The sequence below is a fragment of the Shinella sp. JR1-6 genome, from assembly GCF_004284735.1.
In the GTDB taxonomy this organism is placed as follows: domain Bacteria; phylum Pseudomonadota; class Alphaproteobacteria; order Rhizobiales; family Rhizobiaceae; genus Shinella.
The window spans coordinates 119618-175811 of sequence record NZ_SHMI01000013.1 but is presented as its reverse complement, the minus strand read 5'-3'; the positions used below and the strand labels follow the sequence as shown (position 1 = coordinate 175811).

Here is a 56194-nt window from a genome sequence, read left to right as displayed (position 1 = left end):
GCGGTTGGTCGCCACGCTCGCGGGCGACCGGAATGAAGCCCGAGAGCGTGCCGGCCAGGAACCAGCCGAGCCAGACGCTCGTGCCCCGGCCCGCCTCGCCGACGCGGTTCATGCCGTCGTTCCAGTCACCGCCGAGGATGAGCGGCAAGCCGTTCTCTCCGGTGCGACGAAGCGCAAGATCGAGCGCACGGGCGCAATGTTCGTAGAGGGATGCCTCTTCCCCCGAGCGTTCCGGCGTGTAGAAGGCATCGTGCTGGCCCTCGGCGAGCGGAGCGCCCTGGATGAAGGCCAGCGTCTCATCGAGAATCCCGCGGTCGCCGGTGGTGCGGCAGTAATACTCCACCGCATGGGCGAGCCACACCACGTCGTCGGAAATCATGGTGCGCACACCGGCACCGCTGTCGGGCAGCCACCAGTGCTGCACGTCACCTTCGACGAACTGGCGCGCTGCCGCATTGAGGATCTGGCGGCGGGCCAATTCCGGCCGGTGAAGCACAAAGGCCAGCGTATCCTGCAGCTGGTCGCGGAAGCCGTAGGCACCGCTCGCCTGATAGAAGGCCGACCGGGCCTGGATACGGCAACCGAGCGCCTGATAGGGCAGCCAGTCGTTGACCATCCGGTCGAGCGCCGCATCCGGCGTCTTGACCTGCAGCGTTCCGGTGAAATCGCTCCAGTAGGCGCGGACGGTGGCCATGACCGCGTCGAAATCAGCCGAGCGGCTCTTTTCGGCAAGCGCCCTGGCACCGTCGGCGTCGGCCGTATCGCCGAGCACGAAGAGCAGTTCACGCTTCTCGCCAGGCTTCAGCACGATCTCGACCGCGAGCGCCGCGCAGGGATCGCCAATGCCCTCGGCCGAACCCGACAGCGCCTGCCCCGCCACGACCGCACCCGGCAGCACGATATCGCCGCCACGGCCGATGAACTCGCGACGCTTGGCGGTGAAGCCTGCGACCGGCGCATCGACGGCAAAGAAGCTGGTTCTTCCCGCAAAATCGAAGCTGTAGGGATTGGTGGCAAAGAGCGCACCGCTCTCCTCGTCCTGACTGGTCAGGACAAAAGGCGCGGTCTTCGCCGGGTTGTTGCCGAGCACCCATTCGACATAGCCATAGACCGTCAGGCTGCGCTCTGTCTCACCGGTGTTCTTGAGGGCGAGACGGGAATATTTGACCGGCTCTTCCGGATCGACCGTCTGCACGAGATCGAGTTCGATACCGTCCTCCCAGCTGCGGAAGGCGGAATAGCCGAGGCCATGCCAGGTTTCGAACTTGACCGACTTCTTGCGCGACAGGGCGGCAAACGGCGTGGTGACCGTACCGCGGTCGTTGTCCCGTATGTAGAAAGCCTCGCCCGGGCGGTTGATGACAGGATCGTTCGTCCAGTGCGTCAGCTGGAAATCGCGCGAATTGCGGCTCCAGGTGTAGCTCGCGCCTTCCGCAGAAACATGGAAGCCGAAATGCTGGTTGGCGATGACGTTGATCCACGGTTGAGGCGTCGCCTCGCCGCCGCGAAGGCGCACGGCATATTCCCGGCGCTCCTCGTTGAAGCCGCCGAAACCGTTCCAGAAGGTCAGGCCCTTGCCGTCGATCTCCACCGGTTCATCGGCGACCGGGGCGGGCAGTTTCGGCACCGGCGCCGGCGTTGCTTCCGCCTTCGCCTCTTCCTCGCCGCGCGGTGTCGAGAAGAGGGAGACCGTGCGGGCGATCTGGTCGGAAAGCGTGCCGTTGCGGGCGTGGAAGACGGCGCGGGCCGTCGCCAGCAGCGCCTGCCAGGTGGTGACGTCCATCAGGTCGCGGCGCACCGTGAAGACATGCTGGCGCGCACCGTCGGACTGGCTGCGGATGCGCAGGTTCTCGCACATATGGTCGAGCGTGTGCTGCATGTCCTGCGCATAGGAGGCGGCGCGCTCGTTGAGGATGACGAGATCCGCGACAACGCCGCGATGACGCAGGTAATCCTGCGCGCGCAGCGCCTCGCGGGCGACTTCCACGTCGATCTCGTCGTTGATGCGCAGCACGAAGATCGGGAAGTCGCCTGATATCGCCAGCGGCCAGAGCGCCGACTGGGCGGTGAGGCCGTTCTCGATCGTGCCGGTATCGGCCCTGAGATGCATGTCCGGATAGGTGAGGTAGCGGCCGAGCATCTGGAAGCTCGCCGCTTCCTGAGAGGTGACGCCGACATGGCGCATATGCACCTGCGAGCGCGTCCAGGCATGGATCATTTCGTGGTTGAAACTGTCCGGGTGACGGTAGCGGTCGATGGCGGCATCCACCTCCGCGCGGCTCGGGGCCGCAACGGTCCAGAAGATGACCTTGACCTTCTTGCCCGCCGGCACGCGCACCACGCGGCGCAGCGCCATCACCGGATCGAGCGTAAAGCCGTCCGTGCCGGAAAGCTGCGCGCCCGGCTCGAAGGCGGCGGCCGTCGTCAGCGAGCGGCCGCGGCCGATGAAGCGGCGGCGGTCGGTCTCGACCTCGGTGCGGCGCGAGGGACCGGCATTGTCCACGATGAGATGGGCGATGGACATGTCCGGTTCGTTCGGATTGCGCTTCTGCCGCTCGGCACGGATGACGTCGCCGCGCTTGCCGATCTCCGTCTTGATGAACATTTTCGAGAACATCGGATGGGCGTTATCGGCCTCGTCCGTCGAGATGACGGGCTCCATATAGGACGTCACTTCGATGAAGCGGTCTTCCGGCCCGGTGTTGAGCAGCGTCAGGCGGCGGCCTTCGGCGTCGTGCTCGGTGGCGACGATGCACTCGACCTCGCTGGTCAGCGTGCCGACGGTCTTGATGAATTCCGCCTTGTCGTCGCCGAACTGGGTTTTCGTGACCTCACCCTCGATGCGCTTCGGCTCAGCGGTAGCGGACCACCACTCATTCGTCGCGGTATCGCGCAGGAAGAGGAAGGAACCCCAGCGGTCCTCGGTCGGATCAGGCTTCCAGCGCGTGACGGACTGGCCGTTCCAGCGCGAATAGCCGGCACCGGTGGCCGTCAGCATGACGGCATAGTGGCCGTTCGACAGGAAGACGGTCTCGCGCTCCTTGGAGAAGGGCTCCTTGATGATGCGGATTTCCGGGCGCAGCAAATCGGCCTGCGTGCTGCCAACGGTTTCCGGCTCGCGCTTGGCGTTGATGACAGGAATGTCGCGCGGCGCCTTTTCCTGCAGCAGCAGTTCAGCCGCCTCGATGACAGGGTCGGCGTGGAAGCGTTCGCGCAGCGCACCGTTGAAGACGACGTTGGCGACGGCGGCGATCGACATGCCGTGATGGTGCGCCATGTAGTTCTTCACCACGGCACAGGTTTTTCCTTCCGGCACGCGGGTCGGCGTAAAGTCGACGGCATCGTGGAAGCCGTAAACACCGAGCGCGCCGAGTTTGCGCAGGCGTTCGAGGTTTTCCAGCGCCGCCGTCGGGGCATATTGCGTCGCCAGCAGCGAGGCATAGGGCGCGATGACGGCATTCTGGCCGAGGCCGCGCTTCAGGCCGAGCGTCGGCACGCCGAAATTGGTGTACTGGTAGGTCAGCTCGTGGTCGCGGGCGTTGAAGGCCGCTTCCGAAATGCCCCAGGGCGTGCCGAGACGGCGGCCGTGGTTCATCTGCTCGACGACGACGAGATTGTTCGTCTGGTTCAGGATGCCGCCCTGGCGCTCCTGCATGACGAGCGGCGGCATCAGGTATTCGAACATCGAGCCGGACCAGGAGACCAGCGCCCCACGCGAGCCGACCGGCACGACCGGACGGCCGAGCTTGTACCAGTGCTCGGTGGGAAGGTCCCCCTTGGCGATGGCGAAGAGGCTGGTGAGGCGCGCTTCGGAAGCGAGCAGGTCGTAGCAGGCCTCGTCGAGTTCGTTGGTCTCGACGCGGTAGCCGATCGACAACAGGCGGCGCTCCGGCCGGAAGAGGAAGCCGAAATCCATCGTGAAGGCGATGTCGCGCGAGCGGTCGCGCAGCACGATGAGGCGTTCGCGCAGGCCCTCGATGCTGCCGAGGTCGAAAACGCTGTCGGCGATATGCGCCTCGCAGGTCGAGACCAGCGCGCCGGCCCATTTGGCAAGCTCGCCGCTCTCAGCCGATTTGATCTCGTGGTCGAGGTTGACGATCAGCTTGTTGACGTCGCGCGCCAGCACCGAGAGGTTGATGACGCGGATGGAGGCGAACTCATGCTCGCGCTTGACTGCGGCAAGCGCATTCTGGAAGCCGGCGATACGCTCCTCGATGAGGCGACGCAGCGGACGCACGGTCTTCCGGTCATCCGGCAGGTCCTTCAGCGTCTCGGAGAGGATCGAGGCAACGTCGCCGATGCCGTCAAGGCTGCCCTGGAGATGCGCCGAGGGGGCTTCGGCCCATTCGCGGCACATAGAGGAGATGGCGATGAGGTGACCCGCGAGGTTGCCGCTGTCGACCGCCGAAACGTAGCGCGGTCCCAGGGTTTCCAGCGTGTTGGTGCGATACCAGTTGTAGAGGTGGCCGCGATATTTCGGCATGCCGTCGATCGTGGCGATCGTCTGTTCAAGGCGGCGGACCGTTTCCTCGAAGCTGATCCAGCCAAAATCGCGCGCGGAGATGACCGAGAGCAGATAGACGCCGATATTGGTCGGCGAGGTGCGCTCGGCGAGCACCGGTTGCGGCGTCTCCTGGAAATTGTCCGGCGGCAGGTAGTGCTGTTCGGCCGTGACGAACTCTTCGAAGTAGCGCCAGGTGCGACGGGCGATCTTGCGCAGCTCCGTTGCAACATAATCGGAAACGACGAGCTGGTCCTCGGTCTCGGCTGTCTGGCTGACATACCAGGCGATCATGGGCGACAGAGCCCAGACGAGAGCAAAGGGAATGCCGATGTAAGGAAGGCCCGTATCCGAAATCATGGCAAGCGCCACGGAAAGGGCAGCAAGCGCCGGAGCCTGCCACATCGACTTGTAATGGGCGAGAATACCGCCGCGCGCCGCGCTGTCGGCCTGCGCGGCCGTGCGCCATTCCAGCATCAGCTTGCGGCTGACCAGCGTGCGATAGAGCGAACGCACGATGGCATCGGCCATCAGCGCCGCCGAATGGGCGATGAAGACGATACGCAACGCCACCTGTGCGTTGGCCGCCCGGATGTCGGAGATCACGCGATGCACGTGCGCGCGGGCGACAATGTCGTTGCGGCGCGGCATGACGCCTGAAATCAGCGAGAGCGTCGGGGCGACGAAAAGCAGGAAGATCAGCACGAGCTGCCAGATCAGCGCCTGGCGCGGCTCCATGTAGTACCAGCCCATCACGGAGGCGACGAGCCAGCCGATCGGGATGAGGCTGCGGCGCAGGTTGTCGTACATCTTCCAGCGACCGAGCATGGAAATGCCGCTCGACGGGCCGAAAATATACGGCAGCAGCTGCCAGTCGCCGCGCGCCCAGCGATGCTGGCGCGAGGTCTCGACGCCGTAGCGCGTCGGGAAATCCTCGACCAGCTCGACATCCGTCACCAGCGCGCAATGCGCCAAGGAGCCTTCGAGCAGGTCGTGGCTGAGCACCGAGTTTTCCTCGATGCGGCCCTTCACCGCCGCCTCGAAGGCATCGACATGGTAGAGGCCCTTGCCGGTGAACGTGCCTTCGCCGGCGAAATCCTGGTAGACGTCGGACACCGTGAAGACATAGGGGTCGATGCCGCGGTCGGCGGAGAAGATGCGCTGGAAGGTCGAGGCTTCCTTGCCCGTCGTCAGGGACGGCGTGACGCGCGGCTGCAAAATGCTGTAGCCGGCAGTGACTTCGTTCTTTTCCGTGTCGATGACCGGACGGTTGATCGGGTGGTGCAGCTTGCCGACGAGCTTGGTCACCGCATCGCGCATCAGGCGCGTGTCGGAATCGAGCGTCATGACGTATTTCACGTCCGCCGGCACGATGTTGGCGCCCGGCAGGAAGGTCGTGTCGCCGTCACCCCGCAGAAGGAGGTTCAGCTCGTGCAGCTTGCCGCGCTTGCGCTCCCAGCCCATCCAGCACCCCTCGGACGGGTTGAACAGGCGGCGGCGGTGCAGGAGATAGAAGCGCGTGCGGCCGTCATAGGCATAGCGCGCCGAAAGCGTCGCGATCTCGCGCTTGGCATAATCGAGCACGTCGAGATCGGCGGGGGATTCCTCCGCCTGGCTGTCCGCCCAGTCGCTGAGCAGCGAGAAATAGATCTCGCCGCGCGGATTGGCGAGATAGTGGACTTCGAGATTGCGCACCAGTTCGTCGACATGGTCGCGCTTGGAGATCAGACACGGCACGACGACGAGCGTGCGCGCATCCTCGGGAATCCCGTCCTTGAACTCGTAGCCGACAAGGCGCGACGGCGTGACGAAGAAGGTGACAAGCGTGTTGAACAGGCCCGTCGCCCCTTCGGACGCCGGCAGCGCGAAAAGCACCAGCATGATCAGCCATGCGCCGTCGGGAATGTCGAGCTGATCGAGGAAATAATAGACCGCGATCATCGCCAGCAGCGTCAGGATGATATTGGGTCCGGCAATGGCGAACCAGTCGAGCTTGCGGCCGAAACGCACGATGCGCTGGACGATCGACGGCCGGTAGCCGATGCGCTTTTCGAGCAGCTTCCGCTTCTTGCCCACGAGGAAGGCGGCGACATTGGCCTCGTAGTCGAGGTCCTCGACATGCGCCGCGGCATCTTCCGCGGTCATCGCCAGTGCCGTCTCGGTCACCTCAAGCTCGGTCTTGCCGGATCTGCGGGCGAAGCGCTCGATCGTGTTGCGGTACTTGTTGCGCGAGCCGAAATCGAGGTCGCTGTAGTCGGACCCCTGGCGCAGCGCCTCGTCGAGGCGGCTGACGCTTTCGAACCAGACCGGCCACTCGGTATCGTCCACCGAGCGCAGGCTCTTGATGAGTGAACTCATCGTGACGTTGCCGGAGGAGAGGCGGTTGTTCTCCGCGACGATCAGTTCTTCGAGGTCGCTGCCGCGGCTCTCGATCTTGCGCTCCAGCCACTGGATCACCGCGCCGGAGGCCTGGAGGCCGTCGCGCAGGCGATAAAGCAGCTGGATGACGAACGTATTGTCCTCGATGAAGCTTTCCAGCGACTGGAGGTGCGCGATGGACTTTTCCGGATCGTTGAGGCGGATCAGCTCATCGGCCACCTCGTTGGCCTTGAAACGCATCTTGCGCGAACGCTCGACGCGGCTCGAAATGCGGCGGAGGTTTTCAAGCAGCACGAAGCGGATGAAGGAGGGCAGCGCCCAGAGCTCGCCGATCTTCAGCGCGTCGATCTTCTGGAAGCCCTGAACAAAAGCCGTCAGCCCCTCATGCGAGACGCCGCTATGGGTGTGCGCGACATAGAGCCAGGCAAGCGCCAGCGTGCGCGGCATCACCTGCCCTTCGATCTCGATGGTCGGAAGCTGGCGATAGAAGCGGCGCGGAAAATCGCGTCGCACTTCCTGGATCGCCTCTTCGACGACGTAGTAGTTGTCGAGCAGCCATTCGGCCGCCGGCGTGATCTGCGCACCGGCTTCGACATCCTTGGCCGTGGCGCGATAGACGCGGAAGATTTCCTTCTCGTTTTCCTTGTGCCGGGCGCGGAATTCGAAAGGGTGGAAGCCGGGCAGCGCCGCGGTCTTGTCGCGCGCCAGCGCTTCACCGCAATCGGCGAGCTCCTCCAGCGACAGATAGGTGGCGCGGATCGAATCGTTATAATCGATCTGCTTGGCGTCGGCGTCGCGCGAAGGGGCTTGCGGCGTATTGTGAAGGGGCATGTTTCTGATTCTGGATCCGGCCATATGGAACCATCCGGCGACGGCCTTTGCGCCGAACGGTTTTTTGCGGGCAGGTTTCATCTCGGTGCCGCGATCAGCCATGTGACCAAACAGCGCCCGGACGGCGCGATTGGAATGGACATGGCTCAAGCGACACGCTGGTTGGCATCCTGGCCGCGTGGTGCATGAAAACGGCATTTTTTAGCCGTAAGGACAGAGACTTGCAACATGTCAACATGACCGGATGGCGCAGCATCGACCCTCATCTGCGGTTTTGGTGAATCGTGCGCCCCTCGCAGGAGGCGAGCGGACGCAAGGAGCAGGAGAATGGCAAATGGATGCGGCAGGAAAAAGTTCCCGCCCGCCCATCTGGCTGCCCGCCAAGCTGTGTCCAAACCGCCGAACGGAGCCTTGCACCATTGACTCGGTGCCGGCGCCAAGCCAGTTTGACGCCGTCAGGGTCTTCCGAGTCGATTGGCTCGGAGGCTAAGAGGGAAGCCGGTGCGATGCTCCGAAAGGAGCACCAAGACCGGCGCTGCCCCCGCAACTGTGAACGGCGAGCTGCTGTCGCTCCATGCCACTGGTGGATTTCACCGGGAAGGCGAGACAGACGCGATGACCCGCAAGCCAGGAGACCTGCCCTGACAGTCGTAACGTCCATGGGCGGGGTGTCCCAGTGGTGCGCTTGCTTGTCGCCTCCGGGCGAAGTTCCAGCAGCGTGCGTCCGGTCATCCCCCAATTTTCCGATTGGGGAAGAAATGCTTGCCATCACCGACAATGGTTTCGCCGGGAAACCGGAAGCCATCTTCATCTCCTGGCTGCTCTGGCAGCCGCACGGCGCCGACCTTGCCGTCGAGGCGCTGAAGGAGGTCCAGAGACTCTCGCGCTATGAAAAGGTCGATCCCGACATCGCCAGACTGAAGGCGCTGTTCGCCTCCCTGGCCGGGTCGAATCGACCGATGCACTGACCTCTAAGGCATAGAGACATATTGACATAAAGATATCTTTATGTGATTTCCGGTGCAGGATTATTGCACCGGAGGGCTTTGCCGTGGCCGAATCGCACCTGGACACCCTGTTCGGACCTGAACTGCCGCCACGCGATGGGCGCGAGATTCTCGCTGCCCTTCAGGCCGCCGCACGCGAGCGCATCCTGGTGCTCGACGGCGCCATGGGCACGGAAATCCAGACGCTGAAGCTGGTGGAAGAGGATTTCCGCGGCGATCGCTTCGGCGATTGCGCATGTCACCAGCAGGGCAACAATGACCTCCTGACACTGACCCAGCCCGGCGCGATCGAGGACATCCACTATCGCTACGCGCTGGCCGGCGCGGATATTCTCGAAACCAACACCTTCTCCTCCACGACCATCGCCCAGGCCGATTACGGCATGGAGGACATGGTCTATGAACTGAACCGTGACGGCGCCCGCCTTGCCCGCCGCGCCGGCCTCAGGGCCACCGAAAAGGACGGCCGCCGCCGCTTCGTGGCCGGCGCACTCGGCCCGACGAACCGCACGGCCTCCATCTCGCCTGACGTCAACAATCCCGGCTACCGCGCCGTCACCTTCGACGACCTCAAGCGCGCCTATGCCGACCAGCTGCGCGGTCTCATCGACGGCGGCGCCGACATCATCCTGATCGAGACGATCTTCGACACGCTGAACGCCAAGGCGGCGATCTTCGCCACCCGCGAAGTCTTCGAGGAAAAGGGCATCGAGCTGCCCGTCATGATCTCGGGCACGATCACCGACCTCTCGGGCCGCACGCTGTCCGGTCAGACGCCGGAGGCCTTCTGGAACTCGGTACGCCACGCCGATCCCTTCTCCATCGGCCTCAACTGCGCACTCGGTGCCAACGCCATGCGCGCCCGTCTCGCGGAGATCTCCTCCGTCGCGCAAACCTTCGTCTGCGCCTATCCCAATGCCGGCCTGCCGAACGCCTTCGGCAAATATGACGAGACGCCGGAGGAAATGGCCGCCCAGATCGAGGGCTTCATGCGCGATGGCCTCGTCAACATCGTCGGCGGCTGCTGCGGCTCGACACCGGACCATATCCGCGCCATCGCGGCGGCCGCCGCACGCCACGCACCGCGCGCAATCCCCGACATCCCGCGCCACATGCGCCTCTCGGGCCTCGAGCCCTTCACGCTGACCGAGGCTATCCCCTTCGTGAATGTCGGCGAGCGCACCAACGTCACGGGCTCGGCGAAATTCCGCAAGCTGATCACCGCGGGCGACTATGCCGCGGCGCTCGATGTCGCGCGCGACCAGGTGGCGAACGGCGCACAGGTCATCGACATCAACATGGACGAGGGCCTGATCGATTCCGCCAAGGCCATGACGGAATATGTGAACCTCATCGCCGCAGAACCTGACATCGCCCGTGTTCCGCTGATGATCGACAGTTCGAAATGGGAGGTGATCGAGGCAGGCCTGAAATGCGTGCAGGGCAAGCCGCTGGTCAATTCCATCTCGCTGAAGGAGGGCGAAGAGGCCTTCCTTCACCATGCCAAGCTCGTGCGCGCCTATGGCGCCGCCGTCGTCGTCATGGCCTTCGACGAGAAGGGCCAGGCCGACACGAAGGCACGCAAGGTGGAAATCTGTACCCGCGCCTACAAGCTGCTCACCGACGTCGCAGGCCTTGCGCCCGAGGATATCGTCTTCGACCCGAACATCTTCGCCGTCGCGACAGGCATCGAGGAGCACGACAATTACGGCGTCGACTTCATCGAGGCGACGGCAGAGATCACAGCAACACTGCCGCATGCCCACATTTCCGGCGGCGTCTCCAACCTCTCCTTCTCCTTCCGCGGCAACGAGCCTGTGCGCGAGGCGATGCACGCCGTCTTCCTCTACCACGCCATCCAGGCGGGCATGGACATGGGCATCGTCAATGCCGGCCAGCTCGCCGTCTACGACACGATCGAGCCGGACCTGCGCGAGGCCTGCGAGGACGTTGTGCTGAACCGCGTGCCGAAGACCGGCGGCACCGCTACCGAACGCCTTCTGGAGATTGCCGATCGCTTCAAGGGCGCTGCCGGCAAGGAGGCCAAGGAGCGTGATCTCGCCTGGCGTGACTGGCCGGTGGAAAAGCGCCTCGAACACGCGCTCGTCAACGGTATTACCGAATTCGTCGAGATCGATACAGAAGAGGCTCGTCAGAACGCCGAGCGCCCGCTGCACGTCATCGAAGGTCCGCTGATGGCCGGCATGAACGTCGTCGGCGACCTCTTCGGCGCGGGGAAGATGTTCCTGCCGCAGGTGGTGAAATCCGCCCGCGTGATGAAACAGGCCGTCGCCGTGCTGCTGCCCTACATGGAGGCCGAAAAGCTCGCCAATGGCGGCAGCGGCGAGCGCCAGAGCGCCGGCAAGATCCTGATGGCGACCGTCAAGGGCGACGTGCACGATATCGGCAAGAACATCGTCGGCGTCGTGCTCGCCTGCAACAATTACGAGATCATCGACCTCGGCGTCATGGTGCCGGCAACGAAGATTCTTGAGACGGCAAAGGCCGAAAAGGTCGACATCATCGGCCTCTCCGGCCTCATCACCCCCTCGCTCGACGAGATGGTGCATGTCGCCGCCGAAATGGAGCGCGAAGGCTTCGACATCCCCCTCCTCATCGGCGGGGCGACGACGAGCCGCGTGCATACGGCGGTGAAGATCCATCCGCGCTACGACCGCGGCCAGACCGTCTACGTCACCGATGCCAGCCGCGCCGTCGGCGTGGTCGGCAGCCTGCTGTCGGCTGACATGAAACCCGGTTATGTCGAGACGCTGAAGGCTGAATACCGCAAGGTCGCGGATGCCCACGCCCGCAGCGAGGCCGAAAAACAGCGCCTGCCGCTCGCCAAGGCCCGTGAAAATGCCTTCAAGGCTGATTGGTCTGCCTACCGGCCGAAGACGCCGTCCTTCCTCGGCACGCGCGTCTGGCAGGACTGGGACCTCGCGGATCTCGCCCGCTATATCGACTGGACCCCCTTCTTCCAGACCTGGGAGCTGAAGGGTGTCTATCCAAAAATCCTCGACGATGAGAAACAGGGCCCCGCCGCCCGCCAGCTCTTTGCCGATGCGCAGGCGATGCTGGAAAAGATCATCGCCGAAAAATGGTTCACGCCGAAAGCCGTCGTCGGCTTCTGGCCGGCCGGAACCGTGGGCGACGACATCCGCCTCTTCACCGACGAGGCACGAAACAAGGACCTCGCCACCTTCTTCACACTGCGCCAGCAGCTTTCGAAACGCGACGGACGGCCGAATGTCGCCCTTTCCGATTTCGTGGCGCCTGTCGACAGTGGCAAGCCGGATTATCTCGGCGGCTTCGTCGTCACGGCCGGCATCGGGGAGATCGCCATCGCGGAACGTTTCGAGCGGGCGAATGACGACTACAACTCGATCCTCGTCAAGGCGCTGGCCGATCGCTTCGCCGAGGCCTTTGCCGAGCGCATGCATGAGTATGTGCGCAAGGAACTCTGGGCCTATGCGCCGGACGAGACCTTCTCCCCGACCGACCTCATCGGCGAACCCTATGCCGGCATCCGCCCCGCGCCGGGCTATCCCGCCCAGCCGGACCATACGGAGAAGACGGCGCTCTTCCGCCTGCTCGATGCCGAGAAGCAGATCGGTGTCGAACTCACCGAGAGTTTTGCCATGTGGCCCGGCTCCTCCGTCTCCGGCCTCTACATCGCCTCGCCGGAAAGCTACTATTTCGGCGTCGCCAAGGTGGAGCGGGACCAGGTGGAGGACTATGCCCGCCGCAAGGGCATGACCGTCATGGAAGTGGAGCGCTGGCTCGGCCCGGTACTCAACTACGTGCCAGTGACCGCACGGGAAAACGCGGCCTGAGTTTCCTCAGGCCGTCGCAAGGTTCAAGAACACGACCATGCCATAGCTCACGGCGACCAGCACGCCGAGCGACAGGACGACTGCGGCCGTCACCCGCGGGCCGGCCCGCATCACGCGCCTGAGGTCGATGCCGAGGCCGAGGGCGGCCATGGAGAGGATGGTCAGTACGGTCGCAGCGCGCGCCATGCCTTCGGCAAGCCCCGCATCGATCAGGCCGAAACTGCGCGCAGCGAGCATGGCGAGGAAGCCGAGGATGAACCATGGCACCAGCCGGTGCAGCGCCGGGCGACGACCGCTCTCCTTACCTGCTGCAAGCGACAGGAAGAAGATCACCGGCCCCAGCATCAGCACGCGCACGAGCTTGACGAAGGTACCGATCTGGATGCTGAGCGCGGAGACCGGGGCGGTGGCGGCCAGCACCTGCGGCACCGCATAGACCGTCATGCCCGCCATCACGCCGTAGCCCGTCGCCGAAAGGCCGAGCAATGGCACCAGCACCGGCAGCAGCAGCACCGTGACCATGCCGAGAACGGCGGTGAAGGCGATGGAGGAAGCGACGTCCTCCGCATCGGCGCGGATGACCGGCGCCGTCGCGGCGATGGCAGAGTTGCCGCAGATCGAATTGCCGCAGGCAACCAGCAGCGCAACAGAGCGGGAGAGGCCGAGGCCGCGCCCGATGGCATAGCTTGCAAGGAGAACGACGCCCACCACCGCCGCGATCGCCCCGATCAGCAGCCAGCCCATGCCGGCAATTGCCATGGCGTTGACGCCCGCACCGAGAAGCACGATCGCAATTTCAAGGAAGTACTTCGCGGAAAAGGCGATGCCGGGATCGAACACCGCCGGCCGTTTCAGCAGCAGGCGGCAGACGGCACCGATCAGGATCGCCAACACCAACGCCTCGATCCACGCCCCGCCCGACAGGCGCATTTCCAGCCGCTCGGCGAGCACGGCGAGGCCCGACACGAAGCCTGAGAGCAATACCCCGGGCAAAAGTACACGAATTCCAACGAATGATGATTTATTAGGCGAATTTTCCATGTGCGGACGATGCGCTTGAAAACCTGTTCGATCCATCGGTAAATATCGGACATTTCATTCGACTGGATCGAACAGATGATGACGCTGGAACAACTCCGTATCTTCGTCGCCGTGGCGGAACGGGAGCACCTGACGAGGGCCGCGGAGGCACTGAACCTCACGCCCTCGGCCGTCAGCTCGGCCATCCGCGTGCTGGAGGAGCGCTACGGCATCGCGCTGTTCCATCGTACGGGGCGGCGGATCGAGTTGACCGAGACGGGTGAGGCCTTCCTGCCGGAGGCGAAAGCCACGCTGGCGCGGGCGGGCAGTGCAGACCTCTTCCTCACCGAGATCGGCGGCCTGAAACGCGGCACGCTGACGCTTGCCGCCAGCCAGACCGTCGCAGGCTACTGGCTGCCGCCGCGTCTCATGCATTTCCGCAAGACCTATCCGGCGATCGACATCCGCTTGACCGGAGGCAACACCGACGAAGCTGCCGAAGCGGTTCTCGACGGGCGGGCGGAACTCGGTTTCGTCGAAGGCGAGATCGCCCACCCTGCCCTCGTCCAGCGCGTGGTGGCGCGCGACCGGGTCGTCATCGTCGCGCCGTCGGGCCATCCGCTCGCCGGCAAGCCCGATATCGATGCGAACGACCTGGCCGCCGCCCGCTGGGTGCTGCGCGAACCAGGCTCGGGCACGCGGCGTGCCCTGACGGCGGCGCTGCCCGAGGAGGCGCTCGACATCGCGCTCTCCCTGCCTTCCAACGAGGCCGTGCGCAGCGCCGTTCTCGTCGGCCAGACGCTGACGGCGGTCTCCGAATTCGTCGTAGAGGACGACCTTGCCGCCGGCCGGATGGCCCGCATCGCCTTCGAACTGCCGGAACGCGCCTTCCGCCTGCTCCGCCACAAGGAGCGCTATCGCTCCCGGGCCTCGCTCGCCTTCGAGGCCGAGCTGGTCTAGATCATTTCCGCTTTTCTTCGAAACGCGAAACCGCCGTACATTTTCGCTGGGATGGCTTTATAGCCCGTCGCGCCCCCGGAACCGACGCTGGTATGCGGGATCGTAGAGCGAACTTTCGCGAAAATCCTCAGCGCCGAGCGAGCGGCCGACGAAGATCAGCGCCGTGCGCTCGATCGGCTCCTCGGCAACCCTGGCCGCGATATCTGCCAGGGTGCCGCGCACCACGCGCTCATCGGGCCAGGAGGCTTTCACCACGATCGCCACCGGGCAATCCGCGCCATAGAGCGGTGTCAGGTCCGAGACGACCTTGTCCAGTGCGTGGATGGCGAGGTGGATCGCCAGCGTCGCCCCCGTCGCGCCGAAATTCGCCAGCGTCTCGCGGTTCGGCATCGGTGAGGCACGGCCGGAAACACGGGTGAGCACGAGGCTCTGGGCGACGGCAGGAATGGTGAGCTCACTCCCGAGCGCGGCGGCGGCGGCGGCAAAGGAAGGCACGCCCGGCGTCAGCGTGTAGGCGAGCCCGTGTTTTTCCAGCCGGCGGATCTGCTCGGCAACGGCACTCCAGACGGAGAGATCGCCGGAATGCAGCCGCGCCACATCCTCGCCCGCCGCGGCGGCGCGCAGATATTCGGCCTCGATCTCGTCGAGCGACATCGGCGCCGTATCGACGATGCGTGCGTCCGGCGGGCAATATTGCAGGAGTTCCGACGACACGATGGAGCCGGCATAGAGGCAGACCGGGCAGGCGCCGATGAGATCACGGCCACGCACGGTGATGAGATCGGCAGCACCGGGGCCGGCGCCGATGAAATGAACAGTCATACTTGGTCCTCGATAGGTTGCGCCGGCTTCACCCAGGCCCACTGCGTGACCGGCATGGCCGGCCGCCAGCCCGTCATCTGCCCGACAGGCGATGCGCGCGCGATGTCGATCCGGATCAGCGAACCGCCGAGCCGGGCGTGCTGGGCGAGGAGCACGGCTTCCATTTCCGTCGTCACCGCATTGGCGACAAGCCGGCCACCCGGTTTCAGGCGGTCGATCGCCGCCGGCATGACGCCCGCCTCACTGCCGCCACCACCGATGAAGATTGCATCCGGCGCGGCCAACCCCACCAGAGCCTCCGGCGCCATGCCCTCGACCACCGCAAGACCCGGTACACCGAAGCACCCGGCATTGCGGTGAATGCGAGCGGCCCGCTCCGCATGGCCCTCGACGGCGATGGCCCGGAGCGAGGGGTCGGCCAGCATCCATTCGATACCGATGGAGCCCGAGCCGGCCCCGATATCCCAGAGAAGCTCGCCGCGGCGCGGCGCGAGAGCCGAGAGCGTCAGCGCGCGAACCTCGCGCTTGGTGATCTGGCCGTCATGCTCGAACAGCCCGTCGTCGAGGCCCGGCGTGTAGGCGAGCACCCGCGCCCCGTCTCCGGCGACAATCTCCACCGCGCAGACATTCAGCATGTCGGCCTCATCGAGGGCGAACTGCCCGGCCCGATGGTGGCTCACTCGTTCCCGTGCGCCACCGAGGGCTTCCAGCACAGTTAGCGCCGAGCCGCCGAACCCGCTTTCAGCCAGAAGAGCGGCAAGCGCCGCCGGCCCGTCGCTGTCCGAGGTCAGCGCCAGGATACGGCAGCCGGGATGCAGGTGCGGGCGGATGAGGTCGACGGGGCGGCCGTGCAGCGAAACACAGACCGTGTCCTGCAGGGCCCAGCCCAAACGCGATGCGGCGAGACTGAAGGCGGAGGGGGCAGGAAAAACGCGCATCTCCGCCCGCGCGATGCGCCGGGAGAGCGTGACGCCGACGCCGTAGAAGAAAGGATCGCCCGAGGCGAGCACGACGACAGGCCTGCCGCGCGCAGCCAGAACAGCCTCCACCGAGCGCTCGAAGGGACTGAGCCAGCCATGGCGGTCGCCACGGATCGCCGCATCGGCAAGCTCCAGGTGCCGCGCGCCGCCGAAGACGATCTCCGCGCGGCCGATCGCGGCCTTGGCCTCGTCGCCGAGACCCGCTAGACCGTCTTCGCCGATCCCGACAATGGAAAGCCATGGAGCGGCTGTCGAAAGGGGCTGATCAGGCGTGGACAAACGACGCATCCTCATCTTGGGCGGCACGGCGGAAGCCCGCGACCTTGCAGGTGTGCTCGCCGACAGAACCGATCTTGCCGTCACGCTGTCGCTCGCCGGCCGCACGCTCGACCCCGCGCCGCAACCCGTACCCGTGCGCACCGGCGGCTTCGGCGGCGTCGAGGGGCTTTCGGCCCATCTGCGCGACGAGGCCATCGATCTCCTGATCGACGCGACGCATCCCTTCGCCCGGCAGATCTCCGCCAACGCACGCGCCGCCAGCGCGGCGAACGGCATTCCGCTGCTGCGGCTGGAACGGCTCGGCTGGGATATGGTGGAGGGTGACCGCTGGACGCGCGTCGCCAATATGACGGAGGCCGTGGGCGCGCTCGGCAAAGTGCCGCGCCGCGTGTTCCTTGCCATCGGCCGCCAGGAGGCGAAGGCCTTCGACGCCGCGCCGCAGCACCACTATCTCGTGCGCAGCGTCGATCCCGTCGACCCCCCACTTGCCGCACCCGATGTCGATTATCTGCTCGCCCGCGGCCCGTTTACCGTGGCCGCGGAGGTCGAACTTCTGCGCGGCCATCGTATCGATGTCGTCGTCAGCAAGAATTCCGGTGGAGACGCCACCTATGGCAAGATCGTCGCGGCACGCAGTCTCGGCCTGCCCGTCGTTCTGGTCGATCGGGCAGAGGCGCAGGGTGGCCACCACGCAGGAACCGTCCAGGATGCGGTGCGGCTCGCCGATCATCTCGTCGGCTCTTCGAGGAAGCGCGGCGTATAGACGAGATCCGGCAGGCCCGGACGGGAAATGACGCGCGTTGCCGGCGAACCGATGACGACGCAAGTCGCCATATCGGCACGCTCCGCCTCGGCCTCGCCGAGCGGCATGACCAGCATGCGCTCATCCGGGCGACCCGCGGCACGGCCGAAGATGACGGGCGTTGTCGCCGGAAGCGTCTCCCGCAGGATTTCAAAGGCCCGGCCGAGTTGCCAGGGCCGCGCTTTGCTGATCGGATTGTAGAGCGCGACAACAAGACCCGCCTCGGACACCAGGCGCAGCCGCTTCTCGATGATCTCCCAGGGTTTCAGGTTGTCGGAAAGCGAGATCGCGCAGAAATCATGGCCGAGCGGCGCACCGATGCGCGCGGCGACCGCCAGCATGGCGGTGACACCGGGCACGATGGTGAGATCGACCGCCTTCCACTCGTCCGGTCCCGCATCGATCGCCTCGCAGACGGCCGCCGCCATGGCGAAGACCCCGGGATCACCGCCCGAGACGACACAGACATCGACACCCTCGGCCGCCCGCTTCAGTGCGGCTTCGGCCCGGTTCAGCTCCTCGCGATTGTCGGAGGCGACCTTGATCTGGTCCGGCCGGAGGTTCAGCCGGTCGATATAGGGAAAGTAGCCGAAGAATTCGCGCGCAGCCTCAACCGCCTGTCTTGCCTCCGGCGTCATCTGGTCCGGATTGCCCGGCCCGGTGCCGATCACGAAAAGCCGGCCGGTCATGCGCGGCCGCTCCAGCCCGGCACGAGCACCAGCGAGAAATAGGGCGCGGTGTCGTCGGGCTTTTCGGAAAGCCGCATCGACCGGCTGGTCGGCATGGTGCCGCGCTCGACATAGATCGCCTCGCCGAGCCGGCCGGCCTTTTCCAGCGCCCGCCGGATTTTCGGCAGGTTGCGGCCGACCTTCATGATGACGGCGGCCTCGGTGTCGACGAGGCGGCGTGACAGCTCGCCCTCGCCCATCGTGCCCGGGAGCACGGAGAGCACGTCGTCACCCTGCACGATAGGCAGGCCCGACAGCGACCAGCAACCGGACATGGCCGTGATTCCGGGAATGACCTCGGTCGGGAACCGATCGGCGAGCCGCACGTGGAGATGCATGTAGGAGCCGTAGAACATCGGGTCGCCTTCCGAGAGGATGGCGACCGTGCGGCCGGCGGCAAGGTGCTCCGCAACGGCGGCGGCCGAGGCGTCGTAGAAGGCGGTGATCTGGCGCTTGTAGTCGTCGTGGTCCTTGTCGATTTCCGTCGTCACCGGATAGTAGAGCGGCAGCTCCGCCATTCCGGGCTTCAAGAGACCCTCGACGATCGCCCGCCCATTGCCCGCGCGGCCGGCCTTGGCGAAGTAGGCGAGCACATCCGCCTCGCCGATCGCCCGCACCGCCTTCAGCGTCAGGAGTTCCGGATCGCCCGGTCCCGTGCCCACGCCATAAAGTCGTCCCGTCACCGTCGCCACCCTGTTCATAGCCCCGGCCTCGCCAGAGAATTGAGCGCCGCAGCCGTCATGGCGCTGCCGCCGAGGCGACCCCGCACGATGGCGAACGGCACGCCGTAGGAATTCTCGGCAAGCGCATCCTTGGATTCCGCGGCACCGACGAAACCGACCGGCATGCCGAGGATTGCCGCCGGCTTCGGCGCGCCGTCGCGCAGCAATTCCAGCAGGTAGAACAGCGCCGTTGGCGCATTGCCGATAGCGACGACGGAACCGGCGAGACGATCGAGCCAGAGGCGGATGGCCGCGGCCGAGCGCGTGTTGCCGATATCCCGGGCGATATCGGGCGTGCGCGGATCGCGCAGCATGCAGAGCACCTCGTTGCCGGCCGGCAGGCGGGCGGCCGTCACGCCGCGCGCGACCATCTCGGCATCACAGAAAATCGGCGCACCGGCCTGGAGCGCGCCGCGCGCCGCCGTGACGAAACCCGGCGAGAAAACGAAATGCGGTACCGCCTCGACGAGGCCTGCGGCATGGATCATGCGCACGGCGACGTCCGATTCTTCTTCGGAAAAGCGGGAGAGATCGGCTTCGGCGCGGATGATCGCGAAGGATTTTTCGTAGATGGCCGTGCCATCCTTGATGTAGTCGTAATCGGTCATTGTTGGCCTTGATAAGCAGAAACTAGGGTGTCGGACGCGGTGCGGTCGATGAGGTTTCCCGCCGTCTCGCCGTCCGCACGACGCGCGCGCAGGAGGGCGCCGAGACGATGCAGGGCGGGCCGCAGCGCATCGGCGGGCAGGATCACGGCGGCGCCATCGCCCGCACGCCCGCCAAGAACAAGACCGACGCCGGCGGCAGTGCCGCAAAGCGTGACCGCGGCCGCGGCCGGATGGGCGCAGCCCTTCGGGCAGCCGGAAACATGCACGTCGAAGGAACCGTCCAGGAGATCGCCGGCTTCCGCCACAAGGGCATCGGCGGCGGCGTGGGTATCGAAGCTGGCCGAAGCGCAGCCGGCGGAACCGGCACAGACGGAGACGGTCCGACCCGGCGCATCCTGCGTGCTCCAGACACGTCCCCGCGTCGCACAGGCCTGCGCGGCGGCCACCGTTTCCGCGCAGAGCCCGCGTACCAGCAGCGCGTGATGCGGCGCGAGGCGGAACTCCGTTGCGCCACAGGCGACCAGCTCCCGTGTCAACGCGGCAAGCCGGTCGGCATGAATCTGACCATAGGCCGGGGCGAGCCCCAGAACCGTTTCGTCTCCGATCCCGTGCGCACCGAGCGGATGAACAGGTGAAGCGACCGGAAGCGGCGGCACCGGAGCCGCACCGAGAGCGGCCGCCAGCAGCATGGGATCGAGATCCCGCCCCCGCGCCGCCGGCCCGATGGCGGCAAGGGCAGCGGCGACTGTCATCACGCCTTCGACAGCCTTTTCGTCGGGCAACAGCGCAACGGCCCGCGCCGTCATGCGATCACCACCGAGGGCAAGCCGCCAGGCAAGGCCTCGTGTGCCGGCGACCGCATCGAGGCGGATATCGGCAACCATGTCGGCAAGAGACAACACACCGCCGCCATCGACGACGACGGCAAGCTTCGGCGCGAGAACAAGAGCGGCATCGGCAAGAGCCGCCCGCAGTGCATCGGCAAGCGGCGCGGCATCGGCAAGTTCGGACGGATCGATGCCGGCAAGCGGCGGCACTTCGATGGCAACGCCCGTCTGCGGGACGATGCCGGCCGCGGCGAGCCCGACGGCAAGGTGCGGAACGGAAGCATCCGTAAGGCCGCGAAGCTGGAGATTGCCGCGCGCGGTGATTTCGATGAGGCCGTTGCCATGCGCCCGCGCCAGATCGGCAAGCGCAAGGAGATCGTGCGCGGTGAGGGCCGCCGCGGTGGGGCGCAGGCGCACCAGCAGGCCGTCGCCAGTCCGCATCGGAGTGGCGAGTGAAGGGCAGGCGCCGCGCCGCAACACGCCGATCTCGCCCAGCGGTCCCGGAAGCATCGCACAGGTCACCGTCATGCCGCGCCCTCCTCCGCTTCGGGCGCCGGACGACGGATCAGGTAGGTGTCCATGATCCAGCCATGCGCGGCGCGCGCCTTTCGGCGCGTCTCGCTGATCGTATCGGCGACGTCGGAAAGCCGGCCGGACAACAGGATCTCGTGCGGCGTGCCGAGATAGGCGCCCCACCAGATCTCCGCTTCCGGATCCTCGACCGTCCGAAAGGCTTCGACGCCGTCGAGCATGACGAGCGCATCGCGCGAGCATTCCGGCCAGGCGCCGGCAAGGCGGCGGCCTGTGGTGATCTCGACCGGCAGGCCGATGCGGTTGAGCGTGATGGCATGGCTGGCGCAGAGCGCCTGGACGCTGGTGATACCGGGAATGACCTCGATCTCGAAGGCGACACGGCCGGTCATGCGCACATGATCGATAATACGCAGCGTGCTGTCATAGAGCATCGGATCGCCCCAGACGAGCAGGCCGAGCGTCTCGTCCGCACCGGTCTCGTTGAGGAGAGTGCGTTCGTAGATGGCCGCGATGGCACGATGCCAATCGTTGACGCCATCCTCGTAGCTTCCGTCGGCGCGGCGCACCGGCACGGTGTAATCGAGGATGCGGCAAGCGGCATTGTCGAGGAAACGGTCGCAGATTTCGCGGCGCGCATCGGCGAGAAAGGCCTTTTCATCGCCCTTCGTCGGAATGAGCAGCACATCGGCCCGGTTCAGCGCCTGAATTGCCTGAACAGTCATGTGCTCGGGATTGCCCGCGCCGATCCCGATGACCAGTATCTTTCTCAAAAGCCCGTCTCCCGTGCGACCCTGCGCTCCCGGTTCGCGGCCCGACTTGGGTCCCGCACCCCTTCCTAATCCCAAAAGCCGGCGGAAAACAGTACCCGAATCGCGTCCTTTGCCGGTCTTTTTGAGACTCAGGCGGCAGTGCGGCTCGTCAGATAGGCCCGCGGCGCGGTTCCCAGCATGCGCTTGAACATGGTTGTGAAGGCCGGCACGCTCTCGTAGCCGGCATCGAGCGCAACCCGCGTCACCGGTTCGCCGGCGGCAAGGCGTGGCAGGCAGGCGAAAAGGCACGCCTGCTGACGCCAGGTGACGAAGCTGACACCCATCTCCTGGCGAAAGAACCGCGTGAAGGTGCGCCGGCTCATGTTCAGCCTTCGAGCCCAGTCGTCGATCTTGGCCACCGGCGACGGCTGTTCGACAAAATCGCGGCAAAGGCCCGCCAGTCTTCCGCTCGCCGGAAACGGCAGGCCGAGCGGACGCTCGGGCAGGCGGCCGATTTCGTCAAGCAGCAGCGCCATGACGAGGTCGCTGCGCCGGCGATCCTCCGACAGGCCATCATGCCGAACGGTCTCCGCGATCAACTGGCGGGCAAGGTCGGTGACTTCCAGCACGGTGGGCACCTGCGAAGCGGCCCGGCCCTCCGGTGAATAGATATAGACCGAGCGCATGCTGACATCGCTGATCATCTCGACGGAATGTTCGAGACCGCGCGGAATGAGCAAGGCGTGGCCGGGTGGAATCATCCAGCGCCCACGCTCCGTCCCCACCAGCACTACACCGGCAAAAACGCAGAGGAACTGCGTGCGGCGGTGACGGTGCGGCGGCACCGTATAGCCACCCGGGATGTCCGAACTGTGAACCAGAACATCCGTATTCGCCTGTTCCATCCGGAAGAGGTTGCGGATGTGGTCGTCATCGAGCGCCCTGCGGCGTGCATCGCTCAGTTTTTCCATCTTTGGCCCATTCGCGTAAGAAATGGACCTCAGCACGAAAGCAGGCCTATAGCAATCCCTGTATGGGAAGCAGCCATGACGCGGAATCTGCGCGTATCATTCGAGGCCATCATGTCGACAGTCGTTCCCGCGGCACCCCGCAGCGCCGCCACCACCACCTATTCCATCATCGTCGCCGTCAGTGCGTGCCACATGCTGAACGACATCATGCAGTCGCTGCTGACGTCGCTCTATCCGCTGCTGAAGGAAAACTACGCGCTCGATTTCGTGCAGATCGGCCTTCTGACCATGGCCTTCCAGGTCACCGCCTCGCTGCTGCAGCCGGCCGTCGGCATCGTCACGGATCGCTGGCCGATGCCCTTCTCGCTGCCGGTCGGCATGGGCAGCACCTTCGTCGGCCTCATCATGCTCGCCTATGCGCACAGCTTCCCGGTTCTGGTCTTCGGCGCCTGCCTGATCGGTCTCGGCTCGGCGATCTTCCACCCGGAATCCTCGCGTGTCGCCCGTCTCGCCTCCGGTGGCCGCCACGGGCTTGCACAATCGCTGTTCCAGGTCGGCGGCAATGCCGGCACGGCGATCGGGCCGCTGCTCGCCGCCTTCATCGTGTTGCCCCTCGGCCAGACGAGCGTCGCCTGGTTCTCGGCCGTCGCCCTCCTTGGCATGGTCATCCTCACCTGGGTCGGCAACTGGTATGCCGGTGAGCGCCGCCTTGCCGCCGGCCGGCCGGCCGTCAGCCGCGAACTGCCGCTGCCGCGCGGCCGCGTCGCCTGGGCCCTTGCCGTGCTGGTGCTGCTGACGACCACGAAAAACGCCTATCTCGCCAGTATCTCCAGCTATTTCACCTTCTACACGATGGAGAATTTCGGCCTTGGCGTGCGCGACGCACAGCTCATGCTGTTCCTCTTCCTCGGAGCTTCGGCACTCGGCGTCTTCATGGGCGGGCCGATCGGCGACCGGTTCGGCACGCGCTTCGTCATCTGGTTCTCGATCCTCGGCGTCATCCCCTTCGCCCTGTTGCTACCCTATGCGAACCTCTTCTGGACGGGCGTGCTGACCGTGCTGATCGGGCTGATCTTCTCCTCGGCTTTCTCCGCCATCGTCGTCTTCGCGCAGGAGCTGATCCCGGGCCGCGTCGGCATGATCGCCGGCATCTTCTTCGGCTTCGCCTTCGGCGCAGGCGGTCTGGGTGCGGCAGTCCTTGGCATCTTCGCCGACAGCCACGGCATCAACTTCGTCTACCAGATCTGCTCCTACATGCCGCTGCTCGGCATCCTCACGATCTTCCTGCCGCGCCTGCCGGCACACCGCTGAACCGGCCACAGACGTGTCCGAACATGAAAAGGCCGGCGAATTCGCCGGCCTTTTGTTTTGGATCAGCCCATGCGCTCGGAAGCGTAGCTGCCCGGGCTGGGCGGGAAGACGATGGTCTTGTTGCCGTTCATGAAGGTGCGGTGGTGGATGTGGGCATGCACGGCGCGGGCAAGCACCTGGCTCTCCACGTCACGGCCGATCGAAACATAGTCCTCGGCCGACTGCGCATGCGTGATGCGCGCGACATCCTGCTCGATGATCGGGCCTTCGTCGAGATCTTCGGTGACGTAGTGCGCCGTCGCACCGATCAGCTTCACGCCGCGCTCGAAAGCCTGCTTGTAGGGGTTCGCACCCTTGAAGGACGGCAGGAACGAGTGGTGGATGTTGATGATGCGGCCCGACATCTTCTTGCAGACGGCATCCGACAGGACCTGCATGTAGCGGGCGAGAACGATCAGCTCGGCGCCGGACTGTTCGACCACTTCCATCAGGCGTGCCTCGGCCTGCGGCTTGTTCTCCTTCGTCACCTTGATGTGGTGGAAGGGGATGTCGTGGTTGACGATGACCTTCTGGTAGTCGAAGTGGTTGGACACGACGCCGACGATATCGATGGGCAGCGCGCCGATCTTCCAGCGGTAGAGCAGATCATTGAGGCAATGGCCGAAACGCGACACCATGAGCAGCACCTTCATGCGCTCGTCGCTGTCGTTGAAGCGATACGTCATGGCGAACGTCTTGGCGACGGGGACGAAGCCGGTCTTGATGTCCTCCTCCGAAATACCCTCCTGGGAGAGGAAGGTCAGGCGCATGAAGAACAGGCCCGTCTCGAGGTCGTCGAACTGCGACGAGTCGGAGATGTAACACCCCTTTTCGGCGAGGTAGCCGGTGATCGCGGCGACGATGCCGCGGGTCGATTGGCAGGATACGGTCAGGACGTGGCTTTTCATCGGTTCGTTTCTCGCGTTCGGCCGGTGCGGGGGCAAGGCACCGGCGGATCCCCTTGTCTGCGGGCCGCACTCACGGCTTGGCGCATATTTCAGGCCGCTTGCCTCTGCGCAAGCCCCTGCAATGGCCAGAAGCTACGCCGGCTCTTGCAAGGAATCCCTCCGGTTCGCGACATCCAATGCGTCGAAACTGCCAAGTGGGGCCTTCACAGCCCGCTCTACCGGGTTCGCACCATCGCGCATGATCCGGCCTGACGAAGCTGGCAAACGAATCTTTCATCGATGCAAGACCGCCCCTGCCTGACAAAAATCCTTCTGGACACTATTATGGACACATGTTCTATAAAATGGACAGATTCGACAGGAGCTCGCCATGCATCTTTCCATGTGGACCTACCCCTGGGACATCCAGGACCAGGGCATCGCGGCACTCGCCGCCGACCTTTCCGGCCGCGCCGGCCTCAACACGGTGAGCCTTGCGACCTCCTACCATGCCGGCCGCTTCCTGCAGCCGCGCAGCCCTGAGCAGAAGGCCTACTTCCCTGAAGACGGCACCGTCTATTTCCAGCCCGACGAAACGCTGTGGCAGGGCAAGACGATCCGCCCCCTGGTGGCGCAGAACGTCACCGACCGCGGCGACATGCTGGAAGCACTGACCAGGGCGCGCGCAACCACAGGACTTGCCGTCTCCTGCTGGACGGTCTGCCTGCACAACACCCGCCTCGGCATGCTGCACCCCGATCATGTGACCCGCAACGCCTTCGGCAATGCCAATTACTACAATCTCTGCCCCTCCAGCCCGGCGGCACGCGACTATGTCGTGACGCTGGTGCGCGACATCACGGTGAACCACAAGCCCGACATGCTGGAGCTGGAAAGCCCGAACTTCATGGGCTTTGCCCACGAATACCACCATGAGAAGGACGGTGTCGGCCTCAACGCCGAGGATGACTTCCTCCTGTCGCTCTGCTTCTGCCACCATTGCACCGCCCGTGCGCGGAAGGCCGGCATACCTGTCGACAGTGCACAAAAAACGGTGGCGCGCTTCATCGCCGAACTGTGCGAACGGGCGGTACCTGAAAAACAGTTCCCCGACTTCCCCACCGCCGGTATCGATGCCTTCCGCGACCATCCGGAACTGCACGCCTTCCTCACCTGGCGCTCCGAGCCGGTGACGAGCCTGATCGGCGAGATCAAGGCGGCTGCCGACCCGGCAACGCGCATCGTGCTGATCGACCTGAAGGACGGCTGGCTCGGCGGCGTCGACCTCGAGGCGGTCGGAAAGCTCTGCGACGGCGCGATCCTCTGCTGCTACGGCATGACGCCCGAGGCCGTCGGCGAGGTCATCCGCACCGGCCGGGCGATGCTCGGCCCGGACAAATTCCTGGGGCTGGGCCTGCGCGTCTTCTATCCCGAGGTCGATGGCCCGGCCATCCTCGCCGCCCGCGCAAAGGCAGCCGTCGAGGCTGGTGCGAACGGCGTGAACTTCTACAATTACGGGCTCATTCCGGCAAAGCGCCTCGACTGGGTGAAGGAAGCCGTCGGCGCGATCACATAGAGTCCGTCAGCTTCATACTGAATCTGCCGAACTCCATAGTACTTTGTTTTCGTTTGTCTTTTATTGAAAATCGGGCTCCACTTTTCCCTGACAAACCCCAAGGCCTCAGCCGTCGATCGGCTCGGCGACCTGGATCAGACAGTCGCCGGCCTGGCTGTCGCAATGCAGCCGGTGGGAGATGACGATGCCGCCCTCGGCAAAGCGCAGCGCCTCCTCGGGTTGCTCAAGCCGTTCGAGATCGTGATACCAGCCAGCCAGATCACCTGCCGAGACGTGCGCACCGAGCGGCACGGCAGGCTCGAACCAGCCGCGGCGGCCAGCATAGATGCCCTGGCTGTGCCGGGAGAGCGACAGGAGCTGCAGGGCAGGTGGAGCTGCGAGCGGCCCGCGCGACAGCACCGGCTCTCCCGCAATGCCGAGTGCGACGAGCAGACGGTCGATCGCCGCCGCCGTAAACGCCATGCTCTCGGGCGACACCGTGCCGCCGCCGCCGAACTCGCCCGAAAGGCCGATCGTGCCAGCCCGGCCGGCCGCACCCATCGAGGTCGGCGCCGCCGGTCCGTTGTCTGCGATGAAGGCATGTGCGGCCCCCATCGCCCGCATCAACGTGACCGCGCGCGCAAAGCGCTCGGCATCCGCCTGCCGCTCGATCAGCGTGCAGGACAGATGCGCCATGGAGGTACCGCCGGAGTGCAGGTCGAGCACGGCATCGTGGTGCGGGAAAAGATCATGTTCAAGGAAATGCGCCAGCCGCGCCGTCGGCGTGCCGGCCGGATCGCCGGGAAAGGCGCGGTTGAGATTGCCGCCGTCGAAGGGCGAGCAGCGCTTGGCCGCCATCACCGCCGGCAGGTTCGCCATCGGCAGGATGGTGACGGCACCGCGGATTTTCGTGATATCGAGCTGGCGCATCAGCCGCCCGAGCTGGAGCTCACCCTCGTATTCGTCACCATGGTTGCCCGCCATCAGGAGCAGGCTCGGCCCCTCGCCGTTCTTCAGCCTCAGGATGGGGATGCGGATCTGGTAGTAGGGCGAACGGTCAACGGAATAGGGAATCGCAAGATGCCCGGCCTGCCGGCCCTCCCGGGAAAGATCGATCGGATTGACGAGGCCGCTGTGCATGGTGGCTCCAGTTCGGGCGGGTTTTCAGAGTGCGGCGACGGCAGTCATCTCGACGCGCAGGTCGGGATCGGCAAGGCGCGCCTCGACGCAGGCGCGGGCCGGCGGGTTTTCCGGGTCGATCCAGGCATCATAAACGCCGTTCATCGCCTCAAAATCGACGATCGCCGGCAGGAACACATTGACAGCGAGCAGTTTCGAGCGGTCCGTACCGGCTTCCTTCAGAAGGGCATCGATCTTGCCGAGCACGTCGCGCGTCTGGTCCTCAAGGCCGGCTTTGCGGTTTTCCGCGACCTGGCCGGCAATATAGACGAGCCCGCCATAGCTGACGGCCTGGCTCATGCGCGAACCCTTCTGGTAACGCTGGATCATGGGTATTTTCCTTTCTTCCCGGGAGGATCAGCCGAAGCTGGTGGTGTAGGCCGCCGTGACCGTGTGGTCAGGTGCAAGGCCGTAGAGGATCGCGTGCCGGTCGAGGCAGGTGCAGGGATGCGAGATGCCGAACTCGACCACATCACCGACGCGTACATCGCTGCCGGCGGAAAGCGCCACGAAGGCATGCTGGTCGTTGAGACGAAGCACATCGGCCCCCGCAAGAGCGGCGAGCGGCACCCCGTCGCGATAGAGAGCCAGCGGCCGCGGCAAACCCTGGTCCATCGCGACATCCCGCAGGCCCATACCGCAGATCGCGAGCGCCGGCTCCGGCAGCGACAGCACCTCGGCCCAGACCCGGAGCACCGGCTTGAAGTCGCTGCCGGCGGAGCGGACCTGCCCGCCGAACCGGAAGCCCGCACGGGCGTCGAGGCCGGCAAGACCGCGCTCGTAAACGCCGTGGTCATGGAAGAAGATCGCCCCGCTGCGCAGCACGAGCAAACTATCGGGATCGGCCGCGACGGCAGCAGAGAGACCGGCGATCACCCGGTCGAAAAAGACCGAACCGCCCGCTGTGACGATCAGCGGCCGCGCATCGCCAATGCGGGCGCGAACCTCCGGCAGGAAGGCCGCCGTCATCGCCACCAGCCCGTCGATCCGGCGCAGCGTCTCTTCCGCATCCGCCGTTGCGTCGGCCCCCTCGTAGGCGGCGATGCCGGTCAGCCGGAAGGTGGGGGTTTCCGCGGCAAGGATGGCATCGAGGATCGCGCCTGCCGCCTCGGCGCTGCGTGCTCCGGCGCGGCCCGCACCAAGTTCGACGAGAAGACCGAGCGGCGGCAGACCGCTGCGGCCATGCCAGGCGACCCGCAGGGCTTCAACCAGATCAATGGAATCGACGAAGACATGCGGCACTGCATCGGGATAGTTTGCGGCAAGCGCTGCGAGCCGGCGTGCAGCCGCGGCCCCGCCGATCTCGTTGGCGAGGATCAGCCGGCGCTGGCCAGCCTTCATCAGTACCGCCGCCTGGCGGATATCCGCCACCGTGGTGCCCCACGCGCCCGCCGCCAGCAGCGTGCCGGCAATCGCCGCCGACATCGGCGTCTTCGCATGGGGCGCGATCGCGACGCCGTGATCGCGTACATACTCCATCATCAGCGCGACGTTGCTGGCAAAGGCCGCACGATCGAGCGAGATCAGCGGCAGCGCCATCGCACCGTCATAGGGCTTCCAGCCTTGCTTGCCGATGGCATCGAGCGGCAGGGGCGCATGGCCCGGCGGGAAGCCGCGGATGCGGTCGTCGATCACCGGATTGTCCGGTCCGGTCACGGAAAGGTCAGGCATGGTTTTCTCCCTTGGCCACGACGGGATCGACGATCCCGAGGCGATAGGTGTCATTGGCAGTCGTGAAAAAGAGGGCACGCTGCTCGTCGAGCGAAAGCGGCGCGGCCGCGGCGCGGAAAACGGCGTAGACCTCGTCGAACGAGGCGTGCAGGCCGGCGACCGGAAAATCGCTGGCGAACATGGTTCGAGCGGGGCCAAAACAGGCGAGGCAATGCTCGATCACCGGCCGCAGGCTTTCCGGCGTCCAGTCATTGTCATAGGCGACGAGGTCGGAAATCTTCAACCGGACATTCGGCTCGCGACCGAGCGCCGCAAGGCCACCGCGCCAGAGCGTCATACCCTCCGCGCTGCGATCGGCCGGGCTGCCGCCATGGTTGAGCACGAAGCGTATCTGCGGAAAGGCCCGCACGAGATCGAGCGCCTCATCCATCTGCCACGGATAGAGCATGAGGTCGAAAACGAGTCCGAAACGGGCGAGACGGGCAAGGCCGGCGCGCCAGCGGGGATCGGCCATGCGGCGGGCGCGGGGTGCGAAGCTCTTTGCCGGTTCGGGATGCCAGCTGACGATATCGCGGATGCCGGCAACATCGGGATTGGCGGCCTCCGCCTCGATCAGGCGCACGGCATCCGGGCTGTCGAGCGGCACGCGAGCGATGATACGCTTCGCCACGCCGGAGGACCGGTCGAGACCTGCAAGCCAGCGGCTTTCCTCCAGCGGATGGGCGTCGGACCAGCCGGCCTCGACATGCACGGTGGCCACCACGTTCTGGTTCGCCGCATCGGCGCTGTAGTCCGCAACGCCATAATCCCTGAGGATCGGCGCCAAGCTGCCGAAGACCATCTCGCCGCCGGTCGCCCGGGCCGTTTCCAGCCAGGGATGACGTTTGAGCGACAGATCCCAGAGATGGTGGTGCGGGTCGATGACCGGCCCGCCATAACGCACCGTCATCGGCGCGCCTCTCGGCCGGAAATGAGCAGAAGCGCGAGGATCAGCGAACCGAACATGATCGAGCGCCAGCCGGGTGAGGCGTTGACGACGGTGATCAGCGCCGTGGTGGTGACGAGCAGGATGGCACCGGGAATGGTGCCGGCATAAGTGCCGCGCCCACCGAGGATAGAGGTGCCGCCGAGCACGACCGCGGCGATCGACATCAGGAGATAGGGATCGCCGATGCCGACATAGCCTTGCCGGTTCATGCCGAGCACCAGAATGCCGGCAAGCCCCGCGAAGAAGCCGGACAGCGCATAGAGAAGCAGCGTGTTCCTGGCAACGCTGACGCCGGAAAGCCGGGCAGCCAGCGGATTGGCCCCGAGCGCGAGGAAGCGCGCGCCGAGCGGCGTGCGATGGATGATGAGCAGTACCGCGATCGAAACGACGATCCAGAGGATGATGCCGGCGGGAACGCCGAGGGGGCGCGCCTGGCCGAGCAGGATGACCGCCGGGTTGCTCACCGTGACCGCGCTGCCGCCGGCGACGATGACGAGCAGTCCCTGAAGAAACGTCGCCATGGCGAGCGTCATGATGATCGGCGGCACGCGCAGATAGGCCGCACCCGCCCCGTTGAGGAGGCCGATGCCGGTGGCGATGGCAAGGACGAGCACGATGCCGACGAGGCCGGTCGGGTCCGAAGCCGGCGAGATCAGCGGCAACAGGATCGCCGTGACGGTGATCACGGCCCCGACGGAGAGGTCGATGCCGCCCATCAGGATGACCAGCGTCTGCCCGGCCGCGACGATGCCGATGACGGCGGCAAGCTCCAGGAGATAGCGCAGGTGCCCGTAGGCGCCGAAGCCGCGCAGCGTGAGGCTGGCGACAAGCCAGACGAGCGCCACAAGGAGGAAGGTCAAAAGCGGCGGATTGCGGAACACGGATTTCACGGCCTTCATCGCCTTGCCCTCCACTGTTTCAAGAGTTCCGGCACCGCGACGGCACCGACGATGATCAGGCCCTGCGCGACATATTGTGCGACCGGCGGAAAACCGAGGAAGAACATCACGTTGATCATGACCGAGAGCAGCAGGCTGCCGCAGATCGCGCCACGCATCGTGCCCTTGCCGCCGAGGAAACCGACGCCGCCGAGCACGGCGGCCGCGATCGAATTCAGCGTGAAGGGCGTGCCGATGACCGGATCGCCCGAGCCCGTCTGCGCCGCGACAAAGAGGCCGGCCAGCGCCGCCAGCAGGCCGGACAACGCGAAGGCGACGATCTTGACCCGCTCGACCGGAACGCCCGAGCGGAAGGCGCCGATCGGGTTGTCGCCGGCGGCATAGATGCCGATGCCGAGCGGTGTCGCGAGAAATGCTTTCCAGGCGAGAAGGACGACGACGAGCAGCAGGAAGGCAACCGGCGTGTGGCCGGCGAGCGTGGTCGACAGCCAGTCCGGAATGAAACCGCCCGGGCGCGGCAACAGGATCAGCGCGACACCGGTAACGATGAAGGAGCCAGCCAGCGTGACGATGATGGCCGGCAGCCGCAGATGCGCGACGATGGCGCCGATGACGGCACCGATGGCAAGGCCGGTGAGCGCGACAGCGAGGATGCCGCCGGGCACGCCGAATGCGCTGCCCATCGTCGTCGCCGCAATCACGGCGCCAAGGCTCACCAGCGGGCCGATGGCAAGCGTGATGCCGCCATTCAGCATCAGGAGTGCCTGCGCCATGGTGACGAGCGCCAGCGGGAACCAGTTCTGCGTGAACTTGGAAAAACCGCCGACCGAAAGGATGCCGGGAAAGAGCACCGCATAAAGGACGAGGAAGGCGGCGACGACCAGGTAGAGGCCGCCAAGACCGCGATTGCGACCGCGCTGGATGGCGCCGTAGAGCCAGCCGGAAGACGGAACGGCACTCATGCGGCCTCTCCCTGTTTGTGGATGCCCATGGCGGCGCCGACGATGGCCTCCTCGCTGATTGCCGCACCGGAAAGCTGGGCAGCGACGCGCCCCTCGCGCAGCACGACGACACGATCGCACAGGTGCACGAGTTCCGGTGTGTCGGAGCTTGCAAGGATGACGAGCCGCCCCTCGGCAGCGAAGGCGCGCAGCATGAGGTAGATCTCGCGCTTCGTCTCGATATCGACGCCGCGCGTCGGATCGTTGAGCAGCAGCACGGACGGATCGAGCGGCAGCCACTTGGCGAGCGCCACCTTCTGCTGGTTGCCGCCCGAGAGCGCCTGGACCGGCCGGGCGACGTCGCCCTTGATCGTCAGGCGCCGCGCCAGGTCGGCGATCAGCCCGGCCTCCGCCGTGCGGTCGCGAAAGCCGCCCCGCGCGAGCCGGCCGAGCGAGGGCAGGATGAGGTTGGAGGCGATGGAATGGGGCAGGACGAGCCCCTCGTGCTTGCGGTCCGCCGGCACATAGACGATGCCCGCGGCATTCGCCTCACCGACATGGGCCGGCAGGCGGGGAAGACCGGAGACCTCCGCATGGCTCGCCTTCGCGGGAATGGCACCGTAAAGGCCGAGCAAAAGGTCTTCCTGCCCCTGCCCGACAAGGCCGCCGATGCCGACGATCTCGCCGGCGCGGGCGGAAAAGCCGATCTCGCGCACGAGGCCGGCCGAGAATTTCTCGACAGTGATGCGTGTCGCACCGGCTTCGGCAACCGGGCGCGGCGGGAAGAGATCGCCCGTCTCCCGGCCGACCATGAGGCGAACGAGCCCCTCACCATCGATACCGGCGAGCGACTGGTCCGCCGTGACGCCGCCATCCTTCAGCACCGTGACATGCGTGCAGAGCGCCTGCACCTCGTTGAGCCGATGGGAAATATAGAGAAGCGCCGTGCCGCGATCGCGCAGCGTCTCGATGAGACGGGCGAGAATGCCGGCCTCATGCGCGGAAAGCGAGGAGGTCGGCTCATCGAGGATGAGCACGCGCGGCTTGCGGAACAATGCCTTGGCAATCTCCACCATCTGCCGGCGGCCGAGCGCAAGATCGGCGACCGGCATGTCGAGCGGCTCGGTAAGCCCGACCATGTCGCAGACCTCCCGCACGCCCCTGTGAAGCGCGGCATAGTCGATGAGGCCGAAGCGGCGCGGAAAGGCGCCGAGCCCGATATTCTCGGCGATCGACAGGTCGGCGGTGAGGCTCAGCTCCTGCTGCACCACAGCGATACCCGCACCGCGGGCGGCAGCCGGGCTGAAACGCCCGACCGGCCGCCCCTCGACGAGGATGGCGCCGCTGTCCGGCTGGAGAGCGCCGGAAAGGAGATTGATCAGCGTGGATTTTCCCGCACCGTTCTCCCCGAGCAGGGCATGGACCCTGCCCGGGTGAAGGGCGATATCGACGCCCTTCAGAACCGGATTGCCGAAAAATCCCTTGAACACCTGCCGGGCTTCCAGCAGGGGTCTTGTTTCCGTCATGACGGCATCCTTCAGGGAATTACTGGGCGAGCAGCTTGTCGAACAGCGCCTTGTCGTAATCCGAATAGATGTAACCGTCGGCCGGGAACTTGTCGGCGCGGGCGAGATAGGTGTCGATGGTGCTGTCGTCGATGACCGGCAGCGGCACCTTGATGAAGGCCGGCACGTCCTTGCCTTCCAGCGCCTGTACGGCCGTGTAGACCGAGAGCGCACCAAGCCAGTTCGGCTGCATGGTGGCCCAGCCCTTCAGGCCCTTTTCCTTCCACAGTTCGAGGAACTGGCGGGCGTTTTCGCCGGTGATCGGCACCTGCTCGCGACCCTGGCGATCGAAGGCCATGACGGAACCGGCCGAAATCGCGCCGCCGAGCGAGAGCACGCCGTCGATTTGCGGATTGGCGAAGAGCAGGCTGGTCATCGCCTCCTGCGCCGGCGCGGCATTGTATTCCGTGTTGGTCTCGGTGATGATTTCCAGGCCCGGATTGGCGTCGAGCACAGGCTGGGCACCCTTGCGGCGGTCATCGCTGACGGAAATACCGGCCGGACCGTTCATGACGATGATCTTGCCCTTACCACCGAGCTTGTCGGCAAGCCACTTGGCAGCGCCCGCGCCCCATTCGTTGGAATCGGTGTTGATCTTCGCCGTCACCTTGTCCGTGTTGACGAGGCTGTCGAAGTTCACCACGGCGATACCCTTGTCGCAGGCATCCGAAATGACGCGGTCGAGCGCATTGGAGGAACCGGCGATGACCACGATCGCGTCGACATTCGCGTCGATCATCGACTGGATGTGCTGGATCTGCGTCTGGGCATTGCCCTGCGCGTCCGTGATCATCAGGTCCTTCACAAGACCGGCCTTCTTCAGCTCCTCGACCTCGGCGGCGATGGTGCCTTCGGTCTGCTTCATCCAGGTCGGCACCGAATAGATGTTCGCCCAGCCGACCGTATACGGCGCCTTGCGGTCGCCCTTGATGCAATTGGCGGCGGCCGAGGCGGTGCCAGCCGACAGGACGAGGACGGCCGCAGCGGCGGCGGCACCCGCAAGAAGGCGGCTGCGCAGCGAGACGGTCGAGCTGTTTTCGAGAGTTTTCATGTCGTTCCCCTTTTTTGGCGGCAGCAGGTACGGGCTTGCCATCCGTCTTTGTCCATTATATTGAACACTTGATCTATATATCGGACTGGCGCGATCTTATGCCGAATTTTCGGCCTCGCAAGAGGGGGCCTTCGGAAATTTCGCGCACGGCAATGCCGCGTCCTGCGCATTGACAGATGGCGCGGGCGGCGGGAGAAGCTTGACGGGACGAAGGGCAAGGACGGACGAGATGGATGCTATTGCGGATGATGCAGGCGGCAAGCGCGCCCGAGGGCTCGATCGCGCCTTCGAGATCCTCGATTTCCTGCGCCAGAAACGGCAGGCTCTGAAACCGAACGAGATCGCCGCGCAGATCGGCGCGCCGCGCTCATCGGTCTATGAGCTGGTGAACCTCCTCCTGCGCAACGGCATCCTGGAATTCACCGGCGGCGACGGCCGGGTCTATCTCGGGCGGAAACTCTATTTCCTGGGGGCTGCCTACGAGAACCATTTCGACTTCACCCGCGAATGCGAGGCGGCACTGGATCGGCTGGCCGACGAAACGCGCGAGACCGCGCAGTTCTGCATGCTGGATGGCAACAAATATACCGTCGTGCGCATGCGCGAGGGCGCAAGGCCCTTCCGCATCTCCACCGATATCGGCCAGTCGGTACCGATCCCGTGGACGGCTTCAGGACGCCTACTCGTCGCGCATATGACGAACGAAGAAATCCTCACCTTCATCCCGCCGCAGGATTTCCAGCTGCCCGGCGGCGAATGGCTCGATCCGCAGGTTTTCCTCGCCGAGGTGCGCCAGGCCGGGCAGGACGGTTTCTTCACCTTCAACAGCATCGTCGACAGCTTTACCCATTGCTTCGCCGTGCCGGTCATGGACGAGGGACATGCCGCCGCCACGCTCTGCCTCGTCACCCCGCGCGACGACGGGCTGGCCAACCGCGATCGCTACCTCGTCTGCCTGAAGGACGCCGCCGCCAGCCTGAGCCAGGCGCCGACGCGGCCGAAGCGCAGCTAGGGATCCGGCTTCAGCCGGCCCGGCCGGTAAGCCAGCGGTCGATCCCCTCCGCAGCCGCCCGCCCGGTCGCAAAGCAGGCCGTCAGCAGATAACCGCCGGTCGGCGCCTCCCAGTCGAGCATTTCGCCGGCCGCAAAGACACCCGGAAGGGCCTTCACCCCATAGTCCGCATCGAGGGCATCGAACCGGATCCCCCCTGCCACGGAAATCGCCTCCGCAATCGGCCGCGGCCGGATGAGTGGAACGGGCAGGGCCTTGATCGCCGAAGCCAGCGCATCCGGCGGCAAAGCCGAAACATCCCGGATACATTCCCGCAGCAAGGCCGCCTTGACCCCGTCAAGGCCGGCCCCTTTGCGAAGCCGGCTGGAAAAGCTCGCCTTGCCGCCCTGCCGGGCCAGATCGGCTGCAAGCCGTGCGTGGCTCCGCCCGGGCATAAGATCGAGCAGGAAGGATGCAGCGCCCGACGTTTCCAGCGCATCGCGCAACACCGCCGCATGCGCATAGACGAGGCTGCCCTCGATGCCGGTCTTCGAGATGACGAATTCGCCGGGGATCGTGCCCGCCGCAGACCGTGCCGTGACGCCCTTGACCGGCGCGCCCGCAAAGCGCTCGGCGAAGAACGGTGACCAGTCCACATCGAAGCCGCAATTGGCCGGACGGAAGGGCGCAATGTCGACGCCCCCTTCCGCAAGGCCACCGACCCAGGCCGCGTCCGACCCGAGCCGCGGCCAGCTCGCGCCGCCGAGCGCCAGCAGGACCGCATCGAAGGCCATCACCGCCACGCCCTCGGGCGTTTCAAAGCGCAGTCCTTCGGGCGCAAACCCGATCCAGCGATGGCGTACGCGGATATCGACACCCCACCCCTCCAGCCGCACCCGCCAGGCGCGCAGCAACGGCGACGCCTTCATGGCGACCGGAAACACCCGCCCGGAGGACCCGACGAAAGTCTCCGTGCCAAGTTCCTCCGCCCAGGTCCGCAGATCCCCGGGCGTGAAAGCATCGAGCGCCGCCCGCAGATGCGCGCCCGCCGCACCGAAGCGGGCGGCGAAACGGTCGTAGGGTTCGGAATGGGTGATGTTAAGGCCCGATTTTCCGGCCAGCAGAAACTTTCGCCCGATGGTCGGCATGGCTTCGAGCACGGTCACTGCATGGCCCCGCGCCGAAAGCACTTCTGCCGCCATCAACCCGGCCGGCCCGCCGCCGACGATCCCTATCCGCCGCCTGTCCATTCCGCACCCGCCTTGAAACCCTGCGCCGTTCTCATAAATCGTCTCCGACGGCTTCGCCAGCGTTCTTGCCGGTATATGATCCGCACAGCAGAATCAGGAGACGGATATGGATATCAAGCGCAACGGCACCAGCCCCTCGGCGCAGGGCCCGGCCGACTACTTCACCGGCAAGGTCCGCCTCGACACGCCGTTCAAGGCGGAAGCCCCCGGCCGCGCCGGCGGCGCCATCGTCACCTTCGAGCCCGGCGCCCGCACCGCCTGGCATACCCATCCCCTCGGCCAGACCGTCATCGTGACATCAGGCCTCGGCTGGGCGCAACGTGAGGGTGGGCCGATCGAAGAAATCCGCCCCGGCGACGTCGTCTGGTTCCCGCCCGGCGAAAAACACTGGCACGGCGCCACGGACAAGACCGCGATGACCCATGTCGCCATCGCCGAGGCGCAGGACGGATCGCCGGTGACCTGGCTGGAGCAGGTGTCGGACGCACAATATCTCGGCAGGGCCTGAAGTCTGTCCGCCGCAAACCGGACGATCAGTTCGGAAGGCCGGGCGCCTCGTGGCCGGTCTGGGCGACATATTCAGTGTAGCCACCCGGATATTGGTGCACGTCGTCGCCGTTGAGTTCCAGCACGCGGTTCGACAACGCGCCGAGGAAATGACGATCGTGCGAGACGAAGAGCATGGTGCCCTCGTACTCGGAAAGAGCCTTGATCAGCATTTCCTTGGTGTCGAGATCGAGATGGTTCGTCGGCTCGTCGAGGATCAGGAAATTCGGCGGATCGAACAGCATCGCTGCCATCACCAGCCGGGCCTTCTCGCCGCCGGACAGCACCCGGCACTTCTTCTCGACGTCATCGCCGGAAAAGCCGAAGCAGCCCGCCAGCGTGCGCAGCGGCCCCTGCCCTGCACGCGGAAACTCCGTCTCCAGCCACTGGAACACGGTCTGGTCGCCGTCGAGCAGATCCATAGCATGCTGTGCAAAGTAGCCGACCCTGACGCTCGCCCCGATCGTCACGCTGCCTTCGTCCGGGTTCGCCGCCCCGGCGACGAGCTTCAGCAGCGTCGACTTGCCGGCCCCGTTGATGCCCATCACGCACCAGCGTTCCTTCCGGCGGATAAGGAAGCTGAAATCCCGGTAGATGGTCCGGCTGCCATAGGCCTTGTCGACATTCTTGAGGCTGGCGACGTCCTCGCCCGAGCGCGGCGCGGGCTGGAATTCGAACATGACCGTCTGGCGGCGGCGCGGCGGCTCGACACGCTCGATCTTGTCGAGCTTCTTCACCCGGCTCTGCACCTGCGCGGCATGGGAGGCACGCGCCTTGAAGCGCTCGATGAACTTGATCTCCTTGGCGAGCATCGCCTGCTGGCGTTCGAACTGCGCCTGCTGCTGCTTCTCGTTCTGCGCCCGCTGCTGCTCGTAGAAGCCGTAGTCGCCCGAATAGGTGGTGAGCGAGCCGGCATCGATCTCGATGATCTTGGTCACGATGCGGTTCATGAACTCACGGTCGTGCGAGGTCATCAGCAGTGCCCCGTCATAACCTTTCAGGAACTGCTCCAGCCAGATCAGGCTTTCGAGATCGAGATGGTTGCTCGGTTCGTCGAGCAGCATGACATCAGGCCGCATCAGGAGGATGCGCGCCAGCGCCACCCGCATCTTCCACCCGCCGGAGAGCTTGCCGACGTCGCCGTCCATCATCTCCTGGCTGAAACTCAGGCCCGCCAGCACCTCGCGCGCCCGGCTCTCCAGCCCGTAGCCGTCGAGTTCCTCGTAGCGCGCCTGCACCTCGCCGTAGCGCTCGATGATGGCGTCCATCTCGTCGAGCCTGTCCGGGTCGACCATCGCGGCCTCGAGCGCGCGCAACTCCGCGGCAACCGAACTGACCGGCCCTGCCCCGTCCATCACCTCGGTGACGGCACTGCGCCCTTCCATCTCGCCAACGTCCTGGCTGAAATAGCCGATCGACACGTTCTTTTCCGTCGAGACCTGCCCCTCGTCCGGCGCTTCCTGCCCGGTGATCATGCGAAAGAGCGTCGTCTTGCCGGCCCCGTTCGGCCCCACAAGCCCGATCTTCTCCCCCCGGTTCAACGCGGCGGATGCCTCGATGAAGAGGATACGATGGCTGTTGGACTTGCTGATATTCTCGATGCGGATCATGGAAACCGGGCCTCGTCGTGGTCCCGCGCCCTATGCCATGACGCACGGCATCAAGTCCATGCGCCCGCAGCAGGAAAGCACGCAAGTCAGGCAGGAAAACCCGGAAGGAAGTTTATGGCGGAGAGGGTGGGATTCGAACCCACGATACCCTTGCAGGTATGCCGCATTTCGAGTGCGGTGCATTCGACCACTCTGCCACCTCTCCGCGGTCAGGTCGGCGCCCTTTGAGCGCGGGGCGGTTAATAGCGGGTGTCGGGCGGGCTTGCAAGGGGGCCAGGCTACGGAAAGTTCATCTATTTGTCATGGTGACGGAAATCCCCTTGACAGTTTTCATCGGCTCACCTATTGCGCAAGGTGCAGTGGCATAGGTCTCACTTGTGCCGCGACGCTGGTTTTTTGTGCCGTCCGGCCTTGCCTTTTGCAAGCGTCCGGTCTCGCAACGAACCATTTGAGCCGGCGATGCGCCAATGCATCGCCATCCCCGCGACTGATAAAAAGACGGCCTTGCCCTTTCGGGACAAAGAGCCGGCACGAACATGAAAGGATAAAATATGTTCGCAGTCATCAAGACCGGCGGTAAGCAGTACCGCGTGGCCGCCAACGACGTCCTGACGATTGAAAAGCTGTCGGGCGACGCAGGCGCCAAGATCGAATTCACCGAAGTGCTGATGGTTGGCGTCGGCGCCGACGCCACGATCGGTGCGCCCTTCGTCGAAGGCGCCATCGTGACGGCCGAAGTCGTCGAGCATGGCCGCGCCAAGAAGGTTATCGCCTTCAAGAAGCGTCGTCGCCAGAACTCGAAGCGTTCGCGCGGTCATCGTCAGCACAACACGACTGTCCGCATCATCGACATCGCCGCAGCCGGCAAGGCGAAGAAGGCTTCCAAGAAGTCCGACGCCGCCGCTGAAGCTGCAGCCGAATAATCCGGACAGGTAAAGGAGAACTCCTATGGCACACAAAAAAGCTGGCGGCTCCTCGCGTAACGGTCGCGATTCCCAGTCCAAGCGCCTTGGCGTGAAGAAGTTCGGCGGCGAAGCCGTACTTGCAGGCAACATTATCGTCCGCCAGCGCGGCACGCAGTGGCATCCCGGTGCCAATGTCGGCCTTGGCAAGGATCACACGATCTTCGCACTTACGGCTGGCAATGTGAATTTCCGTACGAAGGCCAACGGTCGCGTATACGTGTCTGTAGCCCCGAAAGCGGAAGCAGCGGAATAAGCCGGTAGCGCTCTAAAACAGCCGGCGTCTCATCGACCCGGCTGACGCTACAGGTTCAGGCCTGAAGAAAAAAGGGGAGATGGGGCAAGACCCATCTCCCCTTTTTGCTCTGGAGGACTGAACCATGCAGACCGAATTGTTGAGGGAAGGCCAATCACGGTCTCCCAAGGAACGGCTGAGGCCTGAACGGTCGAGGACCGATTGCCCGATCTTGCTGTCGCAGAGGCTCGTCATGAGAGCCCCGCACGAAGACGACATCGACGCCCTTGCCCATCTCGCCAACAACGCCAATATCGCCAACATGGTCGCCCGCATGCCGCACCCCTACACGGTTGCGGACGCTGCTGATTTCGTGCGACGCACACGCGCCGGCGCGATTGGCAAGTGCGTCTATGCCATTACGAAAGCCGACAACGGCGCCTTCCTAGGATGCTGCGGCATCGAACCGCATGAGGATGGGCGCACGGTCGAGCTCGGCTATTGGCTGGGCGAACCGTACTGGAATCAGGGATATGTCACCGAGGCGGCCCACGCGCTGATCGACATGGTCTTCCGCACCCGCGACATCGAGCAGATCGATGCGCGCTGCCGGGTCATGAACATTCCCTCGCGCCGGGTCATCCAGAAGTGCGGCTTCCAGTTCCAGGCGACCGGCATGGTGCAGAGCCTCGCGGTCGGCGGCATGGTGCCCGTCGAATGGTACAGGCTGGACCGCAAGACCTGGGTTTCGCTGAAGAGCTGGGGAGGCATGCGATGAACGCCATGCAGACCCAGATCGAACGCGAGCGCGTCACCGGCGCCGGGCCCTGCCCGACCATCACGACGGCGCGCCTGGCGCTCCGCCCGCACCGCATGTCCGATGCGGAGGCGATCGCCCAGTCGCTGAACGACTTCCAGGTCTCGCGCATGCTGGCGCGGGTACCCGCCCCCTATGACCGGCAGGATGCGACGGAATGGCTTTCCGTCACCACCACCGATCTCAACGAGGGCTGGGCCTTCGCCATCACGGCCGGGGACGACGTGCATATCGGCTGCGTCTCCTTCGAGCGCAGCAATGGCGGCTGGGAGATCGGCTACTGGCTGAACCGCTTCTACTGGGGGCGGGGCTATATGAGCGAGGCCGTGCATGCGGCAACGGCGCGCTTCCTGATGCGGATGCCCGGCACGGACATCCGGTCCGGCATCTTCGCCGACAACCTCGCCTCGCTCAGGGTGCAGGAGAAGGCAGGGTTCCGCATCACCGGCTGCAGCGACCTCTTCTGCGTCGCCCGCGGCGCAATGGTGCCGCATATCGAAACGCGGCTCGAGCCCGGTGACTTCCGCCCGGCAGCACCGCGGCACTGAAAACGAGCGGGGCGGAGAAATCCGCCCCGACCGCTGCCGTCAGGACAATTCGAACCAGACCGGCATATGGTCGGAGCCGAAGGCGGTCTCATCGACCCAGGCGTCCGTCAGCCGCTCCACGAGGCCGTGGCTGAGGAAGCAGTAATCAAGGAAGAGGCGCTCGGCATGGTTCTTCGGATCGACCCAGCTATAGCTCGCGGCGTGGCGCTTGCCGAGGCCGGCCAGCGCATCCACCGGATGGGTGGCGCGAATCTGCCGCCCGTAAAGCGCGTCGACGCCGCCGACCATCTCGCAATATTCCGGCGATTCCGGCACCATGTTGAAATCGCCCATCAGCACGTAGTCCTCCGGCACCGGCGGTTCGGCAAGGCCGAATTCGTGGGCGCCGGAAATCGCGCCGCCCTCGACCGGGTAGAGCTGGGCACGGTCCTTGAGGGCGCGGATCTGCGTGATGCGCTCGTCGCGATGCACATGGTCGAGATGCACGGAGTAAACGCGGATCGGCCCCTTGGGGCTGGCGATCACCGCTTCGGTCGCACCGCGCTGAAGGTTCAGTTTGTCGAGGGTGCGCGTGCGCGGCAAAAGAATGGTGCGGGTCGACAGGATCGGCCAGCGCGAAAAGATCATGTTGCCGAACTGGAAGCGGCGGTTGACCACGCGGCCCTGCTCGATCGCCGAACCCGCATCGAGATCGCAGGCCGCGCCGAAGACGGAATAGTGGGTGGCAAGCAGCACCTGCAACTCGGCGACCATGTCGACATGGCCGTTGCGGTTGAAATTGCGGGTCACCTCCTGCAGCGCGATGATATCGGCACCGTGGATGCTGGAAACGATGCGCGGCAGATCGAACCGGTCGTCGAGACCGATGCCATACTGGACGTTGTAGCTGACGAATTTCACGATAGTCTTTGACCTCTCACGGAAGCGGCTATATCGAAGACGGCACTATGAAAATACGAGAAAAGCGAACGGCGAGCCGATGAAATTCCTGGACGAAGCAAAAGTCTATATCCGGTCCGGCGACGGCGGGGCAGGGGCTGTCTCGTTCCGTCGTGAAAAATTCGTCGAGTTCGGCGGTCCCGACGGCGGCGACGGCGGGCGCGGCGGCGACGTGTGGGTGGAGGCCGTCAACGGCCTCAACACGCTGATCGATTTCCGTTTCCAGCAACATTTCAAGGCTTCGACCGGCACGCACGGCATGGGCCGCAACCGCACCGGCGCGAACGGCGCCAGCGTGACGCTGAAGGTGCCAGTCGGCACCCAGATCTTCGAGGAAGACAACGAGACGCTGATCATCGACCTCATCACGGAAGGCCAGCGCTTCAAGCTGGCCGCCGGCGGCAATGGCGGTTTCGGCAACGCGCATTTCAAGTCGGCGACCAACCAGGCGCCAAACTGGGCCAATCCGGGCCTGGAGGGCGATGAGAAGACCATCTGGCTCCGCCTGAAGCTGATCGCCGATGCCGGCCTCGTCGGCCTGCCGAATGCGGGAAAATCGACCTTCCTCGCCACCTGCACGCGGGCCCGGCCGAAGATCGCCAACTACCCCTTCACCACGCTGCACCCCAACCTCGGTGTCGCGACGATCGACGGCGGCGAATTCATTCTCGCCGACATTCCCGGCCTCATAGAGGGTGCGCATGACGGTATCGGTCTCGGCGACCGGTTTCTCGGCCATGTCGAGCGCACACGCGTATTGCTGCACCTCGTCTCCGCACAGGAAGAGGACGTCGCCAAGGCCTACAAGACGGTGAAGCACGAGCTGGAAGCCTATGGCGGCGGCATCACCGACAAGCCGGAGATCGTCGCACTCTCGCAGATCGACCTGCTTGACGAGGACGAACTGAAGAAGAAGACCAAAGCGCTTGCCAAGGCGAGCGGCCAGACGCCGTTCCAGATTTCCGCCGTCGCCAATGTCGGCATGACGGGCACGCTGAGGGCGCTGCGCGACATCATCGTCCAGGCGAAGAACTCCGGGTCCGACGACTGAGATGACAACGCACCGCAAACCGCTCGGAAAACACCGCCGGATTGTGATCAAGATCGGCTCGGCCCTGCTCGTCGACCGCGCGAGCGGCCTGAAGAAGGCCTGGCTCGACGCGATGTGCAGGGATATTGCGGCGCTGCGCGCCGGCGGCACCGAGGTGCTCGTCGTGTCCTCCGGCGCCATCGCGCTCGGCCGCTCCGTGCTGAAGGTGCCCTCGGGCGCGCTGAAGCTGGAGGAGAGTCAGGCCGCCGCCGCCGTCGGCCAGATCGCGCTTGCCCGTGCCTGGTCGGAAAGCCTCTCGACGGACGGCATCGTCGCCGGCCAGATCCTCCTGACGCTCGGCGATACGGAAGAACGGCGGCGATATCTCAATGCACGCGCAACGATCAACCAGCTCCTGAAGCTCGGCTCCGTGCCGATCATCAACGAGAACGACACGGTCGCGACGACGGAAATCCGCTACGGCGACAACGATCGGCTCGCCGCCCGCGTCGCCACCATGACCGGTGCCGACCTGCTGGTGCTGCTCTCCGATATCGACGGGCTCTATACGGCGCCGCCGCATCTCGATCCCGACGCGCGTTTCCTCGAGACCATCGACGCCATCACGCCTGCTATCGAAGCCATGGCCGGCGGCGCCGCCTCGGAACTGTCGCGCGGCGGCATGCGCACCAAGATCGACGCCGGCAAGATCGCGACGGGTGCGGGCTGCGCCATGATCATCGCCTCGGGCAAGGTCGATCATCCGCTGCGCGCCGTCGAAGAGGGCGCGCGGTCCTCGTGGTTTGCACCCTCCGGCTCGCCGGTCACCGCAAGAAAGACGTGGATTGCCGGGCAATTGCAGCCAGCCGGCCGGCTGGAGATCGATGCGGGGGCGGAAACGGCGCTGACATCGGGCAAGAGCCTGCTGCCCGCAGGCGTGCGCGGCGTCTGGGGCACGTTCTCACGCGGCGATACGGTGTCGATCTACGGCACGAACGGGCGCGAGATCGCCCGTGGGCTTGCCGGCTACGATGCGGACGAAGCGCGCATGATCATCGGCAAGAAATCGGCGGAGATCGCCGCCATCCTCGGTTATGCCGGCCGCGCCGCCATGGTGCACAGGGATGACCTCGTGGTGACCGGCCTTTCCGCGCCGCTCGCCGCCGAGGCGGGAAAGGACGTGAGCCATGCTTGACCAGGTCAAAACCGAGATCGACGGCCTGATGGCCGAGATCGGCCGCAATGCCCGCGCTGCGGCAAGGCCGCTGGCCATCGCCACCGCCGAGGCCAAGAACCGCGCGCTCGAAGCGATGGCCGCCGAAATCCTTGGCAGCCGCGATGCCATCCTCGCCGCCAATGCCATCGACCTTGCCAATGCCCGGGAAAGCGGCGTCGCCGCGTCCTTCATCGACCGGCTGACGCTGACGGCCGAGCGCATCGAGGGCATTGCCGACGCGATCCGCGACATTGCCGGCCTGAAGGACCCGGTCGGCGATATCATCACCGAATGGGACCGACCGAACGGCCTGCATATCGAGCGCGTGCGCACGCCGCTCGGCGTCATCGGCGTCATCTATGAAAGCCGGCCGAACGTAACGGCGGACGCCGGGGCGCTGTGCCTCAAGGCCGGCAATGCCGTGATCCTGCGCGGTGGCTCGGACAGCGTGAATTCATCGCAGGCGATCCATTCCTGCCTCGTCGCCGGCCTCAAGGCCGCCGGCCTGCCGGAACATGCAATCCAGTACGTGCCCGTGACGGACCGGGCTGCCGTCGGCGCCATGCTGTCGGGCCTTGGCGGTACGATCGACGTCATCGTGCCACGCGGCGGAAAAAGCCTCGTCGCCCGCGTACAGAGCGAGGCGCGCGTGCCTGTCTTCGCCCATCTCGAAGGCCTCTGCCACATCTATATCGACAAATCCGCCGATCTCGACATGGCAAAACGGATCGTCGTCAACGCGAAGATGCGCCGCACGGGCATCTGCGGCGCTGCCGAAACCCTGCTGATCGACCGCGCCACCGCCGATACGCACCTTGCACCGCTTCTCGAAGGCCTGCGCGCCGCCGGCTGCGAGGTGCGCGCGACGGACGAGATCCGCACCCGCATCGAAAACCTCGTCGCCGCAACGGAAACGGACTGGTCGACGGAGTATCTCGATGCCATCATCTCCGTCGCGCTCGTCGACGGCATCTCGGGTGCGATCGAACATATCAACCGCTGGTCTTCCGCCCATACGGAGGCCGTGATCGCGGAGGATCCCACCGTCGTCGAGCGTTTCTTCACGGAAATCGATTCGGCGATCCTGCTGCACAATGCCTCTACCCAGTTCGCCGATGGCGGCGAGTTCGGCATGGGCGGCGAGATCGGCATCGCGACAGGCAAGATGCATGCGCGCGGCCCGGTCGGCGTCGAGCAGCTCACCTCCTTCAAATACCGGGTGCGCGGCACCGGACAGGTGCGACCCTAAGTGACGTCGGACGTGGTTGCAGAGCGCTACCTGAGAATGCCGCATGCGGAAAAGGGCATGGCGATCGGCCTGTTCGGCGGCTCGTTCAACCCGCCGCACCAGGGCCATGCGCTCGTCGCGGAAATCGCCCTGCGGCGCCTCGGCCTCGACCAGCTCTGGTGGATGGTGACCCCCGGCAACCCCCTGAAGGACCACCGGAACCTCGCCCCGCTCAGCGAGCGCATCCGCCTCAGCGAGGACATCGCACCGGGCCCGCGCGTCAAGGTGACGGCCTTTGAGAAGCGGCTCGGGCAGAGCTATACGGCCAAGACGCTGGAGCGCGTGCAGGCGCTGAACCGCGGCGTCCACTTCGTCTGGATCATGGGCGCCGACAATCTCGGTACCTTCCACCGCTGGCAGAACTGGCAGAAGATCGCCCGCACCTTCCCCATCGCCGTCATCGACCGGCCGGGCTCGACGCTCGCCTATCTCTCCTCGCGCATGGCGAAAACCTTCGACTATGCGCGCATCGACGAGGAGGATGCGATGTCGCTGGCCGGGCGTCCGGCGCCGGCCTGGACCTTCATCCACGGCCCCCGCTCACCGCTCAGCTCGACCGCGCTGCGCAGCCAGGCGGCGCTAGAGAAAACCATCCCTCAGAAGTGACGTCTTGAAAGTGGTAACCTTTGATGCCTACATTTGGTAGGTGCCGGCCCGACACACCGGTACAAGACGTGCTTGTCCTGTTACACAGAAAGGAACGAACCTGACAACAGTGCACGCGAAGGGAAACGTCATCGGCGTTTTCTCAAAGAGCGCGGGAAGGGGCGACGATGCCGCCGACCGTGCCCTTCAACTGGTCCTCGCAAGCCTCGAGGACTCGAAGGCAGAAGATATCGTCACCATCAACATTGCCGGGAAATCGGCGCTGGGCGACTACATGGTGGTCGTGTCCGGACGCTCGAACCGTCATGTCATGGCGATTGCCGATCACCTCATCTCCGATCTCAAGGACGAAGGCCTGGGCAATGCCCGCGTCGAAGGCCTGGAGGCGGGCGACTGGGTGCTGATCGACACGGGTGATATCATCGTTCACGTGTTCCGGCCGGAAGTCCGGGAGTTCTACAACATCGAACGGATGTGGGCAGCTCCCGAGATCGAGGACGGTACCGTCCATTGACATGACGCCGGGCGCCTGTCCGGCGAGGAAAAACGGTGGCGTGGCTTCAGGCGTCACCCGAACGGACAGGGCTTTGGGCGATGCGGGTTGGACTTTTTGCGGTTGGACGGCTGAAGGCCGGCCCTGAGAAGGATCTTGCGGCCCGCTACATGGACCGTTTCGCCAAGGCCGGCCCCGCGATCGGCCTCGAGCTTGGCAAGCTTGCCGAGGTCGGCGAAAGCCGCGCCGGCAATGCCGAGACGCGCAAGCGCGAGGAGGCGGCCATGCTGCAGAAGGCGCTGCCCGACGGCGCCGTACTGATCCTGCTTGACGAGCGCGGCAAGGCGCTCGATTCCCCCGCTTTCGCCGATCTCATCGGCGGGTTTCGCGATGCGGGCAAGCGCGAGCTGATGATCGCCATCGGCGGCGCCGACGGGCTCGACCCCGCCCTTTACGAGCGCGCCGATGCCACGCTCTGCCTGGGCAAGATGACCTGGCCGCACCAGCTCGTGCGCATCCTCATCGCCGAACAGCTTTATCGCGCGGTCACCATCCTTTCCGGCCACCCCTACCACCGCAGCTGAGACAGGCGTCACCGCCACGCAAGGCTGGAAGGGCAGAATGGGCGCAGCCGTATTTTCGGCACGGTTTGTTGGCCAAGTGAAATTCTTGGCGAAAGCGCCAAATCAGCATAGAGCGGGGGAGAACGGACGTTCGGGGAGCGATGAGGACAGCCCATAGAGTCAATCCGGGGAAAGGCATCGCCCGCCTGCTGCGGCCGGCATGGCTTTGTGCTGCCCTGACGCTGACCCTTTTCCCCCATCCCATCGCCGCCGAACCGAACGAAACCGGCGTCGCGCTGGAAAAGACCGGTTCGCTGCCAAGGGCCGAGCCCGATCCGGCCGCGGCCCTGACCCTGCGCCGCGACAGTACGCGGCGCGAGCTTGAAACGCTCTCCCAGTCGATCACGGTTTCCGAAGAGAAGACGAAAGAGCTCGAAGCCGAGATCGCCAAGCTGGAAAAGACGCGCCAGAGCCTGCGCGAGGAAATCGTCAAGTCGGCCGCCATGCGCAAGAGCATGGAAGAGAAGATCCTTGCCGGCGAAAAACGGCTGGAAGGCATGCGGGAGCGGGAGGCGGGCGTCCGCGCCTCGCTGCACGAGCGCCGCGGCCTCCTGGCGGAGGTTCTCGCCGCGCTCCAGCGCATGGGCCGGAACCCGCCGCCGGCCCTGCTCGTCAATCCGGAAGACGCGCTGTCTTCGGTCAGAAGCGCCATCCTCCTCGGCGCGGTCGTGCCCGGCATCCGCAAGGAAACGGAAGAGCTGGTCGATGACCTGACGGCGCTGATGGACATCAAGAGCGATATCGACCGCGAGCGAACGGAGCTGACCGATGCCATGCAACTGCGCATCGAGGAGGAAAAGCGCTCCGAACTGCTCGTCGCCCAGAACGAGGCCCTGACGCAGACCAACAACCGCACGCTCGCCGCCGAACGCCGGCGCGCCGAGGAGCTCGCCGCCCGCGCGACAAGCCTTGAAGGCCTGATCGGCAGCCTGGAGCGCGACATTGGCTCCGTACGCGATGCCGCCGCGCTCGCCCGCGCCAAGGAAGAGGAGCGGCGCAACCTGAGCGAGGCGGAGCGGGAGAAGGCGAGAGCCCTCGCCCGCGACAGCGTGCCCGACAAAAACCGCATTGCTCCGGCATATGAATTCTCCGAACTGCAGGCAAAACTGGACTTTCCCGTGGCCGGCGACGTTCTGCGCCAATTCGGCGAGGCGGACGGCACCGGCCATGATTCGCAGGGCCTGACGCTGGCGGCCAATCCCGGCGCACTCGTCACGGCCCCTTCCGACGGATGGATCGTTTTTGCCGGCACGTTCCGCAGTTATGGGCGCATGATCATCCTGAACGCCGGGGAGGGTTACCATCTGGTCCTCGCGGGCATGGATCGGGTGAGCGTGCGGGAGGGTCAGTTCGTCGTGGCGGGAGAACCACTCGCCGTGATGGGTGAAAAAAGGGTGGCGAGTGTCAACGCTTTGACGCTGGAAACGGACAAGCCGACACTTTACATTGAATTCCGAAAGAACGGAAAACCGGTTGATTCCCGGCCGTGGTGGTCCGCAAAAAATTCTGGAAAGGCACGCAATGATACGTAGGGCTTCTCTTGTTCTCGTCGGTGCACTCATGGGTGCCACGGCGATGAGCGTCATCAACACGGCCACTCTGCCGGCCGAAGCCGCCGGCTCGTCGACCTATCGCGAGCTTTCCATCTTCGGTGATGTCTTCGAGCGCGTGCGTGCGCAGTACGTGACGCCGCCCAAGGAAGACCAACTCATCGAGAATGCCATCAACGGCATGCTCACCTCGCTCGACCCGCATTCCTCCTACATGAATGCGAAGGACGCCGAGGACATGCGCACCCAGACGCGCGGCGAATTCGGCGGCCTCGGCATCGAGGTCACCATGGAGGACGAGCTCGTCAAGGTCATCACCCCGATCGACGATACGCCGGCCGCCCGCGCGGGCGTCCTTGCCGGCGACTTCATCTCGAAGATCGACGGCGCCGATGTGCGCGGCCTGAAGCTGGAAGAAGCGGTCGAAAAGATGCGCGGCGCGGTCAACACGCCGATCAAGCTGACGCTGATCCGCAAGGGCGCCGAAAAGCCGATCGAGCTGACCATCATGCGCGACATCATCGCCGTGAAGGCCGTCAAGTCGCGCGTCGAGAACGATGTCGGCTACCTCCGTGTCATCTCGTTCACGGAAAAGACCTATGACGACCTGGAAGCCGCGATCATCAAGATCAAGGAAGAGGTTCCGGCCGACAAGCTGAAGGGTTACGTGCTCGATCTCCGCCTCAATCCGGGCGGCCTGCTCGACCAGGCGATCAACGTCTCCGACGCCTTCCTGGAGCGCGGCGAGGTCGTTTCGACCCGCGGCCGCAACGAGGATGAAACCCGCCGCTTCAACGCGACGCCGGGCGATATCACCGACGGCAAGCCGGTCATCGTCATGGTCAACGGTGGCTCGGCCTCGGCCTCGGAAATCGTCGCGGGTGCCCTGCAGGACATGCGCCGCGCCACCGTGCTCGGCACGCGGTCCTTCGGCAAGGGTTCGGTCCAGACCATCATCCCGATGGGCGATGCCGGCGCGCTGCGCCTCACGACGGCGCTCTACTACACGCCGTCGGGCAAATCGATCCAGGGCACCGGCATCACCCCCGACATCACGGTCGAGCAGCCGCTGCCGCCCGAGCTGCAGGGCAAGCTGGAATCTGCCGGCGAATCCAACCTGCGCGGCCATATCCAGGGCCAGAGCGAAACGGAAGCAGGCTCCGGCTCTTCGGCCTATGTCCCGCCGGAAGCCAAGGATGACCTCCAGCTTCAGTATGCGCTGGAACTGCTGCGCGGCCAGAAGACCGACAAGGCCTTCCCGGCCAATCCGGAAAAGGCCGAGCTGAAGAAGTAACCTGCCATCTCCGGGCCCGCGACCACGCGGGCCCGGAATTCCATGCACCAGACGCATGTCGTGATCGCTGACTACCGCACGCTTTTGCGCGACATGCCCTAGAGGCTAGTTTTTACCGCATCTCCGACGCCGGCGCGGCACCGCCCCGGCTGGAAATGCTCCAGCGGCCGGCGCGGACTGACCTTGGGCACAGACATTCACGCACCTCTCGGCCAGGACCGCAAGGCAAGGCCCCGACCGACGGGACCGTCGCGGTTCCCGGCTGGCACGATCCTGTTCACCCTTGCCGCCATCAGCCTCATCGGCTTTTCAGGCTGGACCGCAACCGCCCCGAGCGGCCTTGGCACCACGCCTTACGCGCCTCCGGCAGAAGAGACCGCCTCCCAGGCGACCACCGAGGGCAAGGCCGACCAGAAGACGGCGACTGCGACGGACGGCGTGCGCCGCGCGAACGGCCTTTCCGGTGCCCGTGTCGAGGAAACGCTGACCGACGACGGCACTGTCGTGCGCACGTTCACACCCGGCACGCGCACCGGTACAGGCCCGCTTATCATCGAGGCGAACCGCATCGGACAGGATGCCCGCTCGGCCGCCTTCCCGAACGAGGACCTGCTGGAGGAGACTTCCGACGGCAAGATCCCGATCATCGGCCTCGACGGCACCCGCCCGATGGATCAATACGCCCGGCCCTGGTCCGGCGCGCGTGGCACGCGTATCGCCATCGTGGTCGGCGGTCTCGGCCTCAGCCAGACGGGCACGCAACGCGCCATCCGCGAACTGCCGGGAGAAGTGACCCTCGCCTTCGCCGCCAGCGGCAACAGCCTGTCGCGCTGGATGCAGGAAGCGCGCCGTGGCGGCCATGAAATCCTGCTGCAGATGCCGCTCGAGCCCTTCGACTATCCGCAGAACGACCCCGGTCTCTACACGCTGCGCACGGATCTCGGCGAAGCCAAGAACCTTGCCGAGCTGCACCGCGCCATGGCGCAGGTCACAAACTATACCGGTATCGTCAATTTCATGGGCGGCCGCTTCCTCTCCGATGCCGATGCGCTGGAGCCTGTGATCCGGGACATTTCCAGCCGCGGCCTGCTCTTCCTCGACGACGGCAGCTCGGCGCAGTCGCTGTCCGGCACCATTGCCGGCGCCGTGGAGGCCCCGCACGCCTTTGCCGATCTCCAGCTCGACGGCGATCTTTCACGCGAAGCGATCCTGAAGAAGCTGGACGAACTCGAGCGCGTCGCCCGACGCAACGGCACGGCGATCGGCATGGCCTCGGCCTTCGACGAAAGTGTGGACGCGATCCGCGAATGGTGCGAGGAAGCGAGCGGCCGCGGCATCGAGATCGTCGGCGTCGCGTCGCTCGCAGCGGTTCCCGCCAAACAATAGGAATTTTCGATGGGCAAGGAAAAGGACAAGGTGATCAGGGCCGAGGACCTGCCGTACCGCCCCTGTGTCGGCATCATGGTGCTGAACAGCGAGAACAAGGTCTGGGCAGGCCGGCGGATCCCTGTCGGCAACTCCGAATATGACGGTTCGCCGCAGCTCTGGCAGATGCCACAGGGCGGCATCGACAAGGGCGAGGACCCGCTGAAGGCCGCCTACCGCGAACTCTACGAGGAAACCGGCATCCGCAACGTCTCGTTGCTCGGCGATGCCGGCCGCTGGATCAACTACGATCTGCCCACCCACCTGATCGGCATCGGCCTCAAGGGCAAATACCGCGGCCAGACGCAGCGCTGGTATGCCTTCCGCTTCGAGGGCGCCGAAGACGAGATCGCCATCAACCCGCCGCCGGGCGGCCACGATGCGGAATTCGACGCCTGGGAATGGAAGCCGATGCGCGACCTGCCGGACCTGATCGTGCCTTTCAAACGCGGGGTCTACGAAGAGGTCGTCGCCGCCTTCGCGCATCTGGCACCCTGATGGGCCCCAAGAAAAAACCCCGGTCGCAAGACCGGGGTTTTCTGTATCGGGCGTAGGGCTTGCGCCTTATTCGGCTTCGTTCGCCGGCGCGGCATTGAGCTGGCCGTACTTTTCCTCGCCGAGCTTGCCGAGCAGCTCCAGCTGGGTTTCGAGGAAGTCGATGTGACCTTCCTCGTCGATCAGCAGCTCTTCGAACAGCTTCATGGTGACGTAGTCACCGGCGTCATGACAGATGTCGCGCGACTTCTTGTAAGCCTTGCGGGCGTCATATTCGCCGGCAAGATCGGCTTCCAGCACTTCCTTGACGTTCTGGCCGATGCGAAGCGGCGCGACGGTCTGGAGGTTCGGGTGGCCTTCGAGGAAGATGATGCGGGCGACGAGCTTGTCGGCGTGCTGCATCTCTTCGATCGACTCGGCGCGCTCCTTCTTGGCGAGAAGCGTGTAGCCCCAGTCTTCCAGCAGGCGATAGTGAAGCCAGTACTGGTTTACGGCACCGAGTTCGAGATGGAGCGCTTCGTTAAGCTGCTCGATGACTTTTTTGTCGCCTTTCAAGGTCCGCTCTCCTGTTTTCTTCATGGAATTGTTTGAGGCGGGTCATGAAATCAAATATCTCGTCATCCGTCGAGTGGCGGCCGGCGTGATACTGCTCGGTCGTGCGGATGATGATGTCGACGACATTGGGGAAACAGCCGCAGCAGCGGCCGCGCTTCTGCATGGCGTGATAGACCTTTGCAGGCACGATGAGCTGCCAACAGTCCTCGTCGAGGAGACCATTGATCACGTCAACGATTTCCTTTTGGGTGATGAAATTACAGCTGCAAACCAGCATTTCGTCTCGCCTGCTATACGCAAAGTACTGAGTTTCCGGGATTAAGCAAAAGGCGACCCTGACTGTCAAGAATGAACAGGTCAGTCTTGTTGACTCATTAATTTAGAGTCAGTCTAATCTTGATTATAAATATCGTCTTTTCATGGACTTACCGCCCGTACTCTGCCGATGGAAAGCCATCCGACTGCGGCAAACTGACCGATCACGTTTTGTTGCAAATCCGCCCTGGTGCCGGATTCCATCAGGCTCGCCGCCATCCGCTTTCAATGCGAGGTGTCGAATCGGCCGGCAAAGCGGTGCGATCGCGCATCGATGCACGCGGGGCATGCAATTTCGTCCCTCGAAAAACCCTGGAAATCGTCTATATGACGGGCAAAGGAGAGCCCATGGCCCGCATTGACCAGACCGAGGATTGGCGCACGCGCCACGCCCCGACCATCAGCACCTTCGAATCCCTGGCGCTGGAAGCCTATGGCCACCTGCCGGAAGAATTCCGCGCACTCACCGGCAACCTGATCATCGAGATCGCCGAGTTCCCGAGCGACGACGTCTTCGAGGACATGGCGCTGGAAACCCCGTTCGACCTGCTGGGCCTCTTCGAGGGCCGCGGCATCACCGAGCGCTTCACCGTCGAAACCGGCGAGATGCCGAACCGCATCACGCTCTACCGCCGCCCGATCCTCGACTACTGGGCAGAGAACGAGGAGACGCTGGGCGACATCATCACCCATGTCCTCATCCACGAGATCGGCCACCATTTCGGCCTGTCTGACGACGATATGGAGCGCATCGAGGCGAGTGCGGAAATCGCCGCGGGCTAGCCGCCGCGCGTTGGGGCGGCCAACAAGGCGTCCCCTCGCCTCGCTCAAGGTCGGGCCTGACGCGACCATCCACACCGTACCCAAAGCCTGGCTCCTCGGCTCAAGGCCGAGGATCACGCCGGTGAATAGGCATTGTTCATCGAAAGATGTGACGGACACACACACACACCACGATCGCTTTACGCGATTACTGCTCCGAAAGCTTGATATCGGGCGTGTACTCCTTGCCAGGGACGTCCTTCACAACCGCCTGGCCGCACTGCATCAGCTTGGTCTCGGCATTGTAGGCGTAGGTCGGCGAACCGTGCAGGTCCCAGCCCTTGTTCAGCGCCAGCGTCACCTTGTGGCAGAACGAGGCATCATCGGGACCAGTCAGGAAGCGGTAGACTTTCATGCTTTCTTCTTTCTCTCATTGATCAGATCGGCCTTGGCCAGAATACGCCCGGCCTGGTCGGCATGGAGCTTTTCCACCATGCGGCCGGCGAGGGCAACGACAGCCTTGCCGGCATTGTCGGGTGCGGCGAAGGCGGAGACGACGGCCAACGCCTCGGCCGCTTCTGCCTCGGTAACGCCATAGGCTTCGTTGGCAGCGGCGATCTGTGCCGGATGGATCAGCATCTTGCCGTCAAACCCCATCTGCCGGCCCTGTCGGCACTCCAGCACGAAATTCTCGTCGTCGGAAAAGTCGTTGAAAACGCTGTCGATGACATCGAGCCCTGACGCCCGCGCAGCGACCACCACCTGCAACAGCAACGGTACGAGGAACGGCCGGTCGGCAATATCCGCGATGCCGGTTTCCTTACGAAGGTCGTTGAGACCGACAACGAAACAATCCAGCCGACCACCATGGGTACGGCCCGTCTCCGCGATGGCGGGGAGATTGAGGAGGGACGCCGCCGTCTCGATCATCGCCCACAGGCGCGGCCCTTCGTCGGCACCGGCCTCGGAAAGCCAGTCGGCGACGGTCAGCACATCCTGGGGTTCCGACACTTTCGGGAGCAGCACCACCTCGGGCATGCAATCGAGCACCGCCTCCAGGTCGAGCACGCCGTCGGGCCCGTCGAGCGAATTGATCCGAATAACATGCTCGCAGCCCTTGGACCGATCGAGCGTCTTGAAATGTGAGACAAGGGCGGCACGCGCCTCCGCCTTCTTCTCCGGCAACACGGAATCCTCAAGGTCGAAGATGATGGCGTCGCAATCGAGCACAGCGGACTTGGCAAGCGCCCGCGCATTGACGGCGGGAACACTGAGCACCGAGCGGCGCAGGCGGAGCGGATGGTGATGCGGTGTCCTGTTCATCCGCCCTTTTTGCCGCGCTTTGCCGCAGCCCGCAAGCGCCATGGCACTGCGCACGCCCTCAGGACATTGTGGCACAGCGAATCCCGCGCGTTCGGCCTTGCAATGGACAAAATCCGCCCCCACATTCTCTCGCAGAGAAAGGGTCAATCAAAATGCAGCGTATCCGCTCCATCGTCTTCACCGTCTTCACCATGCTTGTCGCAGGCGCGATCTTCCTGTTCGCCGCCTCCGTGGGCCTCGCTATCGCCGGCATCGTCGCCGTGCTGATGCTCGGTTCCGTGCTCGCCGCCAAGCTCCAGCCGGCTCCGGTCCGCGCCACAGCGCGCAACGATCGCCGGGCGCCGGGCCAGCGCGAACCGCGCATCTGGAACGACGGCCGCGGCACGATCATCGACCTCTAAAAAAGGTTCGCTCCCGAAAGGGACGCTCCGGGCGCTTTGCGCGCCCGGCACTTGCGTTTGATGCCCGGCTTTCCGGAAGATTCTCCTTCAAATCCGCGGAAAATTCATCTAAACGCTTGTGCCAACCGACATCACCGCATTTCGAGGGTTTTCGCATGGACAAGTTCGTCAAGCTGACCGGCGTCGCCGCGCCGCTTCCCGTCGTCAATATCGACACGGACATGATCATTCCGAAAGACTACCTCAAGACGATCAAGCGCACCGGTCTCGGCAAGGGCC

At 65.0% G+C, this 56194-nt stretch carries 51 protein-coding genes, 1 tRNA gene and 1 riboswitch (2 of these 53 cut by a window edge); of the genes, 25 read left to right on the top strand and 27 right to left on the bottom strand.

Annotated features, from left to right (window positions below):
* Positions 1-7711, bottom strand: the 5' portion of a protein-coding gene (locus EXZ48_RS21720) for a GH36-type glycosyl hydrolase domain-containing protein (protein ID WP_130518174.1). It extends 791 nt beyond the left edge of the window; the window shows 7711 of its 8502 coding nt (coding positions 1-7711); it begins with the start codon at positions 7709-7711; its stop codon lies off the left edge, out of view.
* 441 nt (positions 7712-8152) lie between these two features.
* Positions 8153-8370, top strand: a riboswitch (cobalamin riboswitch).
* Between the two features lie 99 nt (positions 8371-8469).
* Here EXZ48_RS21720 and EXZ48_RS21715 point away from each other — a divergent pair.
* Both EXZ48_RS21715 and metH read left to right on the top strand, forming a co-directional pair.
* Positions 8470-8679 (top strand): hypothetical protein, encoded by a 210-nt coding sequence (locus EXZ48_RS21715; protein ID WP_130518172.1) that lies wholly within the window; start codon positions 8470-8472, stop codon positions 8677-8679.
* Between the two features lie 83 nt (positions 8680-8762).
* Positions 8763-12554, top strand: a complete 3792-nt coding sequence (metH, locus tag EXZ48_RS21710) for a methionine synthase (protein WP_130518170.1) — start codon at positions 8763-8765, stop codon at positions 12552-12554.
* 6 nt (positions 12555-12560) lie between these two features.
* Here metH and EXZ48_RS21705 read toward each other — a convergent pair whose 3' ends face one another.
* Positions 12561-13595 (bottom strand): YeiH family protein, encoded by a 1035-nt coding sequence (locus EXZ48_RS21705; protein ID WP_130518168.1) that lies wholly within the window; start codon positions 13593-13595, stop codon positions 12561-12563.
* 78 nt (positions 13596-13673) lie between these two features.
* Between EXZ48_RS21705 and EXZ48_RS21700 the strand changes: the two genes are divergently transcribed.
* Positions 13674-14534 (top strand): LysR family transcriptional regulator, encoded by an 861-nt coding sequence (locus tag EXZ48_RS21700; RefSeq protein ID WP_130518192.1) that lies wholly within the window; start codon positions 13674-13676, stop codon positions 14532-14534.
* 57 nt (positions 14535-14591) lie between these two features.
* Here EXZ48_RS21700 and cobM read toward each other — a convergent pair whose 3' ends face one another.
* A complete protein-coding gene (gene cobM, locus EXZ48_RS21695; protein WP_130518166.1) occupies positions 14592-15356 on the bottom strand; it encodes a precorrin-4 C(11)-methyltransferase in 765 nt (254 codons plus the stop codon).
* Positions 15353-16624: a precorrin-6y C5,15-methyltransferase (decarboxylating) subunit CbiE gene (gene cbiE / locus EXZ48_RS21690; protein ID WP_130518164.1), complete on the bottom strand. Its 1272-nt coding sequence runs from the start codon at positions 16622-16624 to the stop codon at positions 15353-15355. The genes cobM and cbiE overlap by 4 nt, the downstream gene beginning before the upstream one ends.
* Between cbiE and EXZ48_RS21685 the strand changes: the two genes are divergently transcribed.
* Positions 16608-17378, top strand: coding sequence for a cobalt-precorrin-6A reductase (locus EXZ48_RS21685; RefSeq protein WP_130518162.1), 771 nt, complete (start codon positions 16608-16610; stop codon positions 17376-17378). The two genes, cbiE and EXZ48_RS21685, sit on opposite strands and share 17 nt — an antisense overlap.
* Here the strand turns inward: EXZ48_RS21685 and EXZ48_RS21680 are convergent.
* The 6 genes from EXZ48_RS21680 to EXZ48_RS21655 all read right to left on the bottom strand — a co-directional run bounded on the left by EXZ48_RS21680 (position 17342) and on the right by EXZ48_RS21655 (position 22556).
* Positions 17342-18106 carry a precorrin-3B C(17)-methyltransferase gene (locus tag EXZ48_RS21680; protein ID WP_023512820.1) on the bottom strand — a complete coding sequence of 255 codons (765 nt, stop codon included), beginning with the start codon at positions 18104-18106 and terminating at the stop codon, positions 17342-17344. The two genes, EXZ48_RS21685 and EXZ48_RS21680, sit on opposite strands and share 37 nt — an antisense overlap.
* Positions 18103-18846 carry a precorrin-2 C(20)-methyltransferase gene (locus EXZ48_RS21675; RefSeq protein ID WP_023512819.1) on the bottom strand — a complete coding sequence of 248 codons (744 nt, stop codon included), beginning with the start codon at positions 18844-18846 and terminating at the stop codon, positions 18103-18105. Before EXZ48_RS21675 ends, EXZ48_RS21680 begins: the two co-directional genes overlap by 4 nt.
* Positions 18843-19475 (bottom strand): precorrin-8X methylmutase, encoded by a 633-nt coding sequence (locus tag EXZ48_RS21670; RefSeq protein WP_130518160.1) that lies wholly within the window; start codon positions 19473-19475, stop codon positions 18843-18845. Before EXZ48_RS21670 ends, EXZ48_RS21675 begins: the two co-directional genes overlap by 4 nt.
* On the bottom strand, positions 19472-20830 hold the full coding sequence (gene cobG / locus EXZ48_RS21665; protein ID WP_245462244.1) for a precorrin-3B synthase: 1359 nt from the start codon (positions 20828-20830) through the stop codon (positions 19472-19474). The genes EXZ48_RS21670 and cobG overlap by 4 nt, the downstream gene beginning before the upstream one ends.
* On the bottom strand, positions 20827-21606 hold the full coding sequence (cobF, locus tag EXZ48_RS21660) for a precorrin-6A synthase (deacetylating) (RefSeq protein ID WP_130518158.1): 780 nt from the start codon (positions 21604-21606) through the stop codon (positions 20827-20829). The genes cobG and cobF overlap by 4 nt, the downstream gene beginning before the upstream one ends.
* 128 nt (positions 21607-21734) lie before the next feature.
* Positions 21735-22556, bottom strand: a complete 822-nt coding sequence (locus EXZ48_RS21655) for a helix-turn-helix domain-containing protein (RefSeq protein ID WP_023512815.1) — start codon at positions 22554-22556, stop codon at positions 21735-21737.
* A 111-nt stretch (positions 22557-22667) separates the two neighbouring features.
* On the opposite strand from EXZ48_RS21655, the gene EXZ48_RS21650 reads away from it, so the two are divergent.
* Complete coding sequence (locus EXZ48_RS21650; protein ID WP_023516945.1) at positions 22668-23867, top strand: MFS transporter; 1200 nt, start codon at positions 22668-22670, stop codon at positions 23865-23867.
* Between the two features lie 62 nt (positions 23868-23929).
* Here EXZ48_RS21650 and purU read toward each other — a convergent pair whose 3' ends face one another.
* Positions 23930-24814 carry a formyltetrahydrofolate deformylase gene (purU, locus tag EXZ48_RS21645; RefSeq protein ID WP_024271354.1) on the bottom strand — a complete coding sequence of 295 codons (885 nt, stop codon included), beginning with the start codon at positions 24812-24814 and terminating at the stop codon, positions 23930-23932.
* A 370-nt stretch (positions 24815-25184) separates the two neighbouring features.
* On the opposite strand from purU, the gene EXZ48_RS21640 reads away from it, so the two are divergent.
* Positions 25185-26369: a hypothetical protein gene (locus EXZ48_RS21640; RefSeq protein ID WP_130518156.1), complete on the top strand. Its 1185-nt coding sequence runs from the start codon at positions 25185-25187 to the stop codon at positions 26367-26369.
* A gap of 105 nt (positions 26370-26474) precedes the next feature.
* On the opposite strand, the gene EXZ48_RS21635 is transcribed toward EXZ48_RS21640, so the two are convergent.
* From EXZ48_RS21635 to EXZ48_RS21600, 8 genes are read right to left on the bottom strand one after another with little or no spacing between them, the layout of a single operon-like run.
* Positions 26475-27488, bottom strand: a complete 1014-nt coding sequence (locus EXZ48_RS21635) for a succinylglutamate desuccinylase/aspartoacylase family protein (RefSeq protein ID WP_130518154.1) — start codon at positions 27486-27488, stop codon at positions 26475-26477.
* Positions 27489-27512: 24 nt separating this feature from the next.
* Complete coding sequence (locus EXZ48_RS21630) at positions 27513-27857, bottom strand: RidA family protein (protein ID WP_023514656.1); 345 nt, start codon at positions 27855-27857, stop codon at positions 27513-27515.
* A gap of 27 nt (positions 27858-27884) precedes the next feature.
* Entirely contained in the window at positions 27885-29198 is a 1314-nt protein-coding gene (locus tag EXZ48_RS21625; protein WP_130518152.1) for an alanine racemase, read from the bottom strand.
* A complete protein-coding gene (locus EXZ48_RS21620) occupies positions 29191-30147 on the bottom strand; it encodes an amidohydrolase (protein ID WP_130518150.1) in 957 nt (318 codons plus the stop codon). Before EXZ48_RS21620 ends, EXZ48_RS21625 begins: the two co-directional genes overlap by 8 nt.
* Positions 30144-31085 carry an ABC transporter permease gene (locus EXZ48_RS21615; RefSeq protein WP_023514653.1) on the bottom strand — a complete coding sequence of 314 codons (942 nt, stop codon included), beginning with the start codon at positions 31083-31085 and terminating at the stop codon, positions 30144-30146. Before EXZ48_RS21615 ends, EXZ48_RS21620 begins: the two co-directional genes overlap by 4 nt.
* Positions 31082-32047, bottom strand: a complete 966-nt coding sequence (locus EXZ48_RS21610; RefSeq protein WP_130518148.1) for an ABC transporter permease — start codon at positions 32045-32047, stop codon at positions 31082-31084. The genes EXZ48_RS21615 and EXZ48_RS21610 overlap by 4 nt, the downstream gene beginning before the upstream one ends.
* On the bottom strand, positions 32044-33552 hold the full coding sequence (locus EXZ48_RS21605; protein ID WP_130518145.1) for a sugar ABC transporter ATP-binding protein: 1509 nt from the start codon (positions 33550-33552) through the stop codon (positions 32044-32046). The genes EXZ48_RS21610 and EXZ48_RS21605 overlap by 4 nt, the downstream gene beginning before the upstream one ends.
* A gap of 19 nt (positions 33553-33571) precedes the next feature.
* Positions 33572-34642 carry an ABC transporter substrate-binding protein gene (locus EXZ48_RS21600; protein ID WP_037409014.1) on the bottom strand — a complete coding sequence of 357 codons (1071 nt, stop codon included), beginning with the start codon at positions 34640-34642 and terminating at the stop codon, positions 33572-33574.
* Positions 34643-34871: 229 nt separating this feature from the next.
* Here EXZ48_RS21600 and EXZ48_RS21595 point away from each other — a divergent pair, with 229 nt between their 5' ends.
* The gene (locus EXZ48_RS21595) at positions 34872-35654 is read left to right on the top strand and encodes an IclR family transcriptional regulator (protein WP_023514649.1); all 783 of its coding nucleotides are present in this window, start codon (positions 34872-34874) and stop codon (positions 35652-35654) included.
* Between the two features lie 10 nt (positions 35655-35664).
* On the opposite strand, the gene EXZ48_RS21590 is transcribed toward EXZ48_RS21595, so the two are convergent.
* Positions 35665-36882: a TIGR03862 family flavoprotein gene (locus EXZ48_RS21590; RefSeq protein ID WP_130518143.1), complete on the bottom strand. Its 1218-nt coding sequence runs from the start codon at positions 36880-36882 to the stop codon at positions 35665-35667.
* Between the two features lie 106 nt (positions 36883-36988).
* Here EXZ48_RS21590 and EXZ48_RS21585 point away from each other — a divergent pair, with 106 nt between their 5' ends.
* Positions 36989-37390 (top strand): cupin domain-containing protein, encoded by a 402-nt coding sequence (locus EXZ48_RS21585; protein WP_130518141.1) that lies wholly within the window; start codon positions 36989-36991, stop codon positions 37388-37390.
* Positions 37391-37415: 25 nt separating this feature from the next.
* Here EXZ48_RS21585 and EXZ48_RS21580 read toward each other — a convergent pair whose 3' ends face one another.
* Together EXZ48_RS21580 and EXZ48_RS21575 are read right to left on the bottom strand one after the other, a co-directional pair.
* Positions 37416-39038 (bottom strand): ABC-F family ATP-binding cassette domain-containing protein, encoded by a 1623-nt coding sequence (locus EXZ48_RS21580; RefSeq protein ID WP_050745337.1) that lies wholly within the window; start codon positions 39036-39038, stop codon positions 37416-37418.
* A gap of 115 nt (positions 39039-39153) precedes the next feature.
* Positions 39154-39243 (bottom strand) — tRNA-Ser (locus EXZ48_RS21575).
* 346 nt (positions 39244-39589) lie between these two features.
* Between EXZ48_RS21575 and rplU the strand changes: the two genes are divergently transcribed.
* The 4 genes from rplU to EXZ48_RS21555 all read left to right on the top strand — a co-directional run bounded on the left by rplU (position 39590) and on the right by EXZ48_RS21555 (position 41600).
* Positions 39590-39961, top strand: coding sequence for a 50S ribosomal protein L21 (gene rplU / locus EXZ48_RS21570; protein WP_023515223.1), 372 nt, complete (start codon positions 39590-39592; stop codon positions 39959-39961).
* A gap of 25 nt (positions 39962-39986) precedes the next feature.
* Positions 39987-40256, top strand: a complete 270-nt coding sequence (gene rpmA, locus EXZ48_RS21565) for a 50S ribosomal protein L27 (RefSeq protein WP_023515222.1) — start codon at positions 39987-39989, stop codon at positions 40254-40256.
* Positions 40257-40380: 124 nt separating this feature from the next.
* Complete coding sequence (locus EXZ48_RS21560) at positions 40381-41013, top strand: GNAT family N-acetyltransferase (protein WP_024270533.1); 633 nt, start codon at positions 40381-40383, stop codon at positions 41011-41013.
* Positions 41010-41600 (top strand): GNAT family N-acetyltransferase, encoded by a 591-nt coding sequence (locus tag EXZ48_RS21555; protein ID WP_023514266.1) that lies wholly within the window; start codon positions 41010-41012, stop codon positions 41598-41600. The genes EXZ48_RS21560 and EXZ48_RS21555 overlap by 4 nt, the downstream gene beginning before the upstream one ends.
* 39 nt (positions 41601-41639) lie before the next feature.
* Here EXZ48_RS21555 and EXZ48_RS21550 read toward each other — a convergent pair whose 3' ends face one another.
* Complete coding sequence (locus EXZ48_RS21550) at positions 41640-42500, bottom strand: endonuclease/exonuclease/phosphatase family protein (RefSeq protein ID WP_023514267.1); 861 nt, start codon at positions 42498-42500, stop codon at positions 41640-41642.
* 79 nt (positions 42501-42579) lie between these two features.
* Between EXZ48_RS21550 and obgE the strand changes: the two genes are divergently transcribed.
* The 10 genes from obgE to EXZ48_RS21500 all read left to right on the top strand — a co-directional run bounded on the left by obgE (position 42580) and on the right by EXZ48_RS21500 (position 52562).
* Positions 42580-43590: a GTPase ObgE gene (obgE, locus tag EXZ48_RS21545; protein ID WP_023514268.1), complete on the top strand. Its 1011-nt coding sequence runs from the start codon at positions 42580-42582 to the stop codon at positions 43588-43590.
* 1 nt (position 43591) lies between these two features.
* The gene (proB, locus tag EXZ48_RS21540) at positions 43592-44764 is read left to right on the top strand and encodes a glutamate 5-kinase (RefSeq protein WP_023514269.1); all 1173 of its coding nucleotides are present in this window, start codon (positions 43592-43594) and stop codon (positions 44762-44764) included.
* Positions 44757-46034 carry a glutamate-5-semialdehyde dehydrogenase gene (locus EXZ48_RS21535; protein WP_130518139.1) on the top strand — a complete coding sequence of 426 codons (1278 nt, stop codon included), beginning with the start codon at positions 44757-44759 and terminating at the stop codon, positions 46032-46034. Before proB ends, EXZ48_RS21535 begins: the two co-directional genes overlap by 8 nt.
* Before the next feature lie 36 nt (positions 46035-46070).
* On the top strand, positions 46071-46679 hold the full coding sequence (locus EXZ48_RS21530) for a nicotinate-nucleotide adenylyltransferase (protein ID WP_050745341.1): 609 nt from the start codon (positions 46071-46073) through the stop codon (positions 46677-46679).
* 40 nt (positions 46680-46719) lie between these two features.
* Entirely contained in the window at positions 46720-47193 is a 474-nt protein-coding gene (gene rsfS, locus EXZ48_RS21525; RefSeq protein WP_050745342.1) for a ribosome silencing factor, read from the top strand.
* An 80-nt stretch (positions 47194-47273) separates the two neighbouring features.
* A complete protein-coding gene (rlmH, locus tag EXZ48_RS21520) occupies positions 47274-47756 on the top strand; it encodes a 23S rRNA (pseudouridine(1915)-N(3))-methyltransferase RlmH (protein WP_023514273.1) in 483 nt (160 codons plus the stop codon).
* A 140-nt stretch (positions 47757-47896) separates the two neighbouring features.
* On the top strand, positions 47897-49327 hold the full coding sequence (locus tag EXZ48_RS21515; protein WP_130518137.1) for a murein hydrolase activator EnvC: 1431 nt from the start codon (positions 47897-47899) through the stop codon (positions 49325-49327).
* Positions 49317-50639, top strand: coding sequence for a S41 family peptidase (locus EXZ48_RS21510; RefSeq protein WP_023514275.1), 1323 nt, complete (start codon positions 49317-49319; stop codon positions 50637-50639). The genes EXZ48_RS21515 and EXZ48_RS21510 overlap by 11 nt, the downstream gene beginning before the upstream one ends.
* Before the next feature lie 183 nt (positions 50640-50822).
* Positions 50823-52025, top strand: coding sequence for a divergent polysaccharide deacetylase family protein (locus tag EXZ48_RS21505; protein ID WP_130518136.1), 1203 nt, complete (start codon positions 50823-50825; stop codon positions 52023-52025).
* A 9-nt stretch (positions 52026-52034) separates the two neighbouring features.
* The gene (locus EXZ48_RS21500; protein ID WP_130518134.1) at positions 52035-52562 is read left to right on the top strand and encodes an RNA pyrophosphohydrolase; all 528 of its coding nucleotides are present in this window, start codon (positions 52035-52037) and stop codon (positions 52560-52562) included.
* A gap of 66 nt (positions 52563-52628) precedes the next feature.
* On the opposite strand, the gene bfr is transcribed toward EXZ48_RS21500, so the two are convergent.
* Positions 52629-53114 carry a bacterioferritin gene (gene bfr, locus EXZ48_RS21495; protein ID WP_024271270.1) on the bottom strand — a complete coding sequence of 162 codons (486 nt, stop codon included), beginning with the start codon at positions 53112-53114 and terminating at the stop codon, positions 52629-52631.
* Positions 53080-53391 (bottom strand): (2Fe-2S)-binding protein, encoded by a 312-nt coding sequence (locus EXZ48_RS21490; RefSeq protein ID WP_024271271.1) that lies wholly within the window; start codon positions 53389-53391, stop codon positions 53080-53082. The genes bfr and EXZ48_RS21490 overlap by 35 nt, the downstream gene beginning before the upstream one ends.
* Before the next feature lie 386 nt (positions 53392-53777).
* Between EXZ48_RS21490 and EXZ48_RS21485 the strand changes: the two genes are divergently transcribed.
* On the top strand, positions 53778-54212 hold the full coding sequence (locus EXZ48_RS21485) for a metallopeptidase family protein (RefSeq protein ID WP_024271272.1): 435 nt from the start codon (positions 53778-53780) through the stop codon (positions 54210-54212).
* Between the two features lie 187 nt (positions 54213-54399).
* On the opposite strand, the gene EXZ48_RS21480 is transcribed toward EXZ48_RS21485, so the two are convergent.
* A complete protein-coding gene (locus EXZ48_RS21480; RefSeq protein WP_023517284.1) occupies positions 54400-54606 on the bottom strand; it encodes a DUF1737 domain-containing protein in 207 nt (68 codons plus the stop codon).
* Positions 54603-55514 (bottom strand): CoA ester lyase, encoded by a 912-nt coding sequence (locus EXZ48_RS21475; RefSeq protein ID WP_130518132.1) that lies wholly within the window; start codon positions 55512-55514, stop codon positions 54603-54605. Before EXZ48_RS21475 ends, EXZ48_RS21480 begins: the two co-directional genes overlap by 4 nt.
* Positions 55515-55666: 152 nt before the next feature.
* On the opposite strand from EXZ48_RS21475, the gene EXZ48_RS21470 reads away from it, so the two are divergent.
* Both EXZ48_RS21470 and leuD read left to right on the top strand, forming a co-directional pair.
* The gene (locus tag EXZ48_RS21470; protein WP_130518130.1) at positions 55667-55915 is read left to right on the top strand and encodes a hypothetical protein; all 249 of its coding nucleotides are present in this window, start codon (positions 55667-55669) and stop codon (positions 55913-55915) included.
* Positions 55916-56070: 155 nt separating this feature from the next.
* Positions 56071-56194, top strand: partial view of a 3-isopropylmalate dehydratase small subunit gene (gene leuD / locus EXZ48_RS21465; RefSeq protein ID WP_050745346.1) — the beginning only. 482 nt of this gene lie beyond the right edge of the window; only the first 124 of its 606 coding nucleotides appear in the window; the start codon lies at positions 56071-56073; its stop codon lies off the right edge, out of view.

What these genes read in the sequence shown, in the direction of transcription:
- EXZ48_RS21715 (WP_130518172.1), top strand. Translation starts at nt 8,470, where the DNA reads ATGCTTGCCATCACCGACAATGGTTTCGCCGGGAAACCGGAAGCCATC.
- EXZ48_RS21705 (WP_130518168.1), bottom strand. Translation starts at nt 13,595, where the DNA reads ATGGAAAATTCGCCTAATAAATCATCATTCGTTGGAATTCGTGTACTT.
- EXZ48_RS21700 (WP_130518192.1), top strand. Translation starts at nt 13,674, where the DNA reads ATGACGCTGGAACAACTCCGTATCTTCGTCGCCGTGGCGGAACGGGAG.
- cobM (WP_130518166.1), bottom strand. Translation starts at nt 15,356, where the DNA reads ATGACTGTTCATTTCATCGGCGCCGGCCCCGGTGCTGCCGATCTCATC.
- cbiE (WP_130518164.1), bottom strand. Translation starts at nt 16,624, where the DNA reads ATGCGTCGTTTGTCCACGCCTGATCAGCCCCTTTCGACAGCCGCTCCA.
- EXZ48_RS21680 (WP_023512820.1), bottom strand. Translation starts at nt 18,106, where the DNA reads ATGACCGGCCGGCTTTTCGTGATCGGCACCGGGCCGGGCAATCCGGAC.
- EXZ48_RS21675 (WP_023512819.1), bottom strand. Translation starts at nt 18,846, where the DNA reads ATGAACAGGGTGGCGACGGTGACGGGACGACTTTATGGCGTGGGCACG.
- EXZ48_RS21670 (WP_130518160.1), bottom strand. Translation starts at nt 19,475, where the DNA reads ATGACCGATTACGACTACATCAAGGATGGCACGGCCATCTACGAAAAA.
- cobG (WP_245462244.1), bottom strand. Translation starts at nt 20,830, where the DNA reads ATGACGGTGACCTGTGCGATGCTTCCGGGACCGCTGGGCGAGATCGGC.
- EXZ48_RS21655 (WP_023512815.1), bottom strand. Translation starts at nt 22,556, where the DNA reads ATGGAAAAACTGAGCGATGCACGCCGCAGGGCGCTCGATGACGACCAC.
- EXZ48_RS21650 (WP_023516945.1), top strand. Translation starts at nt 22,668, where the DNA reads ATGTCGACAGTCGTTCCCGCGGCACCCCGCAGCGCCGCCACCACCACC.
- purU (WP_024271354.1), bottom strand. Translation starts at nt 24,814, where the DNA reads ATGAAAAGCCACGTCCTGACCGTATCCTGCCAATCGACCCGCGGCATC.
- EXZ48_RS21640 (WP_130518156.1), top strand. Translation starts at nt 25,185, where the DNA reads ATGCATCTTTCCATGTGGACCTACCCCTGGGACATCCAGGACCAGGGC.
- EXZ48_RS21635 (WP_130518154.1), bottom strand. Translation starts at nt 27,488, where the DNA reads ATGCACAGCGGCCTCGTCAATCCGATCGATCTTTCCCGGGAGGGCCGG.
- EXZ48_RS21630 (WP_023514656.1), bottom strand. Translation starts at nt 27,857, where the DNA reads ATGATCCAGCGTTACCAGAAGGGTTCGCGCATGAGCCAGGCCGTCAGC.
- EXZ48_RS21625 (WP_130518152.1), bottom strand. Translation starts at nt 29,198, where the DNA reads ATGCCTGACCTTTCCGTGACCGGACCGGACAATCCGGTGATCGACGAC.
- EXZ48_RS21620 (WP_130518150.1), bottom strand. Translation starts at nt 30,147, where the DNA reads ATGACGGTGCGTTATGGCGGGCCGGTCATCGACCCGCACCACCATCTC.
- EXZ48_RS21615 (WP_023514653.1), bottom strand. Translation starts at nt 31,085, where the DNA reads ATGAAGGCCGTGAAATCCGTGTTCCGCAATCCGCCGCTTTTGACCTTC.
- EXZ48_RS21610 (WP_130518148.1), bottom strand. Translation starts at nt 32,047, where the DNA reads ATGAGTGCCGTTCCGTCTTCCGGCTGGCTCTACGGCGCCATCCAGCGC.
- EXZ48_RS21605 (WP_130518145.1), bottom strand. Translation starts at nt 33,552, where the DNA reads ATGACGGAAACAAGACCCCTGCTGGAAGCCCGGCAGGTGTTCAAGGGA.
- EXZ48_RS21600 (WP_037409014.1), bottom strand. Translation starts at nt 34,642, where the DNA reads ATGAAAACTCTCGAAAACAGCTCGACCGTCTCGCTGCGCAGCCGCCTT.
- EXZ48_RS21595 (WP_023514649.1), top strand. Translation starts at nt 34,872, where the DNA reads ATGGATGCTATTGCGGATGATGCAGGCGGCAAGCGCGCCCGAGGGCTC.
- EXZ48_RS21590 (WP_130518143.1), bottom strand. Translation starts at nt 36,882, where the DNA reads ATGGACAGGCGGCGGATAGGGATCGTCGGCGGCGGGCCGGCCGGGTTG.
- EXZ48_RS21585 (WP_130518141.1), top strand. Translation starts at nt 36,989, where the DNA reads ATGGATATCAAGCGCAACGGCACCAGCCCCTCGGCGCAGGGCCCGGCC.
- EXZ48_RS21580 (WP_050745337.1), bottom strand. Translation starts at nt 39,038, where the DNA reads ATGATCCGCATCGAGAATATCAGCAAGTCCAACAGCCATCGTATCCTC.
- rplU (WP_023515223.1), top strand. Translation starts at nt 39,590, where the DNA reads ATGTTCGCAGTCATCAAGACCGGCGGTAAGCAGTACCGCGTGGCCGCC.
- rpmA (WP_023515222.1), top strand. Translation starts at nt 39,987, where the DNA reads ATGGCACACAAAAAAGCTGGCGGCTCCTCGCGTAACGGTCGCGATTCC.
- EXZ48_RS21560 (WP_024270533.1), top strand. Translation starts at nt 40,381, where the DNA reads ATGCAGACCGAATTGTTGAGGGAAGGCCAATCACGGTCTCCCAAGGAA.
- EXZ48_RS21555 (WP_023514266.1), top strand. Translation starts at nt 41,010, where the DNA reads ATGAACGCCATGCAGACCCAGATCGAACGCGAGCGCGTCACCGGCGCC.
- obgE (WP_023514268.1), top strand. Translation starts at nt 42,580, where the DNA reads ATGAAATTCCTGGACGAAGCAAAAGTCTATATCCGGTCCGGCGACGGC.
- proB (WP_023514269.1), top strand. Translation starts at nt 43,592, where the DNA reads ATGACAACGCACCGCAAACCGCTCGGAAAACACCGCCGGATTGTGATC.
- EXZ48_RS21535 (WP_130518139.1), top strand. Translation starts at nt 44,757, where the DNA reads ATGCTTGACCAGGTCAAAACCGAGATCGACGGCCTGATGGCCGAGATC.
- EXZ48_RS21530 (WP_050745341.1), top strand. Translation starts at nt 46,071, where the DNA reads ATGCCGCATGCGGAAAAGGGCATGGCGATCGGCCTGTTCGGCGGCTCG.
- rlmH (WP_023514273.1), top strand. Translation starts at nt 47,274, where the DNA reads ATGCGGGTTGGACTTTTTGCGGTTGGACGGCTGAAGGCCGGCCCTGAG.
- EXZ48_RS21515 (WP_130518137.1), top strand. Translation starts at nt 47,897, where the DNA reads ATGAGGACAGCCCATAGAGTCAATCCGGGGAAAGGCATCGCCCGCCTG.
- EXZ48_RS21510 (WP_023514275.1), top strand. Translation starts at nt 49,317, where the DNA reads ATGATACGTAGGGCTTCTCTTGTTCTCGTCGGTGCACTCATGGGTGCC.
- EXZ48_RS21500 (WP_130518134.1), top strand. Translation starts at nt 52,035, where the DNA reads ATGGGCAAGGAAAAGGACAAGGTGATCAGGGCCGAGGACCTGCCGTAC.
- EXZ48_RS21490 (WP_024271271.1), bottom strand. Translation starts at nt 53,391, where the DNA reads ATGCTGGTTTGCAGCTGTAATTTCATCACCCAAAAGGAAATCGTTGAC.
- EXZ48_RS21485 (WP_024271272.1), top strand. Translation starts at nt 53,778, where the DNA reads ATGGCCCGCATTGACCAGACCGAGGATTGGCGCACGCGCCACGCCCCG.
- EXZ48_RS21480 (WP_023517284.1), bottom strand. Translation starts at nt 54,606, where the DNA reads ATGAAAGTCTACCGCTTCCTGACTGGTCCCGATGATGCCTCGTTCTGC.
- EXZ48_RS21475 (WP_130518132.1), bottom strand. Translation starts at nt 55,514, where the DNA reads ATGAACAGGACACCGCATCACCATCCGCTCCGCCTGCGCCGCTCGGTG.
- EXZ48_RS21470 (WP_130518130.1), top strand. Translation starts at nt 55,667, where the DNA reads ATGCAGCGTATCCGCTCCATCGTCTTCACCGTCTTCACCATGCTTGTC.